Source organism: Roseateles sp. GW821-FHT09B06 (genome assembly GCF_059418245.1).
This window is the reverse complement of sequence record NZ_JBWKPM010000010.1, coordinates 1-54007: the sequence shown is the minus strand read 5'-3', so window position 1 is coordinate 54007 and position 54007 is coordinate 1. Positions and strand designations below refer to the sequence as shown.

At 69.8% G+C, this 54007-nt stretch carries 51 protein-coding genes, 2 tRNA genes and 2 pseudogenes (2 of these 55 running past the window's edge); 23 read left to right on the top strand and 32 right to left on the bottom strand.

Annotated features, from left to right (window positions below; translation table 11 throughout):
* Window positions 1-17 carry the end of an AraC family transcriptional regulator gene (locus AC07OQ_RS11115; protein ID WP_495053185.1) on the top strand. The gene continues 943 nt to the left of window position 1, outside the view, so the window shows 17 of its 960 coding nt (coding positions 944-960); its start codon lies off the left edge, out of view; it ends in the stop codon at window positions 15-17.
* Here AC07OQ_RS11115 and AC07OQ_RS11110 read toward each other — a convergent pair.
* The 6 genes from AC07OQ_RS11110 to AC07OQ_RS11085 all read right to left on the bottom strand — a co-directional run.
* Window positions 1-510, bottom strand: the 5' portion of a protein-coding gene (locus AC07OQ_RS11110) for an MOSC domain-containing protein (protein ID WP_495053184.1). 12 nt of this gene lie to the left of the window's left edge; 510 of the gene's 522 nt are visible here — the first part of the coding sequence; the start codon lies at window positions 508-510; its stop codon lies beyond the left edge, outside the window. The two genes, AC07OQ_RS11115 and AC07OQ_RS11110, sit on opposite strands and share 29 nt — an antisense overlap.
* Window positions 511-580: 70 nt before the next feature.
* Window positions 581-665: transfer RNA gene (locus AC07OQ_RS11105), tRNA-Leu, on the bottom strand.
* A 94-nt stretch (window positions 666-759) separates the two neighbouring features.
* On the bottom strand, window positions 760-2172 hold the full coding sequence (locus AC07OQ_RS11100; protein ID WP_495053183.1) for an FAD-binding oxidoreductase: 1413 nt from the start codon (window positions 2170-2172) through the stop codon (window positions 760-762).
* Complete coding sequence (locus AC07OQ_RS11095) at window positions 2172-3188, bottom strand: DUF1338 domain-containing protein (RefSeq protein ID WP_495053182.1); 1017 nt, start codon at window positions 3186-3188, stop codon at window positions 2172-2174. The genes AC07OQ_RS11100 and AC07OQ_RS11095 overlap by 1 nt, the downstream gene beginning before the upstream one ends.
* A 155-nt stretch (window positions 3189-3343) precedes the next feature.
* Window positions 3344-4864 (bottom strand): L-piperidine-6-carboxylate dehydrogenase, encoded by a 1521-nt coding sequence (gene amaB, locus AC07OQ_RS11090; RefSeq protein WP_495053181.1) that lies wholly within the window; start codon window positions 4862-4864, stop codon window positions 3344-3346.
* Window positions 4865-4879: 15 nt separating this feature from the next.
* Window positions 4880-5974, bottom strand: coding sequence for a saccharopine dehydrogenase family protein (locus AC07OQ_RS11085; protein WP_495053180.1), 1095 nt, complete (start codon window positions 5972-5974; stop codon window positions 4880-4882).
* A gap of 152 nt (window positions 5975-6126) precedes the next feature.
* On the opposite strand from AC07OQ_RS11085, the gene AC07OQ_RS11080 reads away from it, so the two are divergent.
* The 3 genes from AC07OQ_RS11080 (at window position 6127) to AC07OQ_RS11070 (ending at window position 7442) form a co-directional block, all read left to right on the top strand.
* Window positions 6127-6579 (top strand): Lrp/AsnC family transcriptional regulator, encoded by a 453-nt coding sequence (locus tag AC07OQ_RS11080; protein ID WP_495053281.1) that lies wholly within the window; start codon window positions 6127-6129, stop codon window positions 6577-6579.
* Window positions 6580-6656: 77 nt separating this feature from the next.
* Window positions 6657-6803 carry a hypothetical protein gene (locus AC07OQ_RS11075; protein WP_495053179.1) on the top strand — a complete coding sequence of 49 codons (147 nt, stop codon included), beginning with the start codon at window positions 6657-6659 and terminating at the stop codon, window positions 6801-6803.
* A gap of 60 nt (window positions 6804-6863) precedes the next feature.
* On the top strand, window positions 6864-7442 hold the full coding sequence (locus AC07OQ_RS11070) for an NnrU family protein (RefSeq protein ID WP_495053178.1): 579 nt from the start codon (window positions 6864-6866) through the stop codon (window positions 7440-7442).
* A 4-nt stretch (window positions 7443-7446) separates the two neighbouring features.
* Here AC07OQ_RS11070 and AC07OQ_RS11065 read toward each other — a convergent pair whose 3' ends face one another.
* Entirely contained in the window at window positions 7447-8583 is a 1137-nt protein-coding gene (locus tag AC07OQ_RS11065; RefSeq protein WP_495053177.1) for a glycerophosphodiester phosphodiesterase family protein, read from the bottom strand.
* Window positions 8584-8692: 109 nt separating this feature from the next.
* Here AC07OQ_RS11065 and AC07OQ_RS11060 point away from each other — a divergent pair, with 109 nt between their 5' ends.
* Both AC07OQ_RS11060 and AC07OQ_RS11055 read left to right on the top strand, forming a co-directional pair.
* Window positions 8693-8902 (top strand): YgaP-like transmembrane domain, encoded by a 210-nt coding sequence (locus tag AC07OQ_RS11060; RefSeq protein ID WP_495053176.1) that lies wholly within the window; start codon window positions 8693-8695, stop codon window positions 8900-8902.
* A gap of 18 nt (window positions 8903-8920) precedes the next feature.
* Window positions 8921-9442 (top strand): RNA polymerase sigma factor, encoded by a 522-nt coding sequence (locus AC07OQ_RS11055; protein ID WP_495053175.1) that lies wholly within the window; start codon window positions 8921-8923, stop codon window positions 9440-9442.
* Here the strand turns inward: AC07OQ_RS11055 and AC07OQ_RS11050 are convergent.
* Complete coding sequence (locus AC07OQ_RS11050; protein ID WP_495053174.1) at window positions 9439-10425, bottom strand: 2-dehydropantoate 2-reductase; 987 nt, start codon at window positions 10423-10425, stop codon at window positions 9439-9441. The two genes, AC07OQ_RS11055 and AC07OQ_RS11050, sit on opposite strands and share 4 nt — an antisense overlap.
* A 76-nt stretch (window positions 10426-10501) precedes the next feature.
* Here AC07OQ_RS11050 and AC07OQ_RS11045 point away from each other — a divergent pair, with 76 nt between their 5' ends.
* The 3 genes from AC07OQ_RS11045 (at window position 10502) to AC07OQ_RS11035 (ending at window position 14144) form a co-directional block, all read left to right on the top strand.
* Complete coding sequence (locus AC07OQ_RS11045) at window positions 10502-10888, top strand: hypothetical protein (protein WP_495053173.1); 387 nt, start codon at window positions 10502-10504, stop codon at window positions 10886-10888.
* Between the two features lie 97 nt (window positions 10889-10985).
* Complete coding sequence (locus tag AC07OQ_RS11040) at window positions 10986-11696, top strand: glutathione S-transferase N-terminal domain-containing protein (RefSeq protein WP_495053172.1); 711 nt, start codon at window positions 10986-10988, stop codon at window positions 11694-11696.
* 255 nt (window positions 11697-11951) lie between these two features.
* Complete coding sequence (locus AC07OQ_RS11035) at window positions 11952-14144, top strand: SLC26A/SulP transporter family protein (protein WP_495053171.1); 2193 nt, start codon at window positions 11952-11954, stop codon at window positions 14142-14144.
* A 9-nt stretch (window positions 14145-14153) separates the two neighbouring features.
* Here the strand turns inward: AC07OQ_RS11035 and AC07OQ_RS11030 are convergent, their stop codons facing one another.
* Complete coding sequence (locus AC07OQ_RS11030; protein WP_495053170.1) at window positions 14154-14927, bottom strand: TspO-related membrane protein; 774 nt, start codon at window positions 14925-14927, stop codon at window positions 14154-14156.
* 127 nt (window positions 14928-15054) lie between these two features.
* Entirely contained in the window at window positions 15055-15771 is a 717-nt protein-coding gene (locus tag AC07OQ_RS11025) for an IclR family transcriptional regulator (RefSeq protein ID WP_495053169.1), read from the bottom strand.
* A 73-nt stretch (window positions 15772-15844) separates the two neighbouring features.
* Between AC07OQ_RS11025 and AC07OQ_RS11020 the strand changes: the two genes are divergently transcribed.
* From AC07OQ_RS11020 to AC07OQ_RS11005, 4 genes are all read left to right on the top strand, one after another.
* A complete protein-coding gene (locus tag AC07OQ_RS11020) occupies window positions 15845-16762 on the top strand; it encodes a hydroxymethylglutaryl-CoA lyase (protein WP_495053168.1) in 918 nt (305 codons plus the stop codon).
* Complete coding sequence (locus tag AC07OQ_RS11015) at window positions 16759-17952, top strand: CaiB/BaiF CoA transferase family protein (RefSeq protein WP_495053167.1); 1194 nt, start codon at window positions 16759-16761, stop codon at window positions 17950-17952. The genes AC07OQ_RS11020 and AC07OQ_RS11015 overlap by 4 nt, the downstream gene beginning before the upstream one ends.
* Before the next feature lie 66 nt (window positions 17953-18018).
* Window positions 18019-19143 (top strand): GGDEF domain-containing protein, encoded by a 1125-nt coding sequence (locus AC07OQ_RS11010; RefSeq protein WP_495053166.1) that lies wholly within the window; start codon window positions 18019-18021, stop codon window positions 19141-19143.
* A gap of 92 nt (window positions 19144-19235) precedes the next feature.
* Window positions 19236-19682: a VOC family protein gene (locus tag AC07OQ_RS11005; RefSeq protein WP_495053165.1), complete on the top strand. Its 447-nt coding sequence runs from the start codon at window positions 19236-19238 to the stop codon at window positions 19680-19682.
* A 29-nt stretch (window positions 19683-19711) separates the two neighbouring features.
* On the opposite strand, the gene AC07OQ_RS11000 is transcribed toward AC07OQ_RS11005, so the two are convergent.
* Together AC07OQ_RS11000 and AC07OQ_RS10995 are read right to left on the bottom strand one after the other, a co-directional pair.
* A complete protein-coding gene (locus AC07OQ_RS11000) occupies window positions 19712-20491 on the bottom strand; it encodes a substrate-binding periplasmic protein (protein ID WP_495053164.1) in 780 nt (259 codons plus the stop codon).
* A 577-nt stretch (window positions 20492-21068) separates the two neighbouring features.
* Window positions 21069-21512, bottom strand: a complete 444-nt coding sequence (locus tag AC07OQ_RS10995; RefSeq protein WP_495053163.1) for an amidase family protein — start codon at window positions 21510-21512, stop codon at window positions 21069-21071.
* On the opposite strand from AC07OQ_RS10995, the pseudogene AC07OQ_RS10990 reads away from it, so the two are divergent.
* The 4 genes and pseudogenes from AC07OQ_RS10990 to AC07OQ_RS10975 all read left to right on the top strand — a co-directional run.
* Window positions 21512-21862: pseudogene (locus AC07OQ_RS10990) on the top strand (IS3 family transposase); the annotation flags it as partial. The gene AC07OQ_RS10995 and the pseudogene AC07OQ_RS10990 overlap by 1 nt on opposite strands.
* Window positions 21863-21903: 41 nt before the next feature.
* Window positions 21904-22235 (top strand): annotated as a pseudogene (locus AC07OQ_RS10985) (transposase); the annotation flags it as partial.
* A gap of 264 nt (window positions 22236-22499) precedes the next feature.
* The gene (locus tag AC07OQ_RS10980; protein WP_495053162.1) at window positions 22500-24788 is read left to right on the top strand and encodes an HsdM family class I SAM-dependent methyltransferase; all 2289 of its coding nucleotides are present in this window, start codon (window positions 22500-22502) and stop codon (window positions 24786-24788) included.
* Window positions 24785-25891, top strand: a complete 1107-nt coding sequence (locus AC07OQ_RS10975; protein WP_495053161.1) for a restriction endonuclease subunit S — start codon at window positions 24785-24787, stop codon at window positions 25889-25891. The genes AC07OQ_RS10980 and AC07OQ_RS10975 overlap by 4 nt, the downstream gene beginning before the upstream one ends.
* A 125-nt stretch (window positions 25892-26016) precedes the next feature.
* Here AC07OQ_RS10975 and AC07OQ_RS10970 read toward each other — a convergent pair whose 3' ends face one another.
* The 6 genes from AC07OQ_RS10970 to rsmB form a co-directional block, all read right to left on the bottom strand.
* Complete coding sequence (locus AC07OQ_RS10970; protein WP_495053160.1) at window positions 26017-26247, bottom strand: antitoxin VbhA family protein; 231 nt, start codon at window positions 26245-26247, stop codon at window positions 26017-26019.
* A gap of 325 nt (window positions 26248-26572) precedes the next feature.
* Window positions 26573-26648: transfer RNA gene (locus tag AC07OQ_RS10965), tRNA-Phe, on the bottom strand.
* Between the two features lie 77 nt (window positions 26649-26725).
* Entirely contained in the window at window positions 26726-27436 is a 711-nt protein-coding gene (locus tag AC07OQ_RS10960) for a response regulator (RefSeq protein ID WP_495053159.1), read from the bottom strand.
* Window positions 27437-27449: 13 nt separating this feature from the next.
* Window positions 27450-29732, bottom strand: coding sequence for a sensor histidine kinase (locus AC07OQ_RS10955; RefSeq protein ID WP_495053158.1), 2283 nt, complete (start codon window positions 29730-29732; stop codon window positions 27450-27452).
* The gene (locus AC07OQ_RS10950; protein ID WP_495053157.1) at window positions 29729-30307 is read right to left on the bottom strand and encodes a DUF4390 domain-containing protein; all 579 of its coding nucleotides are present in this window, start codon (window positions 30305-30307) and stop codon (window positions 29729-29731) included. Before AC07OQ_RS10950 ends, AC07OQ_RS10955 begins: the two co-directional genes overlap by 4 nt.
* A gap of 4 nt (window positions 30308-30311) precedes the next feature.
* Window positions 30312-31664, bottom strand: coding sequence for a 16S rRNA (cytosine(967)-C(5))-methyltransferase RsmB (gene rsmB / locus AC07OQ_RS10945; RefSeq protein ID WP_495053156.1), 1353 nt, complete (start codon window positions 31662-31664; stop codon window positions 30312-30314).
* 95 nt (window positions 31665-31759) lie between these two features.
* Here rsmB and folE point away from each other — a divergent pair, with 95 nt between their 5' ends.
* Window positions 31760-32464, top strand: a complete 705-nt coding sequence (folE, locus tag AC07OQ_RS10940; RefSeq protein ID WP_495053155.1) for a GTP cyclohydrolase I — start codon at window positions 31760-31762, stop codon at window positions 32462-32464.
* A 12-nt stretch (window positions 32465-32476) separates the two neighbouring features.
* Window positions 32477-32899: a BLUF domain-containing protein gene (locus AC07OQ_RS10935; RefSeq protein ID WP_495053154.1), complete on the top strand. Its 423-nt coding sequence runs from the start codon at window positions 32477-32479 to the stop codon at window positions 32897-32899.
* A gap of 130 nt (window positions 32900-33029) precedes the next feature.
* On the opposite strand, the gene AC07OQ_RS10930 is transcribed toward AC07OQ_RS10935, so the two are convergent.
* The 12 genes from AC07OQ_RS10930 to AC07OQ_RS10875 all read right to left on the bottom strand — a co-directional run bounded on the left by AC07OQ_RS10930 (window position 33030) and on the right by AC07OQ_RS10875 (window position 46698).
* Entirely contained in the window at window positions 33030-34307 is a 1278-nt protein-coding gene (locus AC07OQ_RS10930; protein ID WP_495053153.1) for an NAD(P)/FAD-dependent oxidoreductase, read from the bottom strand.
* A 14-nt stretch (window positions 34308-34321) separates the two neighbouring features.
* Window positions 34322-34645 (bottom strand): c-type cytochrome, encoded by a 324-nt coding sequence (locus AC07OQ_RS10925; protein WP_495053152.1) that lies wholly within the window; start codon window positions 34643-34645, stop codon window positions 34322-34324.
* A gap of 78 nt (window positions 34646-34723) precedes the next feature.
* Window positions 34724-35266 (bottom strand): LemA family protein, encoded by a 543-nt coding sequence (locus AC07OQ_RS10920; protein WP_495053151.1) that lies wholly within the window; start codon window positions 35264-35266, stop codon window positions 34724-34726.
* Window positions 35263-35982, bottom strand: coding sequence for a 7-cyano-7-deazaguanine synthase QueC (gene queC, locus AC07OQ_RS10915; protein ID WP_495053150.1), 720 nt, complete (start codon window positions 35980-35982; stop codon window positions 35263-35265). The genes AC07OQ_RS10920 and queC overlap by 4 nt, the downstream gene beginning before the upstream one ends.
* A gap of 481 nt (window positions 35983-36463) precedes the next feature.
* Entirely contained in the window at window positions 36464-37747 is a 1284-nt protein-coding gene (locus AC07OQ_RS10910) for a glutamate-5-semialdehyde dehydrogenase (RefSeq protein ID WP_495053149.1), read from the bottom strand.
* A gap of 52 nt (window positions 37748-37799) precedes the next feature.
* Window positions 37800-39608 (bottom strand): hypothetical protein, encoded by a 1809-nt coding sequence (locus AC07OQ_RS10905; RefSeq protein WP_495053148.1) that lies wholly within the window; start codon window positions 39606-39608, stop codon window positions 37800-37802.
* Between the two features lie 126 nt (window positions 39609-39734).
* A complete protein-coding gene (locus AC07OQ_RS10900) occupies window positions 39735-41165 on the bottom strand; it encodes a M28 family metallopeptidase (RefSeq protein WP_495053147.1) in 1431 nt (476 codons plus the stop codon).
* Window positions 41166-41205: 40 nt separating this feature from the next.
* A complete protein-coding gene (locus tag AC07OQ_RS10895) occupies window positions 41206-42045 on the bottom strand; it encodes a GNAT family N-acetyltransferase (protein ID WP_495053146.1) in 840 nt (279 codons plus the stop codon).
* 5 nt (window positions 42046-42050) lie between these two features.
* Complete coding sequence (locus AC07OQ_RS10890) at window positions 42051-43031, bottom strand: AEC family transporter (RefSeq protein ID WP_495053145.1); 981 nt, start codon at window positions 43029-43031, stop codon at window positions 42051-42053.
* 76 nt (window positions 43032-43107) lie between these two features.
* Window positions 43108-44958, bottom strand: coding sequence for an ATP-binding protein (locus AC07OQ_RS10885; RefSeq protein ID WP_495053144.1), 1851 nt, complete (start codon window positions 44956-44958; stop codon window positions 43108-43110).
* Window positions 44959-45106: 148 nt separating this feature from the next.
* A complete protein-coding gene (locus AC07OQ_RS10880; RefSeq protein ID WP_495053143.1) occupies window positions 45107-46078 on the bottom strand; it encodes a flavin-nucleotide-binding protein in 972 nt (323 codons plus the stop codon).
* The gene (locus AC07OQ_RS10875) at window positions 46078-46698 is read right to left on the bottom strand and encodes a glutathione S-transferase family protein (protein ID WP_495053142.1); all 621 of its coding nucleotides are present in this window, start codon (window positions 46696-46698) and stop codon (window positions 46078-46080) included. The genes AC07OQ_RS10880 and AC07OQ_RS10875 overlap by 1 nt, the downstream gene beginning before the upstream one ends.
* Window positions 46699-46806: 108 nt before the next feature.
* On the opposite strand from AC07OQ_RS10875, the gene AC07OQ_RS10870 reads away from it, so the two are divergent.
* Window positions 46807-47712, top strand: coding sequence for a LysR substrate-binding domain-containing protein (locus AC07OQ_RS10870; RefSeq protein WP_495053141.1), 906 nt, complete (start codon window positions 46807-46809; stop codon window positions 47710-47712).
* Here AC07OQ_RS10870 and AC07OQ_RS10865 read toward each other — a convergent pair.
* Both AC07OQ_RS10865 and AC07OQ_RS10860 read right to left on the bottom strand, forming a co-directional pair.
* On the bottom strand, window positions 47709-49082 hold the full coding sequence (locus tag AC07OQ_RS10865; RefSeq protein WP_495053140.1) for an amidohydrolase family protein: 1374 nt from the start codon (window positions 49080-49082) through the stop codon (window positions 47709-47711). The genes AC07OQ_RS10870 and AC07OQ_RS10865 overlap by 4 nt on opposite strands.
* 11 nt (window positions 49083-49093) lie before the next feature.
* Window positions 49094-51814 (bottom strand): DNA topoisomerase III, encoded by a 2721-nt coding sequence (locus AC07OQ_RS10860; protein WP_495053139.1) that lies wholly within the window; start codon window positions 51812-51814, stop codon window positions 49094-49096.
* A 111-nt stretch (window positions 51815-51925) separates the two neighbouring features.
* Here AC07OQ_RS10860 and AC07OQ_RS10855 point away from each other — a divergent pair, with 111 nt between their 5' ends.
* Genes AC07OQ_RS10855 through AC07OQ_RS10845 form a run of 3 tightly spaced genes read left to right on the top strand, consistent with a single transcriptional unit; the run spans window position 51926 to window position 53986 of the window.
* Window positions 51926-52402 (top strand): SET domain-containing protein, encoded by a 477-nt coding sequence (locus AC07OQ_RS10855; RefSeq protein ID WP_495053138.1) that lies wholly within the window; start codon window positions 51926-51928, stop codon window positions 52400-52402.
* 5 nt (window positions 52403-52407) lie between these two features.
* Window positions 52408-53286 carry a biotin--[acetyl-CoA-carboxylase] ligase gene (locus AC07OQ_RS10850; protein ID WP_495053137.1) on the top strand — a complete coding sequence of 293 codons (879 nt, stop codon included), beginning with the start codon at window positions 52408-52410 and terminating at the stop codon, window positions 53284-53286.
* Between the two features lie 4 nt (window positions 53287-53290).
* On the top strand, window positions 53291-53986 hold the full coding sequence (locus AC07OQ_RS10845; RefSeq protein WP_495053136.1) for a hypothetical protein: 696 nt from the start codon (window positions 53291-53293) through the stop codon (window positions 53984-53986).
* The last annotated feature ends 21 nt before the right edge of the window (window positions 53987-54007 follow it).

Sequence of the window (54007 nt, the reverse complement as noted above, 5' to 3'; positions counted from 1 at the left end):
CACTGGGCGCACGCTGAGCGAATCGCCCACGCGCAGCATGCCGCCGCGCAGCACGCGCGCCGTCATGCCGCCGTGGCCGCGCATCGCGTTGTAGCCGCCGGGGCCCAGCAGCTCCTCCATGCGCGAGCAGGGCTCGCAGGGGCCGGTCAATTCCAGCTCGACCTCGGCGCCGATCCACAGGCGCAGGGCCTGGTCGTGGAACAGGCTGCGGGCGGCCAGCAGGTTCAGGCCCGAGACGACCAGATTGCGGCGCAACAGACCAGCATCGAGGCCGGGGTCAAGGCTTGCCCGCCCCAGCAGCGCGGCGACCACCGCCAGGTGCTCGGCCTGGATCAGCGTGACCTGGCGCTTGCCGCTGCCCTGGTGGCGATCGCCGTCGAGGCCGCGGGCCTCGATCGCAAGGGCCTGCCCGACGCCGAGCACGGGTTCGCGCCGCGCCGGGCGCAGCCAGATGGCGTCGAGCCGGCCGGCGTGGGGGAACTGCCGGCTCAGGGTGCGCAGATCGTTCATGGCCACAGCCTAGCAGCATCGGGAACCGCAAAACGAAAAGGCCAGCACTTGCGTGCTGGCCTTCTGTATTTGGTGCCCAGGAGAGGACTCGAACCTCCACGGAGTTACCCGCTAGTACCTGAAACTAGTGCGTCTACCAATTCCGCCACCTGGGCTAGTCCCAGAACTCAAAGGTTCCGGTTTTCAGGATTTTTCTCAACTGCGTCAGCAGCGAAGAGGTCGAACTATAGCATGGTTTTTCGGGGGTGATCAAGCATCGGCATCGGGCGGACCGAATCGCGTCAGCCCCAACACCCGGTCCGGGTTCATCAGTGCCTCGATGCGTCCCGCCAGCTCCAAGGTAGCCGCGTCGCTGAGCTGCCAGTAGGCCTCTTGGATCTGCGGCCCGACGCCATGTTCGGCGCTGAAGCTGCCACCGAGCGCGACGACGATCGCGTTGATGCCGGCGCGCAGCCGCGACATCGCGTCGGCGTCGAGCGGCGGCGCCTCATGCGGCCAGGCCAGGTTGAAGTGCAGCCCCCCATCGCCCAGATGGCCGAAGTCGGCCACGCGGGCCCGCGGGAAATGCTCGGCCAGCCAGGCCGCGCCCTCGGCGCGGAAGCGCATGAAATGTCGGCGCGGCAGCGAGACATCGAAGCCGATCACCTTGCCCCAATCGCGCAGGCCCTCGCTGATGCTGTGGCGCAGGCCCCAGATCTCCTGGTCGGCACCGAACACCGCATCGACCACCCGGCCGCTCTCGAACTCGTGCTCCAGCAGCTCCTGCAAGAGCGCGTTCAGGTCCAGCCGCGCGGCGGGCAGCTCGCTGGCCAGCTCGATCAGCAGCGCGTAGTCGGGCAGCTGGCCGTCGAACAGTCGGCCCGGGTCACCGACATGCTGAAGCGCCGCCTGCATGGCCGGCTTCGAGATGCCCTCGAAGGCACTGACCAGGCCGGCCAGCTCGCTGGCCATGATCTGCCGGTACAGCGGGAACACCGCATCCAGATCGGCCGGCGCCACCAGGGTCGCGGCGCGCTGGCGCGGCAGCGGGTGCAGCTTCAAGGTGGCCTCGGTGATCACGCCCAGCGAACCGGAACTGCCGATGAACAGCTGCTGCAGCGCCAGGCCGGCGTTGTCCTTCTGCAGCCCCTTGCCGGCGCGCAAGACCTGGCCCTGGGCCAGCACCGCGGTCAGCGCCAGGGTGTTGGCGCGCACGTCGCCATAACGCAGCATGCGGGTGCCGCCGGTGTTGTGGGCCAGCATGCCGCCGACGCTGGGGTCGGCACTGAGGTCGATCGGGAAGAACAGGCCCTCGCGTTCCAGCCGCTCGTTGATCTCGGAGAGCTTGAAGCCGGCCGAGACGGTCAAGGTTCGGTCCAGCGGGTCGAAGTCGAAGCGCTCGCGCAGACGGTCCGTTGCGAGCAGCACATGACGCTCGCCGTCGGTGGGCGTGCCGGCACGCACCAGGCCCGTGTGCGCGCCCTGCGGCACCAGGGTCAGGCCATGCCCGGCCGTCAGCTTCACCAGGGCCGCGACCTGCTCGGTCGTGGTCGGGCGCACGAGGACTGCGGCGCGGCCCGGTGCGTAGCGGGCCGGCTCCAGATAGCGCGGCTCGATGGCCGCGCCCTCGATCGCGAACTCGGCGCCGACGATGGCGCGGGCGGCGTCGACAAAAGACGCCATCAGCAGGCCTCGGCCGTCATCTTGAAGATGCCGGTGGCGTTGCCGGCATCGAAGCGCAGATCCAGGGCTCCGCTTCCTTCTTCCTTATCGCGCTGGATGAACTCGTGGAAGCTGCCCGGCACGGACAGGGTCACGACCCGGCCCTCGTGCAGGAACTGGCGAGCGACCAAAGCCGCGCGGAAAGCGGTCTGGCGCACGCGGCCGCTCTTCGAGGTCTCGATGCTGTCCTTGATCGGGCGGCCCAGCGCGCGCTGCAGATCGGCCACGGCCTCGACGTCGGCCACCCGGTCGGTCGCATGGTTGAAGGCATTGCCCTCGGTGGCGATCCAGGCCATCTCGGCCGACTCGCCCTTCAGCAGCTCGTAGTCGGCCAGGCTGAACAGCGGATGCTGGCGCTCGAAGCAGGCGACGAGCCGCGGCAGCAGGGCCAGGGCCTCGACCCAGGGCAGGCTCCGGTCGCGCGCCAGGCGCTCCAGCGCGGCGCCGTCGGTGGCCGACAGCGGGTCGCGCGAGGCGCCGATCACGCGGCCTACCGCGGCCTGAAACTCGCCGCTGAACTGTTCGGGGTGCAGCTCGGAGACAAAGAACTGCGCAATGTCCTCGGGCAGGTCCTGATGCCGCCAGCTGCGGCCGGTCATCTTCAGCTTAGGTAAAGGATAGGTCTCGGCATGGGCATAGCCCAGCGGGCGCAGCACGCGGGTGATCGCCGCCTCGCCGGGCGGCAGCGCGCCGCTGGGCCAGGCCACGGTGCGCAAGGCGCCATGGTCGAACACCAAGGCCTGGCCGGCGCGCTGGTTGTCGGCCACATAGGCCGCGCCCTCGGGCACGCGCTTCATCACGTCGACGAACAGCGCCATGTTCAGCGCCTGGGCCAGCTCGGCGCGCGAGACCTGGGCGCCGATCGGCTGCAGCAGGGCCGGCACGACATGCAGCTGGTCGAACGTGTTCTGGGCCTCGGCCTCGCCGAGCAGGGAAGCGAGCAGGCGGAACAGGCCGGTATCGGCAACAACAAGCATTTCTCTAAACCCCAAAGAAGTCTTGAATGAAAAAAGCGTTAGCGCATGGCTCATGCGCTAACGCCAGCCCACCCCAACAGAGCCCGAGGATCCGGCTCCGCCGGTCCTACGGGCTCGCCCCCTTGAGGGGGCGCGCGTAGCGCGTAGGGGGTGGGTCAGATATCGAACTTCACGCCCTGGGCGAGCGGCAGTTCGCGCGAGTAGTTCACCGTGTTGGTCGTGCGGCGCATGTACGCCTTCCATGCGTCAGAGCCGGATTCGCGGCCGCCGCCGGTCTCCTTCTCGCCGCCGAAGGCGCCGCCGATCTCGGCGCCCGAGGTGCCGATATTGACGTTGGCGATGCCGCAGTCCGAACCGTTGGCGCTGACAAAGGTCTCGGCCTCGCGGATGTCATTGGTGAAGATGGCCGACGACAGGCCCTGCGGCACCTCGTTCTGCAGCGCGATCGCCTCGTCCAGGGTCTTGTACTTCAGCGTGTAGAGGATCGGCGCAAAGGTCTCGTGCCTGACGATCTCGGTCTGGGCCGGCATGCGCACCAGGGCCGGCACCGCGTACCAGGCCTCGGGGTATTGCTCGGCCAGTGCGCGACCGCCGCCGCTGACCTCGCCGCCCTGCTCGCGCGCGGCCTTCAGCGCGGCCTGCATGGCCTCGAAAGCGCCCTGGTCGATCAGCGGGCCGATCAGCTTGCCGGGCTCGACCGGCGAGCCGATCTTCAGCTGCGCACGGGCGCGATCCAGGCGGGCCACCAGTTCGTCGTGAATCGATTCATGCGCGATCACGCGGCGCGTCGTGGTGCAACGCTGGCCGGCCGTGCCGTAGGCGCCGAACAGGATGCCGCGCACCGCCAGGTCCAGGTCGGCGCTGGGGGTCACGATGATGGCGTTGTTGCCGCCCAGCTCCAGCAGACAACGGCCGAAGCGCGCGGCGACGCGCGGGCCGACCGCCCGGCCCATGCGGGTGGAGCCGGTGGCGGAGACCAGCGCGACGCGGGCGTCGTCCACCATCGCCTCGCCGACCGCGGCGCCGCCGTTCAGCACCTGGGACAGGTGCGCCGGAGCGCCAGATCCATTGGCGATATAGCGTGCGACGGCCTTCTCGAAAAGCGCCTGCGTCGCGAGCGCCGTCAGCGGGGTCTTCTCGCTGGGCTTCCAGATGCAGCTGTCGCCGCAGACCAGGGCCAGGGCCGAGTTCCAGGCCCAGACCGCCACCGGGAAGTTGAAGGCCGAGATGATGCCCACGACGCCCAGCGGCAGGTACTGCTCCATCATGCGGTGGCCGGGGCGCTCGCTGGCGATGGTCAGGCCATGCAGCTGGCGCGACAGACCGACGGCGAAGTCGCAGATGTCGATCATCTCCTGCACCTCGCCCTCGCCCTCGCTGCTCACCTTGCCGGCCTCCAGCGAGACCAGGCGGGCCAGGTCCGCCTTGTGGCGGCGCAGCTCCTCGCCGAACAGGCGCACCAGCTCGCCGCGCTTCGGGGCCGGCACCGTACGCCATGCGAGGAAGGCGGCATGGGCACGCTCGACGGCGGCCGTCATCTCGGCGGCGCTGGCCTCGTGGACCGCGCCGATCTGCGCGCCGTCGATCGGGCTGCGCACCTTCAGGGTGCCGCCGGTGACGGCGGCGGCCGGCACGCCCAGGGCGGCCAGCAGGTCTTGCGTTTGAATGTTCGTCATGGTCTGGATTCTCACTTAACCGATCGACTCGACCTGGCGCGACTGCTGATAGGCCCGGCCGAAGCGGTTCGCCAGGAAGGCCGGCAGCTCGACCTCTTCCTGCCGGATGAAGCCCCGCTGCGGCAGCAGACCCTCGCGGAACAGGTCGACAGCGGCGCAGATGCCGGCGGCGGTGGTGATCTGGATGGCCGACAGCGGCGCTTTCGCATCGCGCTCGGCGAAGATCTTGCGCGCGAACACCTCCTGCATCAACACGCCGTTCTTCATGCCGGAGACGGTGACGAAGACCAGCACCACGTCCTGCATCGTCGCGGGCATGCTCTTGCGCATGATGTCCTTCAGCTTCTCCTGGTCGCTGCTCAGTGCCAGGTCGTCCAGCAGGAACTTCATCAGGTCGCGGTGACCGGGGTAGCGCACGGTCTTGTAGTCGAGGTTGCGCACCTTGCCGGCCCAGGTCTCGCACAGGGTGCCCAGGCCGCCCGATGTGTTGAAGGCCTCGTACTCGGTGCCGTCCAGCGAGAAATGCTCCAGGCCTTCCAGCGGCAGGGCCGAGATGAACTCGCCGCCATGGATGGCCTCGCAGGGATGGCAGTACTCGTTGATCAGGCCGTCGACGCTCCAGGTCAGGTTGTACTTCAGGGCATTGGTCGGGAAGGCCGGCAGCGCGCCGACGCGCATCTGCACATCGCGCACCTCGTCGAAGCCCTTGGCCAGGTGATGCGCGACGATGCCGATGAAGCCCGGCGCCAGGCCGCATTGCGGCATGAAGGCGGTCTTGGCGCTCTTGGCCAGGTCCTTGATGGCCTTGGTGGCGGCCACGTCCTCGGTCAGGTCGAAATAGTGGCAGCCGCATTCCAGCGCCAGCGTCGCGGCGGTGATGGCCAGGTGGTAGGGCAAGGCATTGACCACCGCGTCCTTGCCGCGCAGCTGGGCCGCCAGCGCCGCCTTGTTCTCGGTGTCCACCTCGGCGGTGGCGATGCCCTCGGTCGCCAGCACGGCCAGGTACTTCGCGTTCTTGTCGATCACGGTGACCTGGTAGTCGCCGGTGGCATGCAGCAGGCGGGCGATGGTCTGGCCGATATGGCCGGCGCCGAGCAGGGCGATCTTCATGGGGAACTCCTCGAAAAATGGGCTCTGAATGCGCCGCAGTCTAGGAAGTAGCTCGGACGAAAGAAAGCGATCATTCGTCGAAATATCAGATGATTTTGACGATATGACAAACTATCAAATCACATCGTCAAAATACAGGGTAATCCATGAGCATGGAAGCAACGTCCAACGCCAAGGACTCGATCGACCGCCAGCTGATCACCTTGCTGCAGGCCAACGCCCGCGCCAGCACGGCCGATCTGGCACGCAAACTGGGCGTGGCGCGCACCACGGTGGTGGCACGCCTGGCGCGGCTGGAACAGTCCGGCGCGATCGTCGGCTACACGGCCAAGCTCGGCAGCGCGGCGCAGGACCGCGGCGTGCAGGCCTTCGTGGGCGTCACGGTGCAGCCGCGCGCGGGCCGTGAGGTGGTGAAGACGCTCTCCGGCTTTCCGGAACTGCGCCAGCTGGCCTCGGTCAGCGGCGAGTTCGACTACATGGCGGTGCTGCGCGCCGAGTCGACGATGCGGCTGGATGCCTTGCTGGATGAAATTGGCGACATCGAGGGCGTGATCAAGACCACCAGCTCGGTGGTGCTGGCGCTGCGCGTCGACCGCAGCGCATGAAACCCGGGGCGACTCCGGTACACCGGGCATGGGCCTTGCTCGTTGCAGGCAAGATCCATCCAGCCTGGAGTGCATCGATGTCCATCAAGCCGCTGTCGCAAGCCCTGCATTCGCCCCGCGCGCACAACATGATGACGGCCCTGAAGGCCGTGATCCTGGTGGCGGCCATCTGGGGCCTGGTCTACCCGGCCCTGCTCTGGAGCCTGGAACAGCTCTTGAGCTGATAAGCGCCGCGCCCGGGGCACAATGCCGACGCCGGATCACCCGGCCCGGAGACGCCCCGCATGACCGCCCTGATCCTCGGACTCGTTCTCTTCCTCGGCGTCCATTCGCTGCGCATGGTCGCCGAGCCCTGGCGCCGGGCCCGCATCGCGCAATGGGGCGAAAAGCCCTGGAAGCTCGGCTATACCGCCCTGTCCCTGCTCGGCTTCGGCCTGATCCTCTGGGGCTATGCCCAGGCGCGCCAGACGCCCACCATGCTGTGGGCCGTGCCGCGCGGCATGAACCACCTGGCCGCGCTGCTGACCCTGCCGGCCTTCGTGCTGCTGGCGGCCGCCTATGTGCCGCGCAACCATTTCAAGGCCCGCCTCGGCCACCCGATGCTGGTGGGCGTCAAGCTCTGGGCCCTGGCCCATCTGCTGGCCAACAACACGCTGGCCGACCTGCTGCTGTTCGGCGGCTTCCTGCTCTGGGCCCTGCTGTGCTTTCGCAACGCGCGCCGGCGCGACCGGGCGGTCGGCGTGGCGGCGCCGGCGGGCAGCAGCACCGGCACGCTGCTGACCCTGGTCCTCGGCACCTTGGCCTGGGCCGGCTTTGCCTTCTGGGTGCACGGCGCCTGGCTGGGCGTCAGGCCGCTCGGCTGATCGATCAGGGCCGCAGGGCCGCTCGCCCCAGGTCGGGCTGGTCGGTGAAGAAGCCGTCCATGCCCAGTTCCACGAAGCGTCTGATCTGCCCCGCCATGTCGCCCAGGGCCTGACCCTCGCGGCGGTATTCGGCCGGCAGAAAGCCGTTCTCCGCCCGGAAGGTCCAGCCGTGGACCAGCAGGCCGCGCCGGTGCGCCTCGGCCACCAAGGGCGTGGGCGTGCCGGTCGGCGGGACGATCAGATTCAGGTGAGCCCCCACGCCGTCGGCATAGCGCTTGATGAAGTCCAGCCCCTCGGGCCGGGCCAGCTCCTGATAGCCGCGCGCATCGCCGGCCGCGGCGAAGTCATGGGGCTTGCCCGTGGCGCTCAGCAGTTGCACCAGGCGCAGTTTCGTCTTGCCGCGCAGATATTGCAGATTCGCCACCTCGAAGGACTGGATGAAGACCGGCGCGTCGCTCCGGTTGCCATAGGCCGCGTGCAGCGCTTCCAGCAGCCGGTCCTCCAGCCGCGGCAGGCCGGCGGCATCGGTGAAGGCCTTGAAGTAGCTGGGATGCTTGGTCTCCGGATAGATGCCCACCCCGCGCGCCCGGGCCAGCGCGATCACCTCGTCCAGGGTCGGAATGGGATGGCGGTCGTTGTGCTCGTTGTTGGCCGGGCGCTGGTCGCGCAGCCGCTCCTGGGCGCGGATGTCGGCGCGGATCTCGGCGGCCGTGAAATCCTCGGCGAACCAGCCGGCCATCGGGCGACCGTCGACCTGCTTGACCGTCAGCCGCCCGGCATATTTCTCCAGCATCCAGACATTGGTGCTGGTGTCGCTGCGGTGCAGCAGCGGTTGGCCCGCGGCGTCGCGCCTGATCGTGCGGCCGTCGGCTTCCAGTTCCACGCGCGCCAGCAGCGGCTCGTGGCGGGCCAGCAGCACGCCGTCCCGGCTCAGCACCAGGTCGGGCTCGATGTAGTCGGCCCCCTGCTCGATCGCCAGGCGGTAGGCCTCCAGCGTGTGCTCGGGCCGGTAGCCGGAGGCGCCGCGGTGGCCGATCACCAGCGGCGGTGCGGCCAGCGCCCCGGCGGCGCAGCCGCCCAGCAGCGTCATCAGCATCAGGGCGCCGAGGCGGCGCCGGAAACGGCTCGTCGGGGTCGGCATCGATCGGGGCTCCAGCAAATATTTTTTGGCGGCGCGAATCCTTTTGCCCTTCGCCCGCCTCTTAGCTATCGAGGATGTTTTCCCTCGGACCTTATCAGGAGTGATCCACATGTTCTATGTCAAGAATGTCCCGAACTGGGAACGGGTGCTGCGCGTCGCCGGCGGTCTGGCGCTGGGCGCCGCCGCGGTCACCGCGCTGGACGGCACCTGGGGCTGGCTGCTCGGTGCCGCGGCCATCGGCGCGCTGGCCTCCGGCCTGTTCGGCTTCTGCCCGGCCTGCGCCCTGGTCGGCCGCAGGCTCAGGCAGCCCGGCAAATAATCCGCTGACAATCGAACCATGGCCCTCGCCGCCCAACACCTGCCCGTGCTCGAAGCCGCCCATGGCGGCGACGCGCGCGCGATGGAGCAGTTGCTGCGCCTGTGCCGCCCCGACGTGCGGCGCTATGCGCAGCGGCACTGCCTGATCAGCGATGTCGACGATGCGGTGCAGGAGGCCCTGCTGCTGCTGGCGCGGCGCCTGCACGGGCTGCGCGCCGTCGCCGCCTTCTCGGGCTGGCTGCTGCGCGTGGTGCAGCGCGAATGTCGGCGCCTCGGGCGCAAGGCCTTCGACTACGACCCCTATGACGAGGAGCGGCTCGAGCATTGGCTGGCCGCCCATGGCAACGACGACCAGCTGCGCCTGGAACTCTCCCATGCGCTGCAATCGCTGCCCGCGCATTACCGCGAGGTGATCCTGCTGCGCGACTTCGAGGAGCTCGCCATCGCCGAGATCGCCGAACGCCTCGGGCTGACCGTGGCCGCGGTCAAGAGCCGGCTGCACCGGGCGCGGGAGTTGGCGCGGGAGTACCTGCTCGCCTAATACAGCCCGCGCGTCCGCGCCATCAGCCGCGCCAGGCCCAGCATCGCATCGGTGTGCGGCGTCGCGATGTCCAGCTTCTGCGCGATCTCGCGCACCGAGGCCACCAGCGCGTCCAGCTCCAGCGGCCGGCCGGCCTCCACGTCCTGCAGCATCGAGGTCTTGAAGGCTCCCAGCTTGCGCGTCACCGCATGGCGCTGCTCGGGCGTCTGGTCGACCGCGCAGCCGATGCGCGCGCCGATCTCGGCCGCCTCGACCATCACGTTCGTCACGAAGCCGCGCACCAGCGCGTCGTCGAGGATGCGGTCGGCCGTCGCCCCGGTCAGGGCCGAGATCGGGTTCATCGTCATATTGCCCCAGAGCTTGAACCAGATGTCGCGCTGGATGCGCTCCGAGACCGTGGCATTGAAGCCGGCGCGCTGCAGCAGCGCGGCCAGCGCCTCGATATGCGCGGGCCGGCCGCCCGCGGGCGCACCGAGGATCAGGCCCATGCCCATCACATGCCTGACCAGACCGGGCTCGGGCGTCGTGCAGCTGGCATGCACCACCGCACCGATCACCCGATCCGACGGGATCAGGGCCGCGATCCGGCCGCCCGGGTCCACCGACTCCAGGCGCTGGCCGTCCAGCGGGCCGCCCAGGCCGTCGAAGAACCACCAGGGCACGCCATTCATCGCCACCAGCACGCGCGTCTCGGGGCCCAGCAAGACCTGCACCGCGGGCGCCACCGCCGCCAGCGCCGGGCCCTTGACGGCCACCACCACCAGATCCTGCGGGCCCAGCTCCTCGGGCCGCTCGCTGGCGCGGATCGGCACGACGATGCGTTCGCCGTCGCTGCTCTGCATGCGCAGCCCATGCGCGCGCAGCGCGGCCAGCGTGGCGCCGCGCGCCAGCGCGCTCAGGGCCACCTCGCTGCCCAGCCGATGGCCCAGATGCGCGGCGAACCAGCCGCCGATGGCACCGGCGCCGACGATGCAGATCCTCATGTCTCGTGCTCCCGCAATGCGAACCGGTGCAGTCTCGCATGGTCCGGCGCGCGGAAATCGCGCTATGGTGCGCGCCATGAAGACCCTGATCTGGATTTGCGTCGGCATGATGGCCGTCTGCTGGAGCGGCCTGTCCTGGGTGTGGATCGAGCTGTTGCAGTTCAGCGTCGAGCAGTTCGGCGATGCCCAGCGCACCGAGGCCCTGGGCCGCGGCATCGAGCAATGGCCGCTGCCGATCTGGCTGGAGCCCTGGATCGACCCGGCCTGGGCCGCGGCGCTGCGCGCCGGGCTGCAGACTCTGCTGACGCTGGCAGCGCAGATCGCGCCCTGGCTGGGTTCGGCGCTGGGCTGGCTGCTGCCTCTGGCCTGGGTGGTCTGGGGCCTGGGTCTGCTGACGCTGGGCCTGATCGGCGCCGGCCTGCACCTGCTGGTCCGGCGTGCCGGCCGGGCGCCCGCCGCCTGATCCGCCCGCGCCGGCCGGCGGCGCGCCGCAATGAGCCCACGCGGGCAAGGCCAAAGGCCCGCGGTAAGAATCCGCGTCACCGATCCAGAAAGACCTCATGAACCCTCTCTCCGCCTTTGCCATCACGCAGAAATGGCCCGCCCGCCATCCCGAGCGCCTGCAACTCTATTCGCTGCCCACGCCCAACGGCGTCAAGGTCTCGATCCTGCTGGAGGAGCTGGGCCTGCCCTACGAGCCGCATCTGGTGGACTTCGGCCGCGACGACCAGCTCTCGCCCGAGTTCCTGTCGCTGAACCCGAACAACAAGATCCCCGCCATCCTCGACCCGCAAGGGCCGGGCGGCAGGCCGCTGGCGCTGTTCGAGTCGGGCGCCATCCTGGTCTATCTGGCCGAGAAGGCGGGCCGGTTCTTGCCGCAAGACCCGGCCCTGCGCTACGAGACGATCCAATGGCTGATGTTCCAGATGGGCGGCATCGGACCGATGTTCGGCCAGCTGGGCTTCTTCCACAAATTCGCCGGCAAGGACTTCGAGGACAAGCGCCCGCGCGACCGCTATGTGGCCGAGGCCAAGCGCCTGCTCGCGGTGCTGGAGCAGCGCCTCGCCGGGCGCGCCTGGCTGATGGGCGCGGACTACACGATCGCCGATATCGCGGTCTTCCCCTGGGTCAACAATCTGGTGGGCTTCTACGGTGCCGGCGAGCTGGTGGCTTACCAGGAATTCCCGCAGGTGCAGCGCGTGCTGCAGGCCTTCCTGGCGCGGCCGGCGGTGCAGCGCGGGCTGAATACCCCGGCGCGGCCGGCGGCCTGAGCGGCGCCTGCCGTGACCTCGGCCCCGGCATGAAAATCTTCGCCGGCGGACATATCTGCAGGTAGGATCCGACCGCCCGCCACTTCTACCGCCGCGGCCCGCCTCATCGGCCGGGCTCACGCGTACAAGTCATGCTGCCAGCCTTTCTCTTCCGGTCAGGGGTCCGCATCGGCCACGCAGGTGCAGCCACAGGGAAGATGCCGGCCCCGGCCGTCGCGCGCCGTGTCTAGCACCGCGACGGCGGATAGCGCACCGATGTCCTGGCGGGTACGCCTGGCCGCGGAGTTCGCTCCACGACGGCTGCTGGGCGGCCTGGCCGCGGCACTGATCCTGTACCTGCTCGTCTGCATCATGACGCTATCGATCGCGGCCATGGTCTACGCCGGGCCGCTGGCGGCGCTGCTGCCACGGGCGCTGGGCGGCATGCTGGTCGGCGTGGCGCTGCTGGTCGCGGTGCTCAGCCTGCTGAGCGCCTGGGGTGGCACGATAGGCACGACCCAGGACGGCTCGGGCGTGATCCTCGCGCTCGGCAGCGCCGCCGCCGCGGCGGCGCTGCCCTTGGCCACGCCCGAAGTGCGTGCGGCGACGCTGTCGACGCTGCTGCTGCTGGTGACCTTGGCATTCGGTGGCCTGTGCCTGCTGCTCGGTAGTTTCGGCCTGGGCGCGCTGGTGCGCTACCTGCCGGTCCCGGTCATCGGGGGCTTCCTCGCGGGCACGGGCTGGCTGCTGGTGATGGGCGGGCTCGGCGTGGCCGCGCGGACCGGCTTCGGATGGCCGCTGCTGGAGCCTGGTGCCGTCTTGCGCTGGCTGCCGGCCCTGGCACTGGGCATTGCCATGCTCGTCGCCATCCAGCTTGGGCGCCATGCGGCGCTCCTGGTGGTGATCGGCGGGCTGGCTGCCCTCCTGTTCTATGCCCTCATGGGCTTCGGGCTCGGCCGCTCGGCGCAGGAACTGGCCGAGGCCGGCTGGTTGCTCGGCCCGTTCCCGGAGCAGTTGCAATGGCACTCGCCGCTGGCCCCCCAGTCGCTCATGGCGGTGGATTGGGGCGCGCTCGTTGCGGCATTGCCGACGACGGTGCCAGCCATGCTGATCGGGGCGCTGGCGCTGATGCTGAGCACCAGCGCCCTCGAACTCGTCGTCCAGCGCGACCTCTCGACCGACCATGAGCTGCGCGTGCACGGCATGGCCAACATCGCCTGCGCCGCGGCTGGCGGCCTGATCGGCTACACCGCGATCAGCGCCACCAGCATCGGCCATGCGCTGACCGGCGGGCGCCGGTTGCCCGGCATGCTGGTGGCCTTGCTGCTGCTGGCAACGGCCCTGCTCGGCGCGACGGCGATCGCCGCCGTGCCGCGCTTCGTCATCGGCGGGCTGCTCGTGTGCATCGGGCTGTCGCTGCTGCAGGAATGGCTGCTGCAGGCGCGGCGGGGCATGGCGCGCGGCGACTATGCCGTGATGCTGGCGATATTCGCGGTCATCGTCGCCACCAATTTTCTCTGGGGTGTCGCGTTCGGCCTGCTCGCCGCCACCACGCTGTTTGTCGTCAACTACAGCCGCATCGATGTCGTCCGGCACGCCCTCGACGGCCATAGCGTGCACAGCCGGGTGCAGCGCGGTGCGCGTCAGCACCTGCTGCTGCAGCAAGAGGCCGACCGGCTGCTGGCCTTCAAGCTGCAGGGCTTTGTCTTCTTCGGCAGCGCCAGCGCGCTGGCCGAGCGCCTGGGTCGACGGATCACGCCGCGCACGCGCTTTGTTGTGCTCGACTTCGAGCATGTGTCCGGCCTCGACTCGACGGCGTTCACCTGCTTTGCCAAGCTGCGCCGTCGGGCCGCCGGGCTTGGCGCCGAGCTGGTGCTGGCAGGGCTGCGGCCGCAGCTGGCACGGCAATGGCAGCAGGTCGCCGACGGCGCGCCACCGCCCACCTTTGCGGACCTGGACCACGCCATCGAGTGGTGCGAACAGGAGCTGCTCGGCGCACTGGCCGGCGCCTCGGATCCGGACGATGCCGCTTCGCTGCGCGCCCAGTTGCTGGCCATGCTGCCGGATGCCGTGGCTGTCGACCGCCTGCTCGCGCACACCAGCCGCCGCTGGCTTGCCGCCGGCGAGACGCTGCTGCGGCAGGGCGACGCGCCCGACGCGCTGTTCATCGTCGAGACCGGCCGACTCACCGCCTGCCTGGCGCGCAGCTCCGACCAGCCACCGCTGCGCCTGGAATCGATGTGCGCCGGCGCGCTGATCGGCGAGATCGGCTTCGTGCTCCAGCGCCGGCGCAGCGCCGATGTGCTGGCCGACGTCGACAGCGTCGTGCGCGTGCTCGACCGCAGGACATGGCAGAACCTGGTCGACCAGGAGCCGATGCTGGCACGCGCACTCGACAGCCTCCTGCTGCGCCTGCTGGCCCAGCGGACGGTGCGCTTGACGGACACGGTCGACGCCCTTCAGCGTTGACCGCCTTTGCTAGCGCAGGTTCACCAGCGTGATCTCGCCGCCGCGGCGCAGGCGCCGGCCGCGCCGGCCCCGCCACCACAGCCACAGGGTCTGCAGCACCAACAGCGCGGCCAGGCCCAGCGCCAGCGCGGCCGAGACCTCGGCACCGGCCAGCGCGCTGCGCGACTGCTGCACCTGCACGCCCAGCAGCCCCCACAGCGCCGCGGCCACATAGGCCCAGTGGCCGCGCAGCAGGCGGTTCAGCAGCAGCAGCAGCAGGGCCGCGAGGCCCCACAGCAGCAGGCTCCAGGGCAGCATGCGCTCGATATTGAACAGCTCGTAGGCCACGATGATCTGGGCGGTGTTCAGGATGACCGCCAGCGACAGCCAGCCGGCATGCAGGTTCAGCGCGGCGCGAAAGCCCCAGGCCTCGCGTTCGCGCATCATCAGCAGGGCCGCATGCAGCAGGCAGGCCAGCGCGCCCCAGCCGAAGGCCAGCGTCAGCATGAAGTACTGCATCGGGAACACCATCATCCAGGCCGCGGTGAGCGCGAAGCCGGCCGCGATGCTGGGCCGGGCCAGCCGCAGGCTCTCGCCCGCGCGCTGCTGCCAGAGCTGACGCAGGCCCAGCAGCAGGTGGAGCGCGAAGACCAGCCCCCAGATCGAGAAGGCATAGCCGGCCGCGGCCAGCAGGGTGGGATAGCGATCGGACAGGGCGGCCTGGGTCGGGCCGAACAGGCCGCGCTGGGACAGCCAGGCGATCACCGGCATCGCCAAGGCGCACAGCAAGAGTAGCAACTTCATGCGGCAGGATAGCCGCACCGGGGCCTGCACATGTAAGCAAGCCTGACCGCAGGATGCCGAGGAGGCATCCCTCGTCACCGATTGCTGCATCTTGAGAGCAATCGTTGCCGGCCCGGGCCTGGTAGCTTTAGCCCTCGGCGCCGAGCCGGTGGCTCAGATCCCGGGCGGCGCGCCGCACCTCGGCCGCCAGCTGCGGCTTGAGCCGGCCGCTGGGCAGGCTCAGGGTCAGCGCGCCGACCAGCTCGCCGCCGGCCTTGAACACCGGCGCGGCGATACCGGCCAGACCCTCGACCCGGTCGCCGTCCAGCTCCGCATAGCCCTGCGCGCGGATCTGCTCATGGGCCTTGCCGCGCGCGCCGCCGAAGGCCAGCAGCACGCGCCCGCCGGCGCCCTGCTCCAGCGGCAGCAGATCGCCGGCGCGCAGATGGTCGCGCAGCGGCTGGGGCGAATCGACGCGATACAGGCACAGGCGCTGCTCGCCCTGGCGCACATGCAGGGCCGCGCTCTCGCGCGTGCGCGCCACCAGCGCCTGCAGCACCGGCAGCACCTCGGCCTCCAGCGAGAAGCTCGCGGCATACAGCCCATGCAACCGCGCCAGCGCCGGACCCAGCGCATACTGGCCGTCGGCGCGGCGCTGCAGCAGCCGCGCATGCTCCAGCGAGGCGATCAGGCGCAGCGCCGTGCTCTTGTAGAGCCGCGTGCGCTCGGCAAGCTCGGCCAGGCTCAGCGCGGCGTCGCCGGCTTGATAGGCATTCAGCAGGCTCAGCGCCTTGTCGACCGCGCCGACGCCACCGGGCGCGGCCTGGGTTTCGGCGAGCGAGGGGGTGGCGGCTTTCCTAGGCATGGCGAGGGGACATGGTTGACGGGGTCTCGGATAGGCACGATACTTTTTAGAACTTTGTTCCATTAGATAGAACATGTCAAGCGAAGACGTCCTGATCAGCGAGGTCGGCCCGCGCGACGGCCTGCAGAGCGTGGCCGCGGTGATGCCCACCGCCGCCAAGCAGCGCTGGATCGCGGCCCTGCATGCCGCCGGCCTGCGCGAGATCGAGGTCGGCTCCTTCGTGCCGGCGAAGCTGCTGCCGCAGATGGCCGACGTGGCCGAGATCGTCGCCCATGCCCTGACCCTGCCGGGGCTGCGCGTGATGGCCCTGGTGCCGAACCTGCGCGGCGCCGCGGCGGCGATCGCCGCCGGCGCGCACAAGATCAGCCTGCCGATCTCGGCCAGCGAGGCGCATTCGCTGGCCAATGTGCGCAAGACGCCGGCCGCGATGGTGGAGGAGCTGCGTGCCGTCGCCGCGCTGCGCGACGCGCAGGCGCCCGAGATGGGCGTCGAGGTCGGCCTGTCCACCGCCTTCGGCTGCACCCTGCAGGGTCGCGTCGATGAGGACGCGGTGATCCGCCTGGCCCTGGCCTGCGCCGAGGCCGGGGCCGACGAGGTGGGCCTGTCGGACACCGCCGGCATGGCCAACCCGGCCCAGGTGCGGCGCCTGTTCACGCGCCTGCGCGCCGAGCTGGGCGCGCGCGCCGGTGCCGCGCACATGCACAACACCCGCGGCCTGGGGCTGGCCAACTGCCTGGCGGCTCATGACGTGGGCGTGCGCACCTTCGACGCCTCGCTCGGCGGCCTGGGCGGCTGCCCCTATGCGCCGGGCGCCTCGGGCAATGTGGTGACCGAGGATCTGGTCTTCATGTTCGAGGCCATGGGCGTGCGCACCGGCATCGATATCGAGCAACTGCTGGCCGCGCGCGCGCCGCTGCGCGAGGGGCTGCCCGGCGAGGCCGTCTACGGCATGCTGGCCGAGGCGGGACTGCCCAGGGGATTCAAGGCATGAGCAACGACGAGATGAAGCAAGACCTGCCCCTGGCTGGAATCCGCGTGGTCGAGTTCACCCATATGGTGATGGGCCCCACCTGCGGCATGGTGCTGGCCGACCTGGGCGCCGAGGTCATCAAGGTCGAGCCGCTGGCCGGCGACAACACGCGCCGGCTGCTGGGCTCGGGCGCCGGCTTCTATCCCCTCTTCAACCGCAACAAGAAGAGCCTGGCGCTGGACATCAAGCATCCCAAGGGCCTGGAGATCGTGCTGAAGCTGCTGCACGGCGCCGACGTGTTCAGCGAGAACTTCAAGGGCGGGACGATGGACAAGCTGGGCCTGGGCTACGCGGCCCTCGCCGCGCTGAACCCGCGCCTGATCTATGTCTCGCACAAGGGCTTCCTGCCCGGGCCCTACGAGCACCGCACCGCGCTGGACGAGGTGGTGCAGATGATGGGCGGCCTGGCCTATATGACCGGCCGGCCGGGCGACCCGCTGCGCGCCGGCTCCAGCGTCAACGACATCATGGGCGGCATGTTCGGCGCGATCGGCGTGCTGGCGGCGCTGCAGCAGCGCCACGCCAGCGGCCGCGGCCAGCAGGTGCAGTCGGCCTTGTTCGAGAACAATGTCTTCCTGGTGGCCCAGCACATGATGCAGTACGCGATCACCGGCAGGCCGGCCGCGCCGATGCCCGAACGCATCTCGGCCTGGGGCATCTACGACGTGTTCACGGTGAGGGACGGAGAACAGATCTTCCTGGCCGTGGTCAGCGACACGCAATGGGCGCTGTTCTGCGCGGCCTTCGGCTTCGCCGACCTGGCGGCCGACGCGGGCCTGGCCAGCAACAACCAGCGCGTCCAGGCCCGCGCCACGCTGATTCCGGCCCTGCGCGCGCGCCTGGCCGAGCGGCCGGCCGCCGAGATCGGCGCCGTCTTCGAGGCCCAGGGCCTGCCCTTCGCGCCGATCACCAAGCCCGAGCAGCTGATGGACGACCCGCATCTGCTCGCCACCGGCGGGCTGGCGCCGGTCACCCTGCCCGACGGGCGGGAGAGCCGCGTGCCGCTGCTGCCGCTGAGCCTGGACGGCCAGCGCCTGCCGCTGCGCCGCGGCGCGCCGCGCCTGGGCGAGCATGGCGACGCCCTGCTCGCCGAACTCGGCTATGACGCGGCCGATATCACGGTGTTGCGGGCCGAGGGCGTGCTGGGCTGAGGGCGCAGGCCTGACTGGCCTGACAATCGGGGCCGTCCAGGCCCCTGCTGTCAAGCCGCTCCCTTCGTGCCCCCCCAGTCCACCGCCGCCAGCCCCTGCGTGCCCGCCTTCGAGGACTGGCTGGCCCGGCGTTCCTGGCCGGTGCTGCGTTTCGTCTACGCGATCGGCGGGCTGATCCCGCTGCTCTACCTGCTGGGCGACCTGCTGATCGAACCGGCCGCCGCCACGGTGCTGCATTGGCGCCTGGCCTATCTGCTGTTCTGGGCCGGCCTCGGCGCGTTGAGCTTCAAGCCGGGCCGGCGCCTGCCGATGCACTGGTCCTACCCGATCTACACCCTGGTCGGGGTCGGCTTCACCTGCGTGATCGACGGCCAGCTGCTGGAGCGCCCGGCCTTCATCATCGCCACCTCCCTGCTCTACCTGGTCGGCCTGGTAATCGCGATGGCCGGCCTCGCCCTGACCGCCGTCTGCGGCGCCGTCACCGTGCTGACCACGGCCCTGCTGCTGCCGCAGCTGGGGCTGGACGGGCCGACGGTACAGCGCGTGCTGTTCTTCCATCTGGTCTGGGCCTTCGCCTGCACCGTGGCGGCCTGGGTGCTCCAGCGCCTGAACCGCCGGCTCTACGACACCGAGAGCGAGCTGCACCGGACCCTGGCGGTGAACCAGCACCTGCTGGCCGAGACCGACAAGCTGGCCCGCACCGACGCGCTCACCGCGCTGCCGAACCGGCGCCAGTTCTTCCGCGCCGCCGAGACCGCGCTGGCCGAGAGCCGTGCCGGCGGCCGGCCGCTGGCCCTGCTGGCGCTGGATGTCGATCACTTTAAGCGCATCAACGATCGGGGCGGCCACCAGCTCGGCGACACGGTGCTGCGCGAGGTGGCGCAATGCTGCCGCGCCGGCCTGCGCGAGACCGACCTGGCCGCGCGCATCGGCGGCGAAGAGTTCGCGCTGCTGCTGCCGGACACCGATCTGGCCCAGGCCCGGCAGCTGGCCGAACGGCTGCGCGGCGCGATCGCCGAGCTGCAGCTGCCGGCCGCGGTGACGGTCAGCATCGGCTGCGCCGAGCTGGTGCCGGAGATGGACACGGTCGATGCCCTGCTGTGCCGGGCCGACGAGGCGCTCTATGCCGCCAAGGACGAGGGCCGCAACCGCGTCAGCATCGGCCGGCGCCCGGCGGCGACCGCGCGCTGAGGCCAGCGGGGCCGGTGGCCATCGGCGCCGATCGGCACTCGGCCGGGGCAGCGGCGACAATTGCGGCCCACCCGCAAGATAACCGTTCTGTCATGAAATACCTGCACACGATGGTGCGCGTCGAGAACCTCGACGCCTCGATGAAGTTCTACCGCGACGCGCTGGGCCTGGTCGAGATGCGCCGCAGCGAGCACGAGGCCGGCCGCTTCACCCTGGTCTATCTGGCCGCCCCCGGCGACGCGGCCGGCAAGTACCAGCCCCAGGTCGAGCTGACCTACAACTGGCCCGATGCCGACGGCAAGGCCGAGGCCTACGCCGGCGGCCGCAACTTCGGCCACCTGGCCTTTGCCACGCCCGACATCTACGCCGCCTGCCAGCGCCTGACCGAGCATGGCGTCACCATCCTGCGCCCGCCGCGCGACGGCCGCATGGCCTTCGTACGCTCGCCCGACAACATCTCGGTGGAGCTGCTGCAGGACGGCCCGGCGCTGGCGCCGGCCGAGCCCTGGGCCTCGATGCCCAACACCGGCAGCTGGTAAATCCGTGCGGGGCGGGCCGCCCGGCACGCTCAGTCGACGCCGTTCGCGGCCAGGATCTGCTTGAGCGTACCGTCGCGCCGCATCGCGGCCAGGGCCCGATCGAAATCGGCCAGACGCGCCGCGTAGGGTGATTTGCGGCCGATCAGCAGGCGCGTGGCGGTCTGCTCCAGCAGCGGGCCGACCGTGATGAACTCGTCCTCCAGCCGGCGCCGGCGCAGCACCGGCCACAACAGGCGCTCGCCCTCCACCAGCACGACGTTCTCTTCCAGCGCGGCGGCGCGCACCGCGTCGTCCAGCGTGCGCAGCCAGCGCACGCGCGCATCCGGCAAATGCGTCGTCAGCCAGCCGTTGCCCAGATAGCTGACCAGGCGGAACTTGCGCAGCTCGTCGACCTGCCGCACCGCGGCCAGTTCGTCGAGCCGGGCATTGCTCTTGTGCACGAAGATCCGGGTGCTGTTCTCCAGCACGCTCTCGCCGCCGGCCAGCGCGTAGCCCAGGCGTTCGGGGTTGGCCGAGGTCAGCATGCCGTCGGCCTCGCCGATGCTCACCATCAGCTGCGCACGCGCCCAGGGGTAGCCCTGATGCTCCACGCTCAGCTGCAGACGCCGCGCCAGCTCGTCCATCACCGCGACCCAGGCCCCGCGCATGCGCCCCTGTTCCTGGTAGGCCAGCGGCGGCAGGTTATCGGCATAGGCCATGCGCAAGGGGCGCACCGCCTCGTTCGCCCGCGCCGGGCCGGCGCCGCCGAGCGTCAACAGCAGCGCCGACGCCAGGGCGGCAACGACATCAACAAACCCTCGGACCGGCAACGACGACCTCCTGTGGCTGTGGGGATGGCGCCGCATTGGAGCGGTCGCCGGGCGGGCTTGTCAATCGCAGCGGGCGCCGCGGCGCCGGGCGGCGTCCGGTAAGCGCCCACGGCCCTCGCGACCATGCGGTGCCTGGCCGCTCCGGCCTTACCGGCATGCGCATCCCTTGTGGTCCGGAGCGGCACTTCCATCCATCCATCCATCCGTTCGTTCGTTCCTGCAACGCGGGCCGTGCCGAGGCTACTTCTTCCTCCGCTTCCTCTGACCTGCTGCCGCTCATCCCCGTGCTTACGCTGTGGCGCGGCGCACCGGGCTTGGGACCAGCGGGCGGCGCAGCCGACCGGGCCGGCAGGGAGAACGTCGTGAGCCTTGCGCAGATCCGGCAATCGATGTCGAAACCCACTCATTGAAGCGCCCGGAGTCGCTTTGTAGACACGCGCCGAGCTTGTAGAAAGGCCCCGGGTAGTGAAATACGCGGGGCTGTCGCAGAGCGAACCACTCGAGGGCCCTCATCCGCCGCAAACCCGCCAAACGCAAAACGCACGCAGGCGGCCGGTAGCCGCTCAACGCACCGCCCCTAGCAGGACCAGACCGGCGGATGGCGCTGCTGCCATGCGAACACCTGCTCGAGCTCACCGGCGATGCCCAGCAGGAGCTCATCCTGGCCGGGCATCGCCATCAGCTGCACGCCGACCGGCACGCCCGCCGCGGTCTCGTGCACCGGCAGGCTGATGGCCGGCGCGCCGCAGAAGTTCGCCCAGGGCGTGAAGGCGCTCCAGCGCAACATCGCCTCGCTCGACGCCCAGCCGTCATCGAGCCGCAGCGCGCCGCTGGGCAGGGCCGGTGCGGCACTGGTCGGCGTCAGCAGCACATCGACGCCCGACTGCCATTTCAGCCAGGCGGAGGCCGCGGCCGCGAGCCGCGCCATCGATTGGGCATACCGGATGCCGCCGACCGCCGCGGCGTTCCCGACATGCCAGCGCGTATAGGGCATCAGCGCGGCGCGGCGTTCCTCGGGCATCGGCGTATTGGCGCCACGCCGCGCGCAAGCGTTGCCCGGCCTTGCGCTCGCGACGCGCTCAGCGCGATGCGAGCCTGGTGCCGCACGTCCAGCGCGTCTGGCAGGCCAACAAGCAGGTCTACGGGGCCGACAAGGTCTGGCAGCAGCTCAACCGCGAGGGCATCCAGGTGGCGCGCTGCACCGTCGAGCGGCTCATGCGCCAGCAGGGGCTGCAAGGTGTGCATCGAGGCAAACAGGTGCGCACCACGACGCCAGACACCAAAGCGCCATGCCCGCTGGACCGGGTCAATCGGCAGTTCAAGGCCGAGCGGCCCAACCAGCTCTGGGTCTCGGACTTCACCTATGAATCGCCCCGGGTTTCGAGGAGGCTCCAACTCTGGAGAATGGAGCCATGAAGAAGTCCCCGAAGTTTTCGCCTGAGGTTCGTGAGCGCGCCGTGCGCATGGTGCTGGAGCACCGGGCAGAGCATCCGTCGCAATGGGCGGCCATCGAATCTATCGCCGACAAGATCGGCTGCGTGCCGCAGACCTTGCACACCTGGGTGAAGCAGCACGAGGTCGATGCCGGCCAGCGTGATGGCGTCAGCACCGCGGAGGCACAGCGCATCAAGGAACTGGAGCGAGAGAACCGCGAACTGCGCAAGGCCAATGAGATTCTGAAGTTGGCCAGCGCGTTTTTCGCCCAGGCGGAGCTCGACCGCCGCATCAAGTCCTGAGGGCCTTCGCCGTCGGCGCTGCACGCACGGTAACGAGTTCAAGCCAATGCTGTCGCGGCCTGCATGGGCGGCGGTGGCGATGGTCCGGAGGGTCAACGCGAACCTCCTGCGCCGCTGGGGGGTGCTTCCAGCGGTCCACCCTAAACTGAGGCCATCCCTCAGGGTCATGAATATACTGAAGCGCTCCGCGGGATAGCCCCTTGGAACGACCGACCCTGGCGCTCGCTTTCGTCGGACAACAGCATTCAAAAGACAACAAAAGGGGAAGCTGCATGGTCAGCAAGAAGACGGCGCCGGCGACCAAGAAGGTCGCGCCGAAGGCGGCGCTGGTGAAGACATTGGCAGCGAAGAAGGCGGCGGCGAAGAAGGCAACGGCAGCGCCGGTCGCGACCAAGAAGGTCGCAGCCAAGAAGGTGGCGAACGCGGCGACGCCAGCGGTCGCGACGAAGAAGCCAGCGGCTGTTCCAACGGTCGCTGCGAAGAAGGCGATCGTGTGGGCCGCCTTCAACGAAAACAGGAATGAGAAGGGCACGGATCAGTTCGTGCGCGATCTGCTGCGGGACATCGGCATCACCAAGCCGTTCGAACAGGACGGCGGGCCCAGGTGGAAGCGCAAGGCGCTTGCGGGAGGTTCCAAGTCGGCTGCAGGCACTGGCGAGGGCAAGCCTGAGTTCGTTTTCGAGGCCGACGGATTCATCGTCGTCGTCGAGGACAAGAAGCACTCGCGCTTCACTCGGTATCTCGACAAGGTGACTGGCGAAATCATCCTCGCCCATCCCTACCGGGAATCGTTCGCCTTCAACGGCGCCGTCCATTACGCGACGACGATGCTCCGAAACGGAGTGCCCTACGACAAGGGGATCTTCGCGGTCGGCATCGGAGGCGATGAGCGGCATCACGAGATCGCGGTCGCCTACCTGTCACCTGGGCAGACCAAGATCCTCGACGATCTCGCCAACCTGGACGTGTTCTCGGAAGACGCGATTTCCGAATACCACTCGGTCGCCGTGCTTGGAAACAGGCCCAAAGCCGAGGTTCGCGTCGAGACGGTCAAGTTGGCCGCCTCGCGCCTGCACGAGGGGATGCGCAACTACGCGGCCATCGAGAGCCATCGCAAAGCCCCGCTCGTGTCGGCGATCTTGCTCGCCCTCGAAAAACCTGGCTTCTCAATCGCCAGCCTCACGCACGTTGCCGACGAAAAGCTGCCGAACGATTGGGACGGCGCCAAGATCTACCAGGCCGCCCACGACTACATGGTCTCCAAAGGGTTCGGGCCCCAGCAAAAGATCGGGACATTGCTGGACCAGTTCAGCTTCATCAGGACCGCTCCGTCTCTGAACCAAAAGCACAGCGAATTGGGCATGTCCCCGCTCCGCTACTTCGCCCAGATTTTGCAGAGCGACGTGCAGAACGTGGTTAACAACCCAGAGATGCTGTCGTTCGACGTGCTCGGGAATTTCTATCACGAGTTCATCTCCTACGGCGGCGGAGACGGAAGCACGCTTGGCATTGTTCTGACGCCCGAGCACATCACGACCCTGATGGCCGAGCTGATCGACGTGGGGGCGGGCGACTGGGTGTTGGACCCAGCGGCTGGGACCGCCTCGTTCTTGATCGCGGCGATGCACCGGATGTTCATCGACGCGAAAGGCGACGAGACGGTTAAGGACGACATCCGCAAGAACCGGCTCCATGGTATCGAGCTCCAAGACAAGCTCTTCGCCATTGGCACCACGAACATGATCCTGCGCGGCGATGGGAAGGCAAACTTCCGCCGCAACTCGATCTTTGACGACCTGGTGCACGAGATGCGCGGCGACACGCCGCTCCCGAACGGCAAGTGGAAAGCCGGGCACGGTTTCACCAAGGTGCTTCTGAACCCGCCCTATGGGCAGGCGAAGGACGCATCCACCCGCCACCTCTCCGAGCTGTCGTTCATCGAGAGGGCGCTCTCATTCCTGAATCCGGGCGGTCGAATGGCCGCGGTCGTCCCGCAATCGGCGATGGTCGGAAAGACGGCGGATGACAAAGCGCGCAAGGTCTCGATCATGCGCAACCATACGCTGGACGCCGTGATTACTTTGAATGACTCCACGTTCGCGGACTCGGACGTGGGAACGCATACGTGCATCGTCCTGTTCACCGCTGGCAGGCCGCACTCACCAAATGCCATTGTCAAGTTCGTGGACTTCAAGAACGACGGCTACAAGGTCCTGATTCACCGTGGGCTCACGGACGATGGCACTGCGGCGTCGCGCCGCAAGCGTCTGCTGGAGGTGCTGAGAGGTGATGCGCAAGAGGGGTCCGAGTTCATCGTTCGCTCCGAGGCCAATGCCCAGGACGAGTGGCAGCATTCGTACTTCTACTTCAACGAGATTCCGCCGACGCTGAAGAACTTCGAGAAGACCGTCGCGGACTATCTGGCATGGCAAGTGGATATGCACGCCCACGGTTACGGAGCCCTAATCTCCCACCAGGGAGAGGCGGACCTCAAAGCGTCGTTCGAGACCGCCGTCGACCTGGATGAGGACATCGACCTCGACGGAGAGATCGAAGGATGAGCGCCTACGACGAACTGACATTCGCGCCGATCTACGTCGTCGCCATCGAAGGCGAGCATGACGGCATTTTCCGTGCTCACAAGGGCAGGCGTCTGATTGCGAGCGCTCGCAGGCCTGGGACGACGCCGTTCGTGGGCGCCTCGCGGATGAACAACAGCATCACCGATTTCGCCGACACGCCAGTTCTCTTTCCGGGCGGCTGGGTAACGCTCATCTACAACGGCGACGGGGGCACAGGCCAAGCGAGGTATCAGCCGGCGCCCTTCAGCGCGTCGGATGATGTGATCGCCTTGGAGCCGCTTTCTCCGATGGCCTCCGAGGCGTCTCTTTTATTAATCGCGAGCATGCTCACGCAGCAGTGCGTCCACAAATTCAACTTCGGCTACAAGCTCACATTGGAGCGCCTGGGCCGCCAAAAGATCGTGGCCCCTGTGATTGCCGGCCCGGATGGCGAATTTGCAGTGGACTGGGCTGGTCTCGAACGCCTGGGCAAGTCGCTGCTGGACGCCACCAAGGAGCGCATCCGTGCGGTGCGATCGGTCGAGCCGACGGATGAGGTCGAGTTGCCGACGCTCACCTTCGCGCCGATGTTCATTGAAGATGTGTTCATGAGCTTCAAGTCGTCGGCCGCCTGGCGGGACAAGGTCAACCTTCAACGTGGCGTCGGGCGGAACCTCTATCTAAGCCAGACCCGCTCGTCGAACAGCGTCGCGCAAATCGTAGCTGACCAAGACATCCCGCGCGAGGAAGGTAACTGCATCACGATGACGCTCAAGACGCAGAGCATCTTCTACCAGCCGAGCCCCTTCTACAACGCGCAGAACTTCCTCATCCTGAGGCACCCTGAGCTCGACCGCGACAACGGCATGGTCCTGGTGACCACGCTCCGCAAGGCCGCGGAGAAGTTCTCGTGGGGATACGGCATCTCGATGGGGCGCATGCGCAGGACCAAGGTCATGGTGCCGGCGATCCTGGGCGAACACGGGAAGCCGATCGCTGATTGGGATGGAATGCGCCGCTATGGCCGCGCGCTTCGCATCCGAGCGGAGCAAGCCATCGCGACTCCGTTGGCGGCAGTTCCAGTGGCGGCGAAAACCGCCTAAGGATTTTCGCCCCTCCAGGCGTTCGGATGCCCGTTCAGCATTACGTAACGGGTGACGAATTCAAGCCATCTAGGCGGTCGTTGGTCAGAGTGCGCATCGGACCGCGTTGTTCTTCCGGGAGTTCTTCAGCGTGCGCGCTGGCCCCTCCGTCCGTGTGCAGCGTCGTCCGCCCGGCGATCGTCCCTTAGCGCACGCGCTAGGCTGGCGGCTCGCATGTCAGCAGGGGTCATTTCGCCACGGATGTAGCGCTCAGCATCGGCCAAACTCTCAGCCGTATGCACATGCCCTTCGATGCGGCTGCTGGCCTGGGCCTGCTCCACCGCGTACCGGCGCTTTGCAACAGTGTCGAGAGCCATAGTCAACCGAACTTTGTAGAGCTTAGATTTTATCAGCGCGGGAATCGACACACCGCCCCCCCGCCCTTTGGTTGGTGGGTAAAGGCGGCAGGGCCGCGGAAGCCTCTCAGAGTTCTCGTGTCCATTGTCTCGACTGCGTAGTCGAGCTAGGTGCCGCCGCCGGTGGCAATGGCAATTCCTCGATATGGCGCTGGAGGGGCCATTCGCGAAGTCCCGCTCGCCCGGAGTCGCAGAGACTGCAAGTTGGCCGTTGACACTTCGTTGACAGTCAACGAAAAACGGGTTGCGCCGTTTGGTGCAACCCGTTGATTTCATTACATATTCTTGGTGGCCAAGGGCGGAATCGAACCACCGACACGCGGATTTTCAATCCGCTGCTCTACCAACTGAGCTACTTGGCCTTGATCTGTTCTTGCTTTTTTTCTTCGCGGTTTCGACGGATGCCGAATCAGCGAAGACCGCGACTATAGCACAAGAATTAGAGCCCGCCACCCCGCTTGTTACGCGTCAGGTCGACACCGAGCTGCTTGAGCTTGCGGTACAGATGGGTGCGCTCCAGGCCGGTTTTCTCGGCCACACGGGTCATCGAGCCGCTTTCCTTGGCGAGGTGGAACTCGAAGTAGCATTTCTCGAAGGCATCGCGCGCCTCGCGCAGCGGACGGTCGAGTTCGAACATCTGCTCCGAGGCCAGGCCCGCCGAAACAGGCAGCGCGGTCAGCGCCGGCGCGCCGAGGCTGGGCGTGATGTGCACCGGGCCGCCGCTGCTGTTCACCTCCGCGCGGGCATAGCTGCTGACCACGCCCTGCACCGGCGCCGGGCGCGGTGCGGTCTTCACCAGGGCCTGCTCGACGGCGCGCAGCAGCTTCTGCAGCGTGATGGGCTTTTCAAGAAAGGCGATGGCGCCGAACTTGGTGGCTTCCACGGCGGTGTCGATGGTGCCGTGCCCGCTCATCATGATCACGGGCATCGAGAGCTGGCCGCCGCTGCCCCATTCCTTGAGCAGGGTGATGCCGTCGACATCGGGCATCCAGATGTCCAGCAGCACGAGGTCGGGCCGCATGCGCTCGCGCACCGCGCGGGCCTGCGCGGCGTTCTCGGCGAGTTCGATGGTGTGACCCTCGTCGGTGAGGATCTCGGACAGCAGGGCGCGGATGCCCAGCTCGTCGTCAACTACAAGAATGGTTGCCATGTATGCCTGCTGTTCACGCGGCCCTGTGTCTCACGCCGGTATCGGCCGGGCCCGTTGCAGTCGCGAGTTTTGAAAATGATAACGAAACTTGAGCGCCAATCAGCGCCTGGGCCTCGTCGCCGTGCAAATGTAGATTGGTCAGACGGATGCGCGCGCCATGCTCGTCGGCGATTTTCTTCACCACCGCCAGGCCCAGCCCCGTGCCCTTGCTCTTGGTCGTGACATAAGGCTCAAAAGCGCGTTTCAGCACCTTCTCGGCAAAACCGGGGCCATTGTCTATCACTTGCAGGCGCAGGCCGCGCAGCTCGCCGACGTCGTTGAACGCCTTCTGGGTGCGCAACAGCACCTGACCCTCGGGCTGCTCGCTGACGGCGTCGAGCGCGTTCTGCACCAGGTTGTGCACCACCTGGCGCAGCTGCGAAGGGTCGCCCAGGATCAGCGGCGGCTCGCTCGCCAGCTCGGCGCGCAGGCGCCCACTCTCCTGCGCCTGGGCATAGAGCATCAGCACCTCGCCGACCAGCGCGTTCAGGTCCAGCGCGCTCAGCTGGGCCGAGGGCAGACGGGCGTAGTCGCGAAACTCGTTGACCAGCTGCTTCATCGCCTGCACCTGGTTGACGATGGTGGCCACCGAGCGCACCAGCATGGCCTGGTCGCTGCCTTCCAGCTTGGCCTCGAGCTTGTGCTGCAGGCGCTCGGCGGAGAGCTGGATCGGGGTCAGCGGGTTCTTGATCTCGTGGGCCAGGCGGCGCGCCACCTCGCTCCAGGCGGCCGAGCGCTGGGCCGAGACCACCTCGGAGATGTCGTCGAACACCAGCAGCCGGCCATGCGGCGGCAACTGGGCGCCGCGCACCAGCAGGGTCAGGGTGTCCTGGCCCGGCGCCAGCTGCAGCTCGAAGGCGTCCTGCCAGGTGCCGCGCTCGCCGGCCTCGGGGCTGTCGCCCAGCTGTTCGAAGCGCTGCCAGACCGACTGGGCAAAGCCCTGCAGCGGCTCCAGATCCTCCAGCCGGCGGCCGCGGTAGGCCGACAGCGGCAGGCGCAGGATGCGGGTGGCGCCGGGGTTGACGGTATCGATCAGGCCCCGGGCGTCGAACACGATCACGCCGGCGGTCAGGTTGTCCAGGATGGTCTGCAGATTGCTGCGCGCATCCTCCAGCTGGGCCACGCTGCGCTCCACCTGGGCACGCGCGTCGGCCAGCTGGTCGGTCATCTCGGCGAAGCTGCGGGTCAGGCCGCCCAGTTCGTCGCGCGAGGCCAGCGCCGGCTTGGCGGACAGGTCGCCGCGCGCCACCTGGCGCACGCCGTCGGCCAACATCAGCAGCGGGTGCGCCAGCTGGTTGCTCAGGGCCACGGCCAGCAGCATCGCGGCGAACAGGGCCAGGATCAGCACCAGGGTCAGGGTACCGAGGTACATGCGGCGCAGGCCGTCGCGCTCCAGCGCCCGCTGCTGGTATTCGCTGCTCGCGGTCTGCACCGCCAGCGCATTGGCCAGCACCTGGCCGGGCACGCGCTGCACCAGCATCAGGTAGCGGTCGCTGCTGCCCAGGCTCATGTCGCTGGCGGGCAGCCGCGCCAGCGCGCGGATGCGCGCCTGCCCCTGCAGGGCCAGGGCCTCGTCCTCCAGGCCCTCCAGCTGGCTCATCGCGCCGGCGGCCCGGGCCTGGCGCAGCATCGCCGCGTTGGGGCGGTCGGGGGTCAGCGCGCTGGTGTCGCCGCCCACGGCCATCAGGATCTGTCCGCCGCTGCCCACCAGGGCGACGGTGCGCACCGCCAGCTGCTCGCGCAGCCGCTCCAGCGCCAGCAGCGGCACCGGCTGAGCGACGTTGCCGCCGCTGGCCTCGCCGAGGCGCTCGGCCGCGTCGCGCGCCTTCAGCGACAGGTCGTTGACCAGGCCGTCCAGCGTGCCGCGGCCGAGGTTCAGGCCGGCGTCCAGCGCGCTGGCCAGGCGCACATCGAACCAGCTGTCGATGCTGCGGTTCACGAACTGGTAGGACACGGTGTAGATCAGCACGCCCGGCACCACGCCCACCAGCGCGAAGATGCCGGCCAGCTTGAGCAGCAGGCGGCTGCCGAACTTGGCGGCGCGCACGCGCAAGAGCAGGCGCACCGCCGCCACGCCGATCACCAGCACCAGCACCACGGCCACCGCCACGTTGAGCCAGAACAGCCAGACGTAGTGGCGCTCGAAGAAGCCGCGCGGCGTGGTCGCGCCGATCGACAGCAGGAAGGCGAGCACGCCGCAGGCGCCGGTCACGGCCACCAGCGAGACCAACCAGGCCCAGCGCGCCGCACGGGTCATGGCTTGCTCGTCAGGTCCGCGTTCAGGTTCAGCGTGCGCTCGACGCTCAGGGCCCAGCCCTGCGGCGAGCCCAGGCCGATCTGCATCGGCCGCGGCAGCTGGCTGGTGTCGAGCCGGTAGCCGAACTCCAGGTAGTAGCGGCTGTCCTCGTCCAGTTCCCTGGCCTCCGCCAGCCGCCAGCCCGCCATGCCGCGCAGCGAGGCCAGCGCCTCGGCGAGGCCGGCATAGCCCTGGTGCAGACCGCCGGTGCTGACGCGGTACTGCCGGGTCAGCGGCTGCCAGGCCAGACGCCAGCTGCGCGACACCCGGGCGACACGCTCGTCGCGCCAGTACCAGCGCGAGCGCAGCAGCTGGGCCTCGGCCACGAAATAGATGGGCACCCCCTTCATCAGCGCGTCCTCCACCGCGCGCGGCAGCTCGAAGCGGGTGCTGAAGTTCAGCGCCAGGCCGTCATCGAGCCGCTCGGTGCCGAGATGGGTCAGCTCGACGCCCTCGGCACGCGCCGGCGCGGCCGGTGCCAGCAGGGCCAGCAACAGTGCAAACAGCAGGAGGAAGGGCAGACGCAGCAGGACCAAGGGGTTAGTTCTTTATCAGCAGGGCGTAGAAGAAACCATCGACCACCGAGGTTGCCGCGCCCGGCCTTGATCCATTGTCGGCCAGGGGCAGCAGATGACCCGTGAAGCCCTGCACCGGCAGCAGGCGGGCATCGGGACGGCGTTGCAAAAACGCATCGACCTGGGCCTGCCCCTCGGCCTTGAAGATCGAGCAGGTGGCATAGACCAGGCGCCCGCCGGGCTTCAGGGTGGGCCACAGCGCATCCAGCAGCTGGGCCTGGATCTGGGCCAGGTTGCCGATGTCGCCCGGGCGGCGCAGCCAGCGCACGTCCGGATGGCGGCGCACGATGCCGGAGGCGCTGCAGGGCGCATCCAGCAGGATGGCGTCGAAGGGCCGGCCATCCCACCAGGCCGCCGTGTCGCGCGCGTCGGCGGCCTTCAGCGCGGCCTTCAGGCCCAGGCGGTTCAGGTTGTCCTGCACCCTGGCCAGGCGGCCGGCGTCGGCGTCCAGCGCCAGCAGCTCCAGTTCCTGCAGCTCCAGCAGATGGGCGGTCTTGCCGCCCGGCGCGGCGCAGGCGTCCAGCACGCGGGCGCCCGGCGGCAGCTCCGGCAACGGGGCCAGGCCTTGCTGGGCTCCCACCACCAGCGGCCCGGCCAGTTGGGCGGCCGCGTCCTGCACCGAGGCGGCGCCCTGGGCAAAGCCCGGCAGGACCGTCACCGGCACGGCACGCTCCAGCACCAGGGCCTGCGGTGCCAGCGCGCCGACCGGGCGCGCCGCGATGCCCAGCGCCGCCAGGCGTTCGAGATAGGCCTGTACCGAGCCCAGGCGCGCATTGACGCGCAGGGTCATCGGCGGATGCTCATTGTTGGCCTGCAGCACCGCCTGCCACTCGCCCGGCCAGTCCTGCCGCACCCGCTCGATCCACCAGGGCGGATGGTTGAAGGCCCCCTGCGGGTCGCGCTGGGCGACCTGGACGACGGCCTCGCGCTCGCGCAGGAAGCGCCGCAGCACGGCATTGACGAAGCCGGCGCTGGCCGGCGCGCGCTTGCGGGCCGCCTCGACCGCCTGGTCCACCACCGTGTGCTCGGCATAGGGCGGCTCGCCCGGGCCGGGCCACAGCAGGGCCAGGGCGCTGGTCAGCAGGCTGTCGACCCGCGGCGGCGGGCTCTTCGGCGCCAGCACGGCGCGCGCGGCCTGCGCCCCGCCCAGCTGGCGCAGCACATGGAAGGACAGGGCCTGGGTACCGGGCCGCAGCTCGGCCGGGCAGCGCGCCAGCACCTCGGTCAGCGACCTGCCGTCACGCACGGACTGCAGGGCATCGGCCACCTGCAGCAGCAGGCGGCTCAGGGGTTGGGAGGGATGGGCTGGGGCGGACACGCGCCCGAGTGTAGGGGCAGACCCGCAGTGGTCCGGCGCATGGTGGGGAATTTGCAATGCGTACACAATGCCCGGCATACCATTCCGAGACAGCTATGACGAAGAACAACGGCAAGCCTTCGGCCGAGGCGCCGGCCTCCGAACGCATCCGCTACCGCCTGACCAGCGCCGGCTGCCGCCATCACGCCAACGACAATATCTCGGCCTTCATCGAGGACGGCGAGCTGGACGAGTTGCAGGCCGAGGTGGAGGCCAAGATGCAAGAGGTGTTGCGCGCGCTGGTGATCGACACCGAGAGCGACCACAACACCCAGGAAACCGCCAAGCGCGTGGCCAAGATGTATCTGCGCGAAATCTTCAAGGGCCGCTACGGCGCGGCGCCGGCGGTCACCGAGTTCCCCAATGCCGAACGCCTGAACGAGCTGATGATCGTCGGCCCGATCACGGTGCGCAGCGCCTGCTCGCACCACCTCTGCCCGATCATGGGCCGGGTCTGGATCGGCCTGCTGCCCAACGAGCATTCGAATCTGATCGGCCTGTCGAAGTACGCGCGCCTGACCGACTGGATCATGAGCCGCCCGCAGATCCAGGAGGAGGCCGTGACGATGCTGGCCAATGAGCTGCAGGAACGCGTGCAGCCCGACGGCCTGGCCATCGTGATGGAGGCCGACCATTTCTGCATGCACTGGCGCGGCGTCAAGGACGGCGATTCGATGATGACCAACAGCGTGATGCGCGGTGCCTTCCTGAAGGACGCGAATCTGCGCCGCGAGTTCCTGTCCCTGCTGTCGAAGAAATAAGCGAGGTCCCGCATGCTAGTCCGCCTGCTCTACGCCAGCCGCGCCGCCCATGCCATGAGCGAGGCCGAGTTGAGTGCCATCCTGAAGTCCGCGCGCGAGCACAACCATGAGACCGGCCTGACCGGCCTGCTGTGCTACAGCGATGGCATGTTCATCCAGGTACTGGAGGGCGCCCGCGACGCGGTGAACGCGCGCTACAAGGCCATCATCGACGACGCCCGCCATCGCGACGAGATCATCCTGAGCTACGAGGAGATCGGCGAGCGCCATTTCGCCGGCTGGGCCATGGGTCAGGTCAACCTGTCGCGGCTGAACCCGGCCCTGGTGCTGAAGTATTCGGCCAGCACCAGGCTGGACCCCTATGCGATGTCCGGCCGCGCGCTGATGGCGCTGTTCCACGAACTGGTCAGCACTGGCGCCATCGTCTGTTCCTGACGGCTACGCCGACAGGGCATAGCCGTCCGCACAACACGCCCCGATTGAGCGGAGCCCGAGGATCCGGCTTTGCCGGTCCTGCGGGCTCGCCCCCTTGAGGGGGCGCGCGAAGCGCGTAGGGGGTGGGCCGTTACGCCAAGGCGTCGGACCAGATGGTCCGCGCCCAGTTCCAGGCGTAGGTGCCCTCCAGTTCGGTCGGTCCCGCCGACACGCCGCCGGAGCCGGCCACGGTCTTGAAGGTCTTCTCGGCCGCCACGTACTCGTGCACGCTGGCCACATGGATCACGTTCCTGCCATTGTCCACATAGCTGTAGCAGGTGTTGGTCAGCATCGGCGCCGGGTTGATCTCCCAGCCGTTCAGCTCGGCAACGATGGCCGCGGCCGCCACCTTGGCATGGCTGTTGGCCATATGGCCGCTCTTGGGCATGGCCGGCGCGATCTGGATCGAATCGCCCAGCACATGGATATGCTTGGCGGCGGTGGACTCGAAGTTCAGGTAGTTGACGCCGACCCAGCGTGCATTGCTGTTGGCCAGGCCGGTCTGCACCGCGATGGCGCCCGCGCGCATGCTGGGCAGCACGTTCAGCACATCGGCCTTGACGTCGTCCTGCACCTCGAACTTGATCGTGCGGTTCTTCGCATCGACCGCCGTGGCCTTGTGCTGCGGCCGGTATTCGACGATGCCCTTGTACTGCTCGGCCCAGACCTTCTTGAACAGCGGGCCCTTGGAGGTGACGTCCGGGTTGGCATCCAGGATCAGCACCTTGGACTTCGGCTTCGCCTGCTTGAAGTAGCCGGCGATCACGCTGGCGCGCTCGTAGGGCCCGGGCGGGCAGCGGTACGGTGCCTCGGGAATCGTGATCGCGTAGACGCCGCCATCCGGCATGGCCTCCAGCTGGCGGCGCAAGGCCACCGTCTCCGGCCCGGCCTTCCAGGCCTGCAGGATCTGGCCGGCCGCATTCGCATCCTTCAGCCCGGCGACCGAGTCCCAGATCAGCTCGATGCCGGGGCTCAGCACCAGCTTGTCGTAGGCAATGGTCGACCCCGAAGCCAAGGTGGCCGTGCGCTTGGCCGCGTCGATGCCGGCCACGGTGTCGCGCACCACGGTCACGCCATGCTTGGAGCGCAGCGTGCCGTAGGGCACGCTCAGCTCGCCGATCTGCTTGGCGCCGCCCAGCACCAGGTTGGAGATCGGGCAGGAGACGAAGGCCTCGTTGGGCTCCACCAGCACCACCTCGATCTGGTAGTCCGACAGCAGGCGGATGTATTTGGCGGCCGTCGCGCCGCCATAGCCGCCGCCCACCACCAGCACGCGCGCCCTGGACGGCACGGATGTCGTGGAAGCACAGCCGGCCAGGCCGAAGGCGGCCAGCGCCGCGGCGCCTTGCAGGAGATTGCGTCTTTGCATGATCTTTGCCTCCTTCAGTTGCGCGGCAGGACCGAGAAATAGGCCGCCAGCTGTTCGATCTGGGCCTCGCTGTAGCCCTTGGCCAGCTGATGCATCACCGTGGCCTGGCGGGCGCCGCTCTTGAAGGCCTTCATCTGCTCGCTGAGGTAGGCGGCCGGCATGCCGGCAAGACCTGGCACCGCCGAGCCCTCGACGGCGCGGCCGTTGGTGCCATGGCAGTTGGCGCAGGTGGCGGCCAGGGCCTTCAGGTGCAGGGCCTTGCCGGCATCCTGCGCCAGGGCGCTTCCGGCGCAGGCGGCCAGCAGCGCGGCCGACAGAATCGCTCGCAGCTTGTCCATGATCTTGTCTCCTCGGGGTGAGCGCGCAGTTTAGGCACGCCGCCGCGGAATTGCCAACAAGCTTTGGCGATATCTATTTCAGAGCGAGCGGGCTTCCGCAAAACCGTACAGGCTGGCCAGGATGCGGGTCGGGAACTGCTGCTGCGCCTCGTTGTACTGCGTCACCGCCTGGTTGAAGACCTGGCGCGCGAAGGCGCGCTGACGCTCGATCAGCTTCAGCTCCTCCAGCAGCTCGCGCAGCTCGGCCTGGGCTCCCAACTCGCCATGATGTTCCACCAGCGAGGACAGCCGCGTCACCGCGGCCGCATGCACGGCCGTGGCCACCGCCAGGCTGCCCACCGGATCGCCGGCATAGGGCTTGGCGCGCGCCGCCTGGGCCGCGGCCTGGGCCTCGGCCTGGGCGCTTTCCAGCGCGTCGAAGGTGGCCTGCTCGCTGGCCAGCTGCGGCCGCAGCAGGGCCAGCAGCTTGCTGCAGGTCTCGGCACGCGCGTTGAGCTGCTGATCCAGCTGCTGGTAGGCCTCGCCGATCGCATTGCGCAGGCGCATCAGGCGGTTGTAGGCGCCGATGCCCCAGAACAGCAGGATGGCGGCGATCACCCAGCCGGCGGTGCTCCAGTTCATGCGGCGAGAAATTCCCGATAGCCCTTGGCCCGCAGCTCGCAGGCGGGGCAGCTGCCGCAGCCGTAGCCCCAGGCATGGCGCTGCGTGCGCTCGCCCAGATAGCAGGTGTGGGTGTGCTCGATGATCAGCGCGTTGAGCGCCGCGCCGCCCAGCCCTTCGGTCAGCGCCCAGGTCTGGGCCTTGGTGATGAACATCAGCGGCGTCTCCACGGTCATCGGCGCATCCAGGCCCAGGCTCAGCGCCACCTGCAGGGCCTTCAGGGTGTTGTCGCGGCAGTCCGGATAGCCGGAGAAGTCGGTCTCGCACATGCCGCCCACCAGCACCGAGGCGCCGCGCCGGTAGGCCAGCGTGGCGGCGAAGCTCAGGAACAGCAGGTTGCGGCCCGGCACGAAGGTGTTGGGCAGGCCGTTGGCCTGCATCTCGATGGCGCGCGCATCGGTCAGCGCGGTGGCGGAGATCTGCCCCAGCAGGCTCAGGTCCAGCAGATGGTCCTCGCCCAGCTTGGCGCCCCAGGCCGGGAACCGCGCGGCGAGCTCGCGCCGCACGGTCTGGCGGCAGTCCAGCTCGATGCGGTGGCGCTGGCCGTAGTCGAAGCCGATGGTCTCGACCGCGGCATAGCGGTCCAGCGCCCAGGCCAGGCAGGCGGTGGAATCCTGGCCGCCGGAAAACAGCACCAGGGCCTTGCGTTGCGTGGCGGCTTGGGGAGGGGAACTCATCTCGGGCTGATCGGTGAAGCGTGTCAGACCGCATGTTATGTTCTCCCCGCTTTCCGGAGGGAGACGAGATGAAAAATCCGTTATGGCTTGCGCTGGGCGCCCTGCTGCTCGCGCCCTTGCCGGCAGCGCCACCGTCGAGCGCATGCTGCCGGTCAGGGCCGGCCAGCAGCGGCTGCTGCGCGTGGCCTGCCTGAGCGGGCGCTTCGACAGCGACTCGCTGCAGATCCAGCCCGCCGAGGGCCTGGCCATCGGCGAGATCACCGTGCAGCCCGTGGAGCGCGCGGGCGCGGTCGCCGCCGAGCTGGCCGCCCATGAACTGGCCCTGGGCTATCTGAAGAACTACGGCAGCGCGGCCGCCACGCCGGCGCCAGCGCTTCGCGGCGGACTACTCGATCAGCTATCCGAAGGACGCCGGGATCAGCGGACGGCCGCGCTGAGCGGGCATTCCCGCGCGGGCGCGGCGAAGCCGCCAGGGCTGGGCTCAGGTTCTGACTTCGCCCTGCCCCAGCACCACCCATTTCATCGAGGTCAGGCCCTCCAGCCCCACCGGCCCGCGGGCGTGGAACTTGTCGGTGGAGATGCCGATCTCGGCGCCCAGGCCGTACTCGAAGCCATCGGCGAAGCGCGTGCTGGCATTGACCATCACGCTGGCCGAATCGACCTCGCGCAGGAAGCGCATCGCGTTCGGATGATTGGTGGTCAGGATCGCATCGGTGTGGTGCGAGCCGTAGCGATTGATGTGGGCAATCGCCTCGTCCAGACTGTCCACCACCTTGATGCTGATGATCGGCGCCAGGTATTCCTCGCTCCAGTCGGCTTCAGAAGCGGCCGCCAGCTTGGCATCCTGCAGCGGCCCCAGCAGGGCCAGGCTGCGCGGGCAGCCGCGCATCTCCACGCCCTTGGCGGCGAAGATCGCGCCGATCCTGGGCAGGAAGGCGCTGGCCTGGGCCGCGTGCACCAGCAGCGACTCGGTGGCATTGCAGGGGCTGTACTTCTGGGTCTTGGCGTTGTCCACCACGACCAGCGCCTGCTCGAGGTCGACCTCGGCATCCACATAGCTGTGGCAGTTGCCATCCAGATGCTTGATCACCGGCACCTTGGCTTCGCGGCTGATGCGCTCGATCAGGCCCTTGCCGCCGCGCGGGATGATCACGTCGACGAACTCGGGCGCCGCGATCAAGAGGCCCACCGCGGCGCGGTCGGTGGTGTTGACCAGTTGCACCGCCTCGCGCGGCAGGCCGGCCTCGGCCAGCGCCTCGCTCACCAGCCGGATCAGCGCCAGATTGGAATGGATGGCCTCCGAGCCGCCGCGCAGGATGCAGGCATTGCCGCTCTTGATCGCCAGCGAGGCCGCCTCGATGGTCACGTTCGGGCGGCTCTCGTAGATCATGCCGAACACGCCCAGCGGCACGCGCATCTGGCCCACGCTGATGCCGGTGGGGCGGCGCTTGACGCCGCTGATCTCGCCCACCAGGTCGGGCATCGCCGCGATCTGCTCGCAGCCCTCGGCCACCGTGGCCAGCACCTTGTCGGTGAGGCGCAGCCGGTCCACCAGCGGCGCGGCCAGGCCGGCGGCCGCGGCCGCCGCCAGGTCGAGCGCATTGGCCTCGGCGAGCAGTGGCCCGGCCGCGCGCAGGCGCCGTGCCAGGGCCAGCAGGGCCCGGTTCTTGGCGGCCGTCGGCGCGGCCGCCATCGCGGTGGCCGCGGCGCGGGCCTGGCGGCCCAGGGTCTGCATATAGGAAGCGAGATCGGTGCTGCTGCTCATGGCGCCATTCTCGCCCAAGCCGCGCCGGCGCCGCGGCGCCGGGGCTTTGTGCTCACAGCTGCTGCAGGGTCGGCCCGCCCGGCGGCCCGAACCAGGCCCGCGCCAGTGCCGCACGGGTCTCGCGCTCGGCACGTGCGTCGCCGCGCCGCTTGTAGAGCTCGGCCAGCCCGGCCAGGGCCCAGCCGTTGTTGCGCACCCGCGTGAGCGAGCCGCGCAGCGCCGCCTCCGCCTCGTCCAGCCGGCCCTGGCGCAGGCGCAGCGCGCCGAGCGACTGGCGCAGCGGGTAGTACCAGTAGGGCGGCTCGGTATAGGCCAGGCCGTCCTCGACCGCGATCGCCGCCTCATAGGCCGCGGCGGCGCCGTCCAGGTCGCCCTGGGCATCGGCCAGGCGCGCGCCCGCCACCAGGCGCGCGGTCTGCACGATGGCCTGGGCCGGCACGCCCCAGGGCTCGAAGGGCTTGAACAGGTCGGCCTGCCGCTCCAGCGCCGCCAGCGCCGCGATCTCCTGCTGGGCCGCGTCCGTCTGGCGCAGCGCGGCCTGGGCCAGCGCGCGGGCATAGTGGTACATGGCCTTCACCAGCACCAGCTCGTCGGGCGGCGCCGGCAGGGCCAGGATGGTCGCGGGCGCGCTGAACTGCGCATGGGTCGTGTAGGGTGCGGCCTTGACCGGCTGCAGGATCTCGAAGGCCTTGACCATGTCCTGCGTCAGCGCCGCGTCGAGCTTGGTTGCCGCCTCGATCGCGCCGCGGCCATCGCCACCCATCTGCGCCGAGACCATCAGGAAATGGATGTTGTGCGGGTAATAGGCCGAGCGGTACATCGGGTCGGAGGGCGATGTCTTGAAATAGCGCTCGTCGACCGCGATCGCCTGGCGGTTCGCCTCCAGCGAATCGCGGTACAGGCCGACGCGGTAGTAGATATGGGCCGGCATGTGGACGATATGGCCGGCCCCGGGCATCAGCGCCGCCAGGCGGCGCGCCGGCGCCAGCGCGCGCTCGGGCCGGGTCGAGGCCTCGACCGCGTGGATGTAGAGATGGATCGCCCCGGCATGCTGCGGATTGCGCTGCAGCACGGTCTCCAGCGCGCGCAGTATCTCGGCCGTGCGGCCCTTGGGGCGGGCGCCACCGGCCTCCCAGTAGTCCCAGGGCTGCGTGTCCATCGCGGCCTCGGCGTTCAGGACCTGCAGCAGGTCGTCCTCGGGATAGCGCGCGGCCAGGCGCTGCATCGCGTCGGCATAGGCCGCGTCCAGCACGGCACGCTCGGGCGCGGGGTCGGCCGAGTAGCGCTGCTGCAGCGCCTCGATCAGCGCGCGCTCCTTGGGCGCCGCGCCCGCCTTCAGCGCCACCGCGCGCGCCAGCGCGGCCAGCGCCGGAGCCTGCGCCTCGGGCAGCATCGGCGCGTTGATGTTGGGGCCCAGCACCAGGGCCTCGCCCCAGAAGCACAGCGCGCATTGCGGGTCCAGGCGCTGCGCGGCCTGGAAGGCGCGCTGCGCCTCCGCATGGTTGAAGGCGAACGCCAGGCGCAGGCCCTGGTCGAAATAGGCCTGCACCTTGGTGTCGGCGACGCGGGCGAGCCGGAAGCTCATCCGGCCCAGGTCCCCGTAGAGCGGCACCGCGCCGGTGGCCGCCTGTATCGGCGCCGGCTGGAAGGGGGTGGTCTCGGTCTTGGCCGCCGCCAGCAGCATGCCCTGCAGCAGCCGCGGCGACTGCTGCGAAGCCGCGCTGCCGCACAGCGGCGCGGTCGCAATCGACAGTGCCGGGCCGGCATCGGCCTCATGGTCCAGCGCCGGGGGAATCAGCAGGGTGGCTGCCACCAGGGCCTGGGCCAGGGGAAGAAGCCGGGGCGGGCGATGATGCTGCATGGTGAGCCTCCTTGCCGGCGCGGACCGCGGCCGCGGAGCGCCAGCGCGGATGTTGGCACCGCGGCGGTGCCAGCGCCCATCCTCCAGGGTAGGGATGCTCGACGGCCCAGATGCGCAGAGACCCCGTCAGCGCGCCGGCAGCGGGAAACTCGCCAGGCTGGCATGCCCGCCCTTGGACAGCGCCTGCACACCGAACACCACATTGTCCTTGGACAGCCCCGGCAGCAGCGCGCGCGTCACCAGGCCCACGTCGCGCGCCTGCTGCCAGGTGGGCGACTCCGGATGGCGCCAGACGATGCGGTAGCCGGCCACGGCCGGATCGGCACTGGCGTCCCAGCGCAGCGCGCTATCGTTGGTGAGCGCCGTGGTCTCCAGCTTGACGCCGGCCGGCGGCGCCGGCGCGCGCGCCAGGCTGGCCAGGCCGGCCAGGTTGATGCGCGCCACGTCGGCCACATAGGAAAAATCGACGAACTCGGGCAGGTCTCCGTAGACCACGCCGTTCTCGGTGCGCAGGTTCTGGTGCTGGTGGGCGAAGTTCTCGAAGGGCTCGGTGAAGCGCACCGCCGCATAGCCGCGTTCCAGGAAGGGCAGATGGTCGCCGCCGCGCAGATAGCGGTCGCGGCGCTGGATCAGGTTGACCCTGAAGCCCGGCAGATAGCGCTCGCCGGCGGCCTTCAGATGGCGGCCCAACTGCTGGGTCGGCAGGTCCTCGGCGCCGCCGGCCAGGGCCAGCTGCTGCAGCTGCTCGCGCGCCGCGGCCACGGCCTGCTGTTCCGCATCCGGCTGCACCGGCTGGTTGCCGCGCGCCTGCACCAAGAGGCGCAGCAGCGGGTCATAGCCGTCGGCGAACAGGCGCAGCTGCTTTTTATCCACCTGGCCGGCATCGCCCTGCGGGCTGCCGACGATGTCGTTGGTGATCATGGCCTCGATGTTCAGGCCCTGGCGGCGCGCCTGGCGGGCCCAATGGGCGGCGCCCAGCAGGCCCTGCTCCTCGCCGGGCACGGCCATGAACACCAGCGTCGCGTCGAATGGGCGGCTCGCCATCACGCAGGCCAGCTCCATCACGGCGGCCACGCCGGAGGCGTCGTCGTTGGCGCCGGGCGCCGCGCCCACGGCGTCCATCACATCGCCGTTGCGCGAGTCGTAATGGCCGCTGACCACCAGCAGCCGGTCCTTGGACGCGGCCGACACGCCCGGCAAGGTGGCCACCACATTGACCAGGGTCGCCGGGCGCGGCAGGCGGTTGCCGGCCGGCTCGACGAACTCGTCCAGCGTCACCTGCAGGCGGCCGCCGGCGGCCTGCGAGCAGGTCTGCAGCTCGCGCTGGATCCAGCGCCGCGCGGCGCCGATGCCGCGCGTGTCGGACTCGGTCTCCGACAGGGTGTGGCGGGTATGGAAGCCCACCAAGGTCCCGATGCGCTGCTCGATGCGCGCGGCCGAGACCTCGGCGAGCATCCGCGCGATCTCGGCATCCGGAGCCCCGTCCCGCGCCGCGGCCGGGCCACCGGCCGCCAGCAGCAAGGCCGCCAGGACCCCCATCGTTGTCACCGTCGTCATCTTCAAGAGCGTTCTCCGTGAATGCGGGCCGGCTGCTGGGTCAAAGAGGCCGCCGCATCAGCAGCTGGTGCAGCGGCTGGGGCCGGAAGCCCAGTTCGCGCAGGGCCCGCCCGCCCAGGTCCGGGCGCTGGATCTGCGGCACGCGCAGGTTCGCCCGCGGGAACTCGGCGCGCAGCGCCTGCAGCAGCGCACGGGCATCCCGCTGGTCGGGGTCGGTGTCGATCAGGCTGGCGACCGCGACCATGTTGTCGTCGGGCCGGCCGAACAGCAGCTGGGCCGCGCCCAGCTGCCAGGCGCTCAGGCCCTGGGCCGGGCGCAGCGAGCCGGCCGTGACCTGCAGCGGCAGCTCGGCGATGCGCGCCTCGGCCGCATCCAGCCAGGCCATCGCCTCGGCATGCTCGACGACGCGCAGCGCGGCCGTGGCCGGCGCCACCATGCCGGGCTCGGCCAGATAGCCGTGCAGCTCATGGCGCGCCTCGAAGCCGCGCCCGCGGTACAGACGCAGCGCGCGCTCGTTCTGCGCAAACACCTCGAGCTCCACCGCCCGCTGGCCCGCGGCCGCGGCGCGCGCGATGAAATCGTCCAGCAGCCGCGGCGCGGCGCCGCTGCCGCGCGCGGCCGGCAGCACGCCCATCGTCGCGAGACGCCAGCGCCGCGACGCCGGCCGCGGCGCGACCAGGGCGAAGCCGAGGATCTGCCCGTCGGCGCCCAGCAGCGCGCGGCTCAGGTCCGGGTCCACCCCCTGGCGCGCCAGAAAGGCGGGCCAGGCCTCGAAGCCCAGCGTGAAGGGGCCGATCAGGTAGTCGGCAAAGGCAGCGACGAAGGCCGCATGCAGTCGCTCGGGCGGCAGCTCGTTCGCCGGGATGAGGTCTTGTGTCATGGTGGTCAGCGGATCATCGAAACCAGGGCCAGCCACAGCGGTGCGCTCAGCACGAAGGCCAGCGTGGAGATCACGGTGGCGGCGGTCACCTCGGCCTCGCGGGTCTGGTAGCGCTGCGCGAAGATCAGCGCATTCGAGCCCACCGGCAGCGCCGCCATCATCACGATCACCGCCAGCGGCTGGCCCGCCAGGCCGAAGCCCCAATGGGCGGCGACCAGCACCAGGGCCGGCAGCGCGAACAGCTTCAGCAGGGCCAGCTTGACGGCCCCGCGCCATTGCTTGGGCCAGCCGTAATAGGCCAGCGACATGCCGATCAGGGTCAGGCACAAGGGCACGACGGCCGTGCCCAGCAGCTGCAGCACCTCGTCCAGCACCGCCGGCAGCGTGAGACCCAGGGCATTGAAGGCCAGGCCCGCCACCACCGGCAGCACCACCGGATGGATCACCGTGTTGCGCACCGTGGTCAGCAGGGTCTGGCCGAGGCCGATGCCGGCCTGGGCGCGCGCCAGGTCATGCTCGACCAGCAGGGTCAGCACGGTCAGGATGACCAGCGCATGCAGGCTCACCACGGTGATGTGCACCGCCAGGCCCGACTCGCCGAACACGCCGGCCGCCAGCGGCACGCCGACCTGCAGGGTGTTGCCGAAGACGGCGGTGATGGCCTGCACGCAGGGCAGCGCCGGCTGGGCTCGGCCCGCGCCGCGCCAGCGCTGCACGCCGTAGATCAGCAGCAGCATGCCCAGCAGCGGCGCGAAGAAGGCGCTCACGGTCAGCCAGGGCATGGCCGCGAAATCCACCCGCGCCGTGGTGCGGAACAGCAGGGCCGGCACGAACAGATAGAAGGCCGCGCCGGACAGCACGCGCGCCGGGTCGCCGCCCTGCCCGCCCGCGTCGTGGCCACCCAGCCAGCGCATATGGCCGACGAACCAGCCGATCGCCACCGTGATGAAGATCGCCAGCAGCTTGTAGAAAACCAACCAGGACATGGGGCCGGAGTATCGCCCCCGCCGGGCCGCCGGACGATCCGTGGTCGCGCGTATCGCCCGGACGCGCGACCGGTGCTCAGGACTGCAGCGGCATCTCCAGCTCGAAGCTGAACACGCTGCCGCGCCCCGGGGTGCTCCGCACCTCGATCTGGCTGCCCATCAGCCACATCAGCTGCTGGCTGATCGACAGGCCCAGGCCCGTGCCGCCGTCGCGCCGGCTGTTGTCCGAGACCTGCTCGAAGGGCTGGAACAGGCGTTCCAGCTGCTCGGGTCCGATGCCGATGCCGCTGTCGGCCAGCTCCATGCGCATGCGCAGGGTACTGGGCGTGCGCGCAAGCTGGCGGGCGCTCAGCGAGACCCAGCCCTGGTCGGTGAACTTGACCGCGTTGGACAGCAGGTTCAGCACCACCTGGCGCAGGCGCTGGCCGTCGATGCGCACGCGCGCCGGCAGCTCCGGGTCGATCTGGACATGGAACTGCAGCCGTTTCTCCTCGGCGCGCAGGCGCACCGAGTCGCAGGCCACCTCCAGCAGCGCGCGCAGGTCCACCGCGCTGGGCATCAGCCTGACCTTGCCGGCCTCGATGCTGGCCATGTCCAGCAGATCGGTGATCAGGCTCAGCAGATGGTCGCCCGAATCGCGGATCAGGTTGATCTTGCCGGCCTGGGCGCCGGACAGGCTGCCGTCCATCTGCAGCAGCTGGGCGAAGCCGAGGATGGCGTTCAGCGGCGTGCGGAACTCGTGGCTCATGGTGGCCAGGAAGCGGCTCTTGCTCTGGTTGGCGCCCTCGGCGCGCAGCTTGGCCTGGCTCAGCTCCAGCGTGCGCTCGGCCACCAGTTCCTCCAGATGGTCGCGGTGCCGGGTCAGCTCCTGCTCGGCCAGGCGACGCTGCGTGATGTCGCTGACCATGCCCTCGATGCGCACGCCGCCCTCGGCCGCGACGATGTGCACGCTCAGCTCGACCCAGAGTTCGCGCCCGTCCAGCGTGCCCACCAGCATCGGCACCTGCTGCAGCACGCGGTGGCGCGCCAGCGCCAGCGCGATGCGCCGGTACTCGGCCGGCTCCACGCGCACCAGCCGGCGCAGGCTGCGCCGCCCGGCCAGCGCGAGCGCGGGGCGCGCAAAGCCCAGCATCTGGGCCAGGGCCTTGTTGAGGCCCAGCAGGCGGCCGCGCCCGTCGGCCTGGAAGATGCCCTCGGTGGCGTTCTCGAACAGGCTGCGGTAGCGCGCCTCCGACAGGCGCAGGCCCTCGGAGGACTGGCGCAGCTGCAGGCTCATGCTGTTGAGCTGGCGGGTCAGCGCGCCGATCTCGTCGTCGCGCTCCACCGGCAGGGTCGAGCCCAGCTCGCCGCCGGCCACGCGCTGGGCCAGGCCGCCGAGCACCGCCACCGGCCGCGCCACCAGGCGATGCACCAGCCAGTAGCTGGCGACGATGCTGGCCGCCAGCACGGCCGCCAGCAGGCTGGCCACCAGCAGCCGGGTCTGGTTCAGGCTGGCCAGCACCTGCTCGCGGCTGAACACCAGCCGGGCCTGGCCCACCGCGCCGGGCTGGGCCTCGGGTGCCGCCTGGTGCTTGATGGTGACGCGCAGCTCCAGCGGCTGCAGTGCCGGCGCCTCGCGCCGGCGCCGGATCGATTCGGCGTCGACGCCCAGGGCGCCGATCTCCACCTCGTGGATCTCCGGGTCGGCCATCACGGCGTCCAGCAGATTGGCGATGGCCGAGGTGTCGAGATTCCAGATCGGCCCGGCGAAGCCGCGCGCCACCAGCTCGGCGCTGCGCTCCGCGCGTGCCTGCAGCGCGGCGGTCAGGGCACGCTCCTCGCGCGCCGTCCAGTACCAGCCGATCAGCATCACCAGGGCGCTGGTCGCCAGCGCGATGCCGGCAATCAGGCGCGTCTGGATGCTCATTGTCTTCGGCAACAAGGCCATGCCGTCCCCTCCGGCCCCGTGCGACGCGCACCGGGCTCCCTGGGATCGAAGTGTCGCCCAAAAAGAACTCGGCTCATGGCGCCCCCGGCGCGGGAACCGGAGCTTTTACCGCGCACGCCCCGCAGATCCGGCGCTGCCGGCCGCGGTCTCACGGACGGCGCATCAGCTCGAACTGCGCCGCCGGCTCGGGCGCACTCCAGCGCCAGGGCAGCACGGCCGGCCGCCACCAGCCGCCCTGCAGGTTCAGCCGCAGCAGGCGCAGGGCGCCGGGCCAGGCCGACAGGTCGGCACCGGCCTCGCCCGGCCACAGCAGCTCGGCCCGCGCCGCCAGCTGCAGCAGGCCGCCGCCCTGGTAATCGACGAACAGCAGGCCGGCCTGCGGGTGCAGCTGCAGATTGCCCAGGGTGTTGAAGAACTGGTTGCCGGGATAGTCGGGCAGCTGCAGCTGCAGCCCCTGCTCATGCTCGATGGCGCGCACAAAACCCGGCTCGCCGCCGCGGTGCGAAACGTCCACGCCCTGCCAACGCGCGCGCCCGTCCGCGCGCGGCGCCGCGGCGCTGGCGATGAAGAGGCTGTCGCTGCGCGCGATCAGGGCGCGGGCCGCGGCGTCCAGCCCGGACCCCAGGGCCTGGGCGGACGGGCGGGGCTGCGGCCGTGCCAGCGGCTCGGGCCGGCGCGCCTGGATGTACTTGGGGCAGTTGCCGAAGCTCTGCTGCACGTCGAGCGCCAGGCCCTCGGCGTCCCAGCCGCGCAGGCGCCCGTTCATGCGGTTGCGCCGGCGCGTGTGCGGCTCCAGGCCCAGCACGCCGACCGCCGCGCCGGGCGCCAGCCCTTGCAGCACCGGGTCCTCGGCGTCGCGCTCGATCCGCAGCCGCATCGAGCGCGCATCGGGGGTGCGCACAAAGCCCGGCGCGCCGGCCACCATCGTGGCCCAGGGCCGGCCCTCGGCGTCCAGCGCGCCCAGCAGCAGGGTGGGCAGCTTCTCGAACAGCTCGCGATGCTGCTCGGGCATATGGTCGCGGATCACCAGCGGGCCGACCTCGGCCATGCGCTCGCGCACGCCCACGCGCGCCTGCAGCGCCTGCTCGCCGGCATGGAAGGCGTCGTGGTCGGCATCCATCACAGATGGTCCCGGAAGGGAATGAAGCCCGGCAGCGCCTCGACCCGGGCCAGCCAGGCCCGCAGGCGCGGGTAGGGATCCAGGGCCAGGCCGCCCAGCCCCGCCTGCGAGCTATAGCTGTAGAGCGAGATGTCGGCCAGGCTGGGCGCGGCCCCGGCCAGCAGCCAGTCGCGCCCATCCGCCAGCTCGGCCTCCATGAAGCCGAACAGGGCACGGCCCTGGACCAGGCTGCGCTCCTCGACCGGCCGGCCGACCAGAGCCGCGAAGCGCGCACTGGCGGGGCCGCTGGCCAGCCAGCCGGCCGCCAGGCTGAACCAGCGCTGCAGCCCCGCCGCGGCCACCGGCCCCGGCGGCAGCCAGGCGCTCTCGGGCGCGTAGCGCTGGACCAGGTAGACCAGGATGGCATTGCTGTCGCTGAGCACCAACTGGCCGTCCGCCAGCACCGGCACCTGGCCCAGCGGGTTCAGCGCCAGGAACTCGGGGCGGCGCTGCGCGCCGGCGAGCAGGTCGACATCCATGGTCTCGTAGGCCAGGCCCAGCAGGGCCAGCATCAGCTCGACACGGTGGCAATGGCCGGAGGCGGCCATGCGGTAGAGGCGCAGGACGGGGGAGGTGCTCATCGTTTGGACTCCAGACAAGGGAAGAAGTAACTGGTCCAGACCTCATCTATTGCCAACACCGTTTTGAATACCGATAGTCAGGCTTTCAGAATTACGCCAATCGAAACAATGGACCATCTGCACAGCCTGCGTGCCTTTGTCGCCGTCGCCGATGCGGCCGGTTTTGCCGCGGCGGCGCGGCGCTTGGCCTGCTCGCCGCCGGCCGTGACCCGGGCGATCGCAGCGTTGGAGGACCGGCTGGGCGTGGTGCTGTTGCAGCGCAGCACCCGCTCGGTGCGGCTGACCGAGACCGGTGAGCGCTTCCTGCTGGACTGCCGCCGCATCCTGGCCGAACTGGACGAGGCCGAGCGCGCCGCGGCCGGCGTGCAGGGCGAGGCCCGGGGCCTGCTGGCGATCACCGCGCCGCAGATGTTCGGCCGCCTGCATGTGGCGCCGCTGATCGCGGATTTCCTGCGCGCCCAGCCGCGGGTGCAGATGCGCAGCCTGTTCGTCGACCGCTTGGTACATCTGCTGGACGAGGGCATGGACGTCGCGGTGCGCATCGCCCACCTGCCCGACTCCGGCCTGACCGCGCTGCCGGTCGGCAGCCTGCGGCGCCTGGTGGTGGCCTCGCCCGACTACCTGGCCCGCGAGGGCCGGCCGCGGACCCCGCAGGACCTGGCCCGGCATCAGGCGATCGGCTTCTCCTTCGACGCGCTGACGCCCAAGCCCTGGCGCTTTCGCGACGGCCAGGTGATCCAGCCGCGCACCGCCTGGGTCAGCAACAACAACGAGGTCAGCATCGCCGCGGCCGAGGCCGGCCAGGGCCTGACGCGCTGCCTGGCCTACCAGGCCGCCGCGGGCCTGCGCGCCGGGCGGCTGCGGGTGCTGCTGGAGGAATTCGAGCTGCCGCCGGTGCCGGTGCACATCGTCTACCCGGCCGGGCGGCGCGCGCCGGCCAAGGTGCGCAGCTTCATCGAGTTTGCGGCCCAGCGGCTGCGCGCCGAGCCGGTGCTGCAGGGCGGCGGGTTCTAGGGCGCCACCGCGCGATAGCGCTCGGCCACGCCGCGCCGCAGCGCCGCCAGCGCGGCCGCATCGAACCAGCGCCCGCCGGCCATCACGCCGAGCGGGCGGGCCAGGGTCGAGAGATCGTCCAGCGGGCTGGCCTCGCTGAGGATCAGGTCGGCGCGGGCGCCCGGCAGCAGCTGGCCCGAGGGCGGCTCGCCGAGCTGCCGGCTCAGGAACAGGCCCGGCTCGCGCGTCGCGCTGGCCAGGGCCTGCCAGCGGCTCAGCCCGGCGCGCTCCAGCAGCTGCAGATTGCGGTGCAGGGACAGGCCCGGGAACAGGCCGGCGATCGTCGGGCTGTCGGTGCCGGCCAGCAGCGGCACGCCGGCATCCGCCAGTGCCCTGGCCAGCCGGCCCAGGAAGGCCAGCCGCGCCTGCAGCCGGGCGTTCTTCGCGACATAGGGGCTGGCGCGCCAGGCCAGGCGGTCGGCCGGCGCCAGGGTCTCGGCGGCCGGATCGGCCAGCAGCGCCGCCAGCCGCTCGGGCCGGCCGATCTGGGCCGCGATCGCCTCGTAGGTGACCAGGTCCGCCACCACCGCGACGCCCGGGTGGGCGCGCAGCAGGGCCACCGCGGCCGGGATGCGCGCATCGTCCGGCGGCGTGTCGGTCTGGGCCTCGCCCTGCGCGGCGAAGAAGGTGTAGAAGAACTCCTCCAGATGGGCCACCAGCACCTGGCCGGCCTCAAGCTGGCGCGCCAGCCCGACCCGGCTCACGCCATGGCCCAGCAGCGGCAGGCCGCGCCGCCGACAGACCTGGGCCAGCGCCGCGAGCACCTCGGGCGCCAGGCCGTTGTAGGCCTTGATGAAGCGGTAGCCGTTGAGCTGAGCCAGCTCGACCAGGGCCTCAGCCTGGGCCGGCGTGTGCAGCTGGAAATGGCCATGGTCGGGCACGCCGTCGACGGTGAAGGCGGCATGGACGCGCGGCCCCGGCAGCCGGCCCTCGTTGAGCGCCGGCAGGGTGCGCTGCATGAAGCGGCTGCGCGCGCCGCCCATGTTCAGCGCGGTGCCGACGCCATGGCTGAGGTAGACCACCATGTCCTCGGCGCTGTCGGAGTGCATGTGCATGTCCGCCAGCGCGGGCGACAGGCACAGCCGGCCCTGCCCCTCGATGCGCTGCGCGCCCTCCGGCACCGCCAGGCCGGGGCCGATCGCCTCGATCCGGCCCGCACGCACCAGCAGGGTCTGGCCCTCCAGCAGGTGCGGCCGCGGCTCGTCCATCGGCAGCAGCCGCACATCGACGAAGGCGCTCACGCCCGCCGCGGCCGGCTGCGCCGGCTGGGCCCGCAGCGGCAGCGCCGCCCCGGCCAGCAAAGCCAGGCAGGCGCGGCGCGGCAGGCTCATGCGCGGAGCGCTCAGGCCTTCTTGGCCGCCTTGCGCACCACCACCTTCTTCGCGGCCGCCTTCTTGGCCGGCGCCTTGGCCGCGGGTTCGGCCTTGTCTGCGGCCTTCTCTGCGGTCTTGGCCGCGCTCTTGGCCGCCGGCTTCGCGCCGGGCTTGGCCGGGCGCGGCTCGAACTCGAACATCACCTTGCCTTCCTTCCTGTCGTAGGCCAGGAAGGCCTTGAACTTGCGGCGGGTCTTGTTCGAGACGAAGTTCTCCAGCAGATCGGTCTTGCCGCCGGCCAGCAGCTTGGTCATCTGCGCCGGCTCGATCGGCTGCTGCAGGATGATCTTGCCGCTCTTGAAGTCGCAGCTCACATGGGCGCCGACCGCATGCTCGCAGACATAGTTGCTGCCGTACTCGAACACATGGCCCCGGCATTTGGGGCAGGTGCCCAGCGAGCTCTGCCCGCCGAAATCCACCGGCTCGCCGTTTGACTCGGCCGTCCGAGCGTCCTCGCCGAAGTCGAACTCGAGCTTCCAGTTGTCGATCTCGGCGTCGAACACCAGGGCCAGCTCGGCCGTGAAGGGCCAGCCGGCCTTGGAGCGGAAGCCTTCCAGCGGGCCGATCTTCCGGGTCGCCAGGAACTGCTCGACCTCGTGCAGCTCGAAACTGCGGCCGCCCGGGATCTTGCCGATCGAGAAGCCGCAGGCGTCGGCGCCCTCGCCGGACTTGCCGGTGCAGGTGAAGCGGCGGTAGTTCTCCTTGACCACGCCGCCGCACTTCGGGCAGGGCGCCTTCAAGGTCGCATAGTCGCCGGGGATGGTGTCGCGGTCGTACTCCTTGGCCTTCTGCACCACGCGCTCGGTCATCGCGGCGATCTCGGCCATGAAGGCCTCGCGCTGCAGCCGGCCCTTCTCCATTTCGGCCAGCTGGAATTCCCAGTTGCCGGTGAGCTCGGGCTTGGTCAGCTCGTCCACGCCCAGCCCGCGCAGCAGGGTCATCAGCTGGAAGGCCTTGGCGGTCGGGATCAGCTCGCGGCCCTCGCGCAGCATGTATTTCTCGGTGATCAGGCCTTCGATGGTGGCGGCGCGCGTGGCCGGCGTGCCCAGGCCCTTCTCGGCCATGGCCTCGCGCAGCTCGTCGTCCTCGACCAGCTTGCCCGCGCCTTCCATCGCCGACAGCAGCGTCGCTTCGGTGTAGCGCGCCGGCGGCTTGGTCTGCAGCGCCTTGACGTCGACGCTCTCGGTGCGCACCACTTCGCCCGGGGCCACGGCCACCAGGCTGGCACCGCCCCCTTCGCCGCTGTTTTCACCATTCGGGTCCTGGGCCTCCTTGCCATAGACCGCCTGCCAGCCCGGCTTGACCAGCACCTTGCCATTGGTCTGGAAGCTGTAGTCCTTGCCGGCGGCCTTCACCGTCGTGATGCGGGTCGTGATCTGGAACTCGGCCGGCGGGAAGAACACCGCCAGGAAGCGCTTGACCACCATGTCGTAGAGCTTGGCCTCGGCATCGGTCAGGCTGCGCGGCGCCTGCAGGGTCGGGATGATCGCGAAGTGATCCGAGACCTTGGCGTTGTCGAACACCTTCTTGGTGGGCTTGATATAGCCCTGCTTCAAGGCGGTGGCGGCATGGCCGGCCAGCGCCATCAGCGGCACCGGCAGTTCCTCGCTGGCCAGCATCTCGGCGGTCTGCTTGGCCACGGCCAGGTAGTCCTCGGGCAGGTAGCGCGAGTCGGTCCGCGGGTAGGTCAGGACCTTGTGCTTTTCATAAAGGGCCTGGGCCAGACTCAGCGTGGTCTTGGCCGAGAAGCCGAAGCGCGAGTTGGCCTCGCGCTGCAGCGTCGTCAGGTCGTAGAGGCCGGGGCTGGCCTGGGTGCTGGGCTTGCTCTCCTCGGTCACCGTGGCGGGCTGGCCTTGGGCCGCGGCGGCGATCGCCTGGGCCTCGGCCAGGGTCCAGAGGCGGTCGGCGCGCTTCTCGGCATCCTCGGCATCCTTCTTCCAGGCCGGGTCGAACCACTTGCCCTCGTACTGGCCGGCCACGGCGTCGAAGCTGCCGCGCACCTCCCAGTAGTCGCGGTAGATATGCTTGCGGATCTTCTCCTCGCGCTCGACGACGATCGACAAGGTCGGCGTCTGCACCCGGCCGACCGTGGTCAGGAAGAAACCGCCGTCGCGCGAGTTGAAGGCGGTCATCGCGCGGGTGCCGTTGATGCCCACCAGCCAGTCGGCCTCGGAACGGCAGCGCGCGGCGTCGGCCAGCGGCAGCATCTGCTTGTCCGTGCGCAGCTTGTCGAAGCCGTCGCGGATCGCCTGCGGCGTCATCGACTGCAGCCACAGGCGCTGCACCGGCTTGCTGACCTGGGCCTTGGCCGTGCCGGCGTACTGCACGATCAGGCGGAAGATCAGCTCCCCCTCGCGGCCCGCGTCGCAGGCGTTGATCAGGCTGGTGACGTCCTTGCGCTTGATCAGCTTCACGAGGGCGTTCAGGCGGCCCTTGCTCTTGTCGATCGGGTTCAGGTCGAAATGCGGCGGGATCACCGGCAGATGGGTGAAGCTCCACTTGCCGCGCTTGACGTCGAATTCCTCCGGCGCCTTGATCTCGACCAGATGGCCCACGGCGGAGCTGACCACGTACTCGTCGTTCTCGAAATACTCGTCGTGCTTGTCGAATTTGCCCGACTGGGGCGTCAGCGCCCGCACGATGTCCTGCGCTACGGACGGCTTCTCGGCAATGATCAGGGACTTGCTCATGGTTCTTTCTTTGCAGGCTGCGCAGCATAGCTGCTCGGCCTGCCTACAATCCGGCCTCGCGCGCACGCCTACGCGCGCGCACCCATGAATTCAATGTACCGAACTCGGACGATGACGCAAGCCGCCTCCAAGCCCTCCTCCGGCCGCCGCATCCAGGTCAAGCGCTCCGGCGTGCACGGCCGCGGCGTCTATGCCGCCCAGCATGTCGACGCGGGCCAGACCCTGATCGAGTACACCGGCGAGCGCATCAGCTGGGACGAGGCGCTGCGCCGCCACCCGCACGACCCCCAGCAGCCCAACCACACCTTCTATTTCCACATCGACGGTGGCCGGGTGATCGACGCGCTGTATGGCGGCAACAGCTCGCGCTGGATCAACCATTCCTGCGAGCCGAACTGCGAGGCCGAGGAGACCGAGGACGGCCGCGTCTTCATCAAGGCCCTGCGCGATCTGCTGCCCGGCGAGGAGTTGTTCTACGACTACGGCCTGGTGATCGACGAGCGCTACAGCCCCAAGCTGAAAAAACAGTTCGCCTGTTATTGCGGCAGCGCCGACTGTCGTGGCACCATGCTTGCGCCCAAACGCTGACGCTCATGGCCGAACACCAACACTGGGGCATCGAAGCCCTCTGGCAAGACCTGGAACCGCTGCTGCCCGGCATGAGCATCGAGGTGCTGGCCCGCGTGGAATCGACCAACACCGCCCTGCTGGAGCGGGTGCGCAACGAGGGCCGCCAGCGCGCCGCCTTCGAGCCCAGCCCCTATGGCCGGCGCGCCCATGATCTGCAGCCCTGCCTGCTGGTGGCCGAGCACCAGACCCATGGCCGCGGCCGCATGGGCCGCAGCTGGTTCGCCACGCCCGGCGCCTCGCTGACCTTCTCGCTGAGCCTGCCGATGGCCCCGGGCGACTGGGCCGGCCTGTCCCTGGTGGTGGGCTGCGCGCTGGCCGATGCGCTGGACCCGCCCGGCGCCGCGGCACCGCGCCTGCAGCTGAAATGGCCCAACGACATCTGGCTGGAAGGCCGCAAGCTCGGCGGCGTGCTGATCGAGACCGTGCCGGCCGGCGAGCAGCGCATGGTGGTGGTCGGCGTCGGGATCAATGTCCTGGCCTCGCCCCAGACGAACCAGGCCGGCCAGGCCGGCGAGGTGCCGTACTACAACACCGGTTTTGCCAGCCTGTCCGAGCTCGACCCGACGCTCGATGCGCCGGCCGTGCTGGCGCGCGTCGCGCGACCGCTGATCCAGGCCCTGCTGGACTTCCCGCAGGACGGCTTCGCGGCCTGGGCCGCGGCCTATGCAAGGCGCGATTTCCTGCTGGGCCGCAACGTCACGGCCGGCACCCTGGAGGGCGTGGTGCAGGGCGTCAATGCCCAGGGCGAGCTGCTGCTGCAGACCGCCACCGGCCCGCAGACGGTGGCCGGTGGCGAGGTCAGCGTGCGACTGGCCGCCGGCGCCGCGGACGAGGCGCGCTGAAGCGATGCTGCGCGCCCTGGTCCTGACCCTGCTGATCGTCAACACTTTGTTCTTCGGCTGGTCGCAGGGCTGGCTGGACGGCGTCCTCGGGCTGCGCGCCGGCGGCGACCGCGAACCCGAGCGCGTGGCGCTGCAGTCACACCCCGAACGCCTGACCCTGCTGACGCCGCAGGCCGCCACCGCAATGCAGACCCGCAGCTGCCTGGAGCTCGGGCCCCTGGTGGGCGACGAGGCCCTGCGCGGCGCCCAGGCCGCGCTGGAGCGCCTGGGCCTCACCCCGGCGGACTGGGTCCGGCAGAGCAGCGAGCAGCCCGGCATCTGGGCCGTGGCCACCATCAAGCTGGGCACGGCCGAGTTCCGCGCCCGCAAGGAAGAAACCTACAAGCGTCTGAACCTGGCCTTCGAGCCCCTGCAGGTCCTGCCCGAGGAGCAGCCCAGCCTGGTGCTGAGCCGCCATGCCAGCGAGAAGGATGCCGAGGCCGCGCTGGCCGGCTACGAACAGCGCGCGCTCAAGGGCCTGCGGGTGCTGGCCCTGCAGGCCGCCACGCAGTCGCACCTGCTGCGGCTGCCGCGCGCCGACGGTTCGCTGCAGGCCCAGCTGAGGTCCGGCAAGCTGGCCGGCGTGGGCGTGCAGGGCTGCAGCGCTGCCCTGCCGGCCGGCGACGCGACCTCAGCCGCGGCCAGCGCCGCCGCGCGCTGAACGCGCAGCGCGCCGCAGCGC

What these genes read in the sequence shown, in the direction of transcription:
- AC07OQ_RS10850 (WP_495053137.1), top strand. Translation starts at nt 52,408, where the DNA reads ATGGCCGAACACCAACACTGGGGCATCGAAGCCCTCTGGCAAGACCTG.
- AC07OQ_RS11005 (WP_495053165.1), top strand. Translation starts at nt 19,236, where the DNA reads ATGAAATACCTGCACACGATGGTGCGCGTCGAGAACCTCGACGCCTCG.
- AC07OQ_RS11015 (WP_495053167.1), top strand. Translation starts at nt 16,759, where the DNA reads ATGAGCAACGACGAGATGAAGCAAGACCTGCCCCTGGCTGGAATCCGC.
- AC07OQ_RS10860 (WP_495053139.1), bottom strand. Translation starts at nt 51,814, where the DNA reads ATGAGCAAGTCCCTGATCATTGCCGAGAAGCCGTCCGTAGCGCAGGAC.
- AC07OQ_RS10855 (WP_495053138.1), top strand. Translation starts at nt 51,926, where the DNA reads ATGACGCAAGCCGCCTCCAAGCCCTCCTCCGGCCGCCGCATCCAGGTC.
- queC (WP_495053150.1), bottom strand. Translation starts at nt 35,982, where the DNA reads ATGAGTTCCCCTCCCCAAGCCGCCACGCAACGCAAGGCCCTGGTGCTG.
- AC07OQ_RS11095 (WP_495053182.1), bottom strand. Translation starts at nt 3,188, where the DNA reads ATGCTTGTTGTTGCCGATACCGGCCTGTTCCGCCTGCTCGCTTCCCTG.
- AC07OQ_RS11100 (WP_495053183.1), bottom strand. Translation starts at nt 2,172, where the DNA reads ATGGCGTCTTTTGTCGACGCCGCCCGCGCCATCGTCGGCGCCGAGTTC.
- AC07OQ_RS11035 (WP_495053171.1), top strand. Translation starts at nt 11,952, where the DNA reads ATGTCCTGGCGGGTACGCCTGGCCGCGGAGTTCGCTCCACGACGGCTG.
- AC07OQ_RS10890 (WP_495053145.1), bottom strand. Translation starts at nt 43,031, where the DNA reads ATGTCCTGGTTGGTTTTCTACAAGCTGCTGGCGATCTTCATCACGGTG.
- AC07OQ_RS10925 (WP_495053152.1), bottom strand. Translation starts at nt 34,645, where the DNA reads ATGGACAAGCTGCGAGCGATTCTGTCGGCCGCGCTGCTGGCCGCCTGC.
- AC07OQ_RS11070 (WP_495053178.1), top strand. Translation starts at nt 6,864, where the DNA reads ATGACCGCCCTGATCCTCGGACTCGTTCTCTTCCTCGGCGTCCATTCG.
- AC07OQ_RS10920 (WP_495053151.1), bottom strand. Translation starts at nt 35,266, where the DNA reads ATGAACTGGAGCACCGCCGGCTGGGTGATCGCCGCCATCCTGCTGTTC.
- AC07OQ_RS10995 (WP_495053163.1), bottom strand. Translation starts at nt 21,512, where the DNA reads ATGCCCGAGGAACGCCGCGCCGCGCTGATGCCCTATACGCGCTGGCAT.
- AC07OQ_RS10875 (WP_495053142.1), bottom strand. Translation starts at nt 46,698, where the DNA reads ATGAGCACCTCCCCCGTCCTGCGCCTCTACCGCATGGCCGCCTCCGGC.
- AC07OQ_RS11050 (WP_495053174.1), bottom strand. Translation starts at nt 10,425, where the DNA reads ATGAGGATCTGCATCGTCGGCGCCGGTGCCATCGGCGGCTGGTTCGCC.
- AC07OQ_RS10905 (WP_495053148.1), bottom strand. Translation starts at nt 39,608, where the DNA reads ATGCAGCATCATCGCCCGCCCCGGCTTCTTCCCCTGGCCCAGGCCCTG.
- AC07OQ_RS11085 (WP_495053180.1), bottom strand. Translation starts at nt 5,974, where the DNA reads ATGAAGATCGCCCTGCTCGGCGCCGGCCATATCGGCCAGACCATCGCC.
- AC07OQ_RS10970 (WP_495053160.1), bottom strand. Translation starts at nt 26,247, where the DNA reads ATGGCTCTCGACACTGTTGCAAAGCGCCGGTACGCGGTGGAGCAGGCC.
- AC07OQ_RS11025 (WP_495053169.1), bottom strand. Translation starts at nt 15,771, where the DNA reads ATGCCTAGGAAAGCCGCCACCCCCTCGCTCGCCGAAACCCAGGCCGCG.
- AC07OQ_RS10880 (WP_495053143.1), bottom strand. Translation starts at nt 46,078, where the DNA reads ATGGATGCCGACCACGACGCCTTCCATGCCGGCGAGCAGGCGCTGCAG.
- AC07OQ_RS10870 (WP_495053141.1), top strand. Translation starts at nt 46,807, where the DNA reads ATGGACCATCTGCACAGCCTGCGTGCCTTTGTCGCCGTCGCCGATGCG.
- AC07OQ_RS11020 (WP_495053168.1), top strand. Translation starts at nt 15,845, where the DNA reads ATGTCAAGCGAAGACGTCCTGATCAGCGAGGTCGGCCCGCGCGACGGC.
- AC07OQ_RS11075 (WP_495053179.1), top strand. Translation starts at nt 6,657, where the DNA reads ATGTCCATCAAGCCGCTGTCGCAAGCCCTGCATTCGCCCCGCGCGCAC.
- AC07OQ_RS10935 (WP_495053154.1), top strand. Translation starts at nt 32,477, where the DNA reads ATGCTAGTCCGCCTGCTCTACGCCAGCCGCGCCGCCCATGCCATGAGC.
- AC07OQ_RS11045 (WP_495053173.1), top strand. Translation starts at nt 10,502, where the DNA reads ATGAAGACCCTGATCTGGATTTGCGTCGGCATGATGGCCGTCTGCTGG.
- AC07OQ_RS10975 (WP_495053161.1), top strand. Translation starts at nt 24,785, where the DNA reads ATGAGCGCCTACGACGAACTGACATTCGCGCCGATCTACGTCGTCGCC.
- AC07OQ_RS11055 (WP_495053175.1), top strand. Translation starts at nt 8,921, where the DNA reads ATGGCCCTCGCCGCCCAACACCTGCCCGTGCTCGAAGCCGCCCATGGC.
- AC07OQ_RS11060 (WP_495053176.1), top strand. Translation starts at nt 8,693, where the DNA reads ATGTTCTATGTCAAGAATGTCCCGAACTGGGAACGGGTGCTGCGCGTC.
- AC07OQ_RS10865 (WP_495053140.1), bottom strand. Translation starts at nt 49,082, where the DNA reads ATGAGCCTGCCGCGCCGCGCCTGCCTGGCTTTGCTGGCCGGGGCGGCG.
- AC07OQ_RS11080 (WP_495053281.1), top strand. Translation starts at nt 6,127, where the DNA reads ATGGAAGCAACGTCCAACGCCAAGGACTCGATCGACCGCCAGCTGATC.
- AC07OQ_RS10895 (WP_495053146.1), bottom strand. Translation starts at nt 42,045, where the DNA reads ATGACACAAGACCTCATCCCGGCGAACGAGCTGCCGCCCGAGCGACTG.
- AC07OQ_RS10845 (WP_495053136.1), top strand. Translation starts at nt 53,291, where the DNA reads ATGCTGCGCGCCCTGGTCCTGACCCTGCTGATCGTCAACACTTTGTTC.
- AC07OQ_RS10980 (WP_495053162.1), top strand. Translation starts at nt 22,500, where the DNA reads ATGGTCAGCAAGAAGACGGCGCCGGCGACCAAGAAGGTCGCGCCGAAG.
- AC07OQ_RS10960 (WP_495053159.1), bottom strand. Translation starts at nt 27,436, where the DNA reads ATGGCAACCATTCTTGTAGTTGACGACGAGCTGGGCATCCGCGCCCTG.
- AC07OQ_RS10885 (WP_495053144.1), bottom strand. Translation starts at nt 44,958, where the DNA reads ATGGCCTTGTTGCCGAAGACAATGAGCATCCAGACGCGCCTGATTGCC.
- AC07OQ_RS11030 (WP_495053170.1), bottom strand. Translation starts at nt 14,927, where the DNA reads ATGAAGTTGCTACTCTTGCTGTGCGCCTTGGCGATGCCGGTGATCGCC.
- AC07OQ_RS11040 (WP_495053172.1), top strand. Translation starts at nt 10,986, where the DNA reads ATGAACCCTCTCTCCGCCTTTGCCATCACGCAGAAATGGCCCGCCCGC.
- amaB (WP_495053181.1), bottom strand. Translation starts at nt 4,864, where the DNA reads ATGACGAACATTCAAACGCAAGACCTGCTGGCCGCCCTGGGCGTGCCG.
- AC07OQ_RS10955 (WP_495053158.1), bottom strand. Translation starts at nt 29,732, where the DNA reads ATGACCCGTGCGGCGCGCTGGGCCTGGTTGGTCTCGCTGGTGGCCGTG.
- AC07OQ_RS10930 (WP_495053153.1), bottom strand. Translation starts at nt 34,307, where the DNA reads ATGCAAAGACGCAATCTCCTGCAAGGCGCCGCGGCGCTGGCCGCCTTC.
- AC07OQ_RS11065 (WP_495053177.1), bottom strand. Translation starts at nt 8,583, where the DNA reads ATGCCGACCCCGACGAGCCGTTTCCGGCGCCGCCTCGGCGCCCTGATG.
- AC07OQ_RS10910 (WP_495053149.1), bottom strand. Translation starts at nt 37,747, where the DNA reads ATGAGCAGCAGCACCGATCTCGCTTCCTATATGCAGACCCTGGGCCGC.
- AC07OQ_RS10900 (WP_495053147.1), bottom strand. Translation starts at nt 41,165, where the DNA reads ATGACGACGGTGACAACGATGGGGGTCCTGGCGGCCTTGCTGCTGGCG.
- folE (WP_495053155.1), top strand. Translation starts at nt 31,760, where the DNA reads ATGACGAAGAACAACGGCAAGCCTTCGGCCGAGGCGCCGGCCTCCGAA.